Genomic DNA, 52,370 nt, shown 5'->3' on the forward strand with positions numbered 1-52,370 from the left:
GCCGCGCCCGGAGCCGGCGGTCACGCGGTGAGGCCGGCGACGCGCAGGGCGTGGAGCAGGTCCCAGTGGCATTCGTCTGACACGCTCCGGGCCGCCTCCAGGAGGAGCGGCACGAGGCGATGGGGGTCCGCCTCGGCGCTGCGGGCGGCCTCCTCGGGGGCGCGCACACGGACGTACGCGTCGAGGAGCGCGTCGAGCTCACGCCGACGGCCCTGGTGGACGAGGTCGAGTACGGCGGCCCCGATCTCGGGTGCGGGCCGGGAGACGCCCTGGCGCAGCAGCTGCCGGCCGTCGGGGGTGCGGCCGGCGGCGGTGAGCGCGTCGGCCGCGGCGACCAGGCGGTCGGCGGGCAGCGAGGCCGCCTCCCACAGCAGGGTGGCCCAGTCCGCGTCGAGACCGGCGCGGTGCAGCTCGGCCGCGAGCAGGGGGAATCGTGCGGCCGGCCAGTACGCCGCCTCGACGAGCAGGGCGTGCGCCTCGCCGCTGCGGCCTTCGCCGCGCAGCCGCGTGAGTGTCCCGACGGTGTCCGCGGTGAGCCGTCGCGCGTCCTCGTCCACCGGCTCCGGCCGCGTGCGCGGGCGCACGGGTTCCTCGGCGGCCCCCGCGAAGCGTGCGCCGCGCGGTGTACGCCTGCTCGGCGCGGCCGGGGCGGGCATCGCAGGCGCCGTCTCCGGCAGGGCCGTGGGCGCCTCGTCCGGCTCCGCCATCCCGGCGAAGCGGGCGCTGCCCCGGGAGCGGCGCTTGGAGCGTTGTTTCGGCGCGGGGCGCTCGGGGGCGGGCTGGGAGCGGTCGGGGGCAGGCTGGGAGCGGTCGGCGCGCTCAGGGGGCGCAAAGGCGCCTTCAGGACTCGTGCTCGGGTCGGTCGCGCCCCGCTGCTGTCGTGGGACACGCGACGCGCCCCCGCCCTCACCCGCGACTCCCCCGCCGTCGCGCCCGGAGTAGGGCCCGTCATGCCCGGCGCCCCTGCCGCCCCGTCCGGCTCCCTCGCTTTCCCGCCCAGCGTAAGCCCCTTCAGGCCCGACGTACGGCCCTTCACGCCCGGCGTACGGGGCGTGCGCGTCGGCGCCGGAGCTCGGGGCGTACGCGTCGGGGCCGGAGCTCGGGGCCGTTCGTTCGAACGGGGCGTACGCGCCGGAGCCGGGCGGGGTCCACCCGTCCGGCGGGACGGGCGCGGCGCTCCGGATGTACGCCCCTTCGCCGCCCGGTGCGTGGTCCACCGGCGGAGACACGGGCCCCGCCTGCTCAGGGACCCTCGGGCGGGCGCCGGGACCTGGCTCCTGGGTCCGGTCGAGGGAGCTCGCGCCGGTGTCGTACCCACCCGCTTGCAGGCTCGGGTGCCCGCTCGGGTGCGCGCCGGAAGCACCCGTCTCCGGGCCGCGCCGGGCACCTCCCGTCCCGGACGGGTCCGCCCAGTTGTCCGGCTGCCCGGCCCACGCGCCGTCCTCGGCGACGGGGGCCGGAAAGCTCAGCGCGTCCTGCGCGCGGGTGTGCGGGGCGCGACGGTCGACGATGTCCATGCGGTGGCGGAGTTCGGTGCAGCGAGCGGTGGCGCGTTCGTGATCGTCCTGGGCCCAGGCGAGGTCCAGACGGATCGTCTCGGCCTCTTCCCGGGAGGTGGCCGAGTGGAGCAGCCCGCCCAGTTCGGCCTGGCGTTCGGCGGCGTAGCGCTGTTCGCGGAGCATGACGTCGAGGCGGTCACCGAGGGCGTCCCGGCCGCCCGGGCGGGCGTCGTACGCGGCCAGCGAGGCGTCGTGCAGGCCACGGGCCCGTTGGGTCTCCTGAGCGGCGGCGCGCTCCCCGAACTCCGCGCCGACATCATGCAGGAGCGCCTCCACGACGTCCCAGGGCGGCACTTCCCAGCCCTGGAGGCAGGCTCGCATCCCGTCGGGATCGCGTTGCCAGAAGACTCCGCACCAGCCGCCGTTCTGGTCCAGTCGTTCCACCAGCCCGTTCAGGTACCTAGCGAACTCCAGTACCTGTCCCGGGAGTTGTTCTACAGCCATCACCCAACTCCCCGCCCGACGTGAGTGTTCCGCCCCGGTAGAAAACACCAACTGTGTTACGGGACGGCTACAGGGAGTTTTCGGAGCGGACGCAGAGCCCTCAGGGCGGGACCGCATCGGCGCACTCCCCGTCGGGCGCGCCGATGTCGAGCGACCCTACGCCCCTCCCCCATCTACTTGTTGAAAGCGGACCTATCGCACCCCGCGCGCGACGGCCGGCGCGGGGCGCGCGAGCCCGCAGCCGAACTCCCGGGAGAGCGGCGGACCTTGGGGCGGCCCCAGAACGGCGACGTCGGCCCGCCCCGGCCATCGGCAGACACGGGGCCACCGACGCGGACGACCGGCAGAGGCGGCCGAACGGGTCGGCGGACGGGGGCATGACACACCGCTCCTCGTGCGGCACCCGGACGGCGCCCGGCGGCCGGTCAGACCACCGGCACCAACGCGCACCGCACGACGAGGTCGTCCATCGAGAGCCCGAGGGCCCGCGCCAGCGCCGCGACCGTGAAGAAGGCGGGCGTGGGCGCGCGCCCGGTCTCGATCTTGCGCAGGGTCTCCGCGGAGATTCCGGCCACCCCGGCGACGTCCACCATGCTGCGACGGCCGCGGGCCTCACGCAGCAACCGGCCGAGCCGCTCGCCGCGTTCGCGCTCTTCGGGGGTCAGGGGGGTTCGCACCATGGACCCATTCTAGTACCGGTATAGTAATTGGCATGGTGGAACTGAAGACGGACACGTCGATCGACGAGATGCGCGCGGCCGGCCAGGTCGTGGGCAAGGCGCTCACGGCGGTGCGGGAGGCGGCCGACGTGGGCGTCTCCCTCCTGGAGCTCGACGAGGTGGCGCACCAGGTCCTGCGCGACGCGGGCGCGAGCTCACCCTTCCTCGGCTATCGCCCCTCCTTCGCGCCCACGCCCTTCCCGGCGGTCATCTGCGCCTCCGTGAACGACGCGATCGTGCACGGCATCCCGACGGACCAGCGGCTGCGCGACGGCGACCTGGTCTCCATCGACTTCGGCGCCGAACTGGGCGGCTGGGTGGGCGACTCGGCGATCAGCTTCATCGTCGGTGAGCCGCGCGCCGCCGACGTGCGGCTCGTGCGGACCGCCGAGCTCGCCCTCGCCGCGGGGATCGAGGCGGCCGTCGTCGGGAACCGCGTCGGGGACATCGCGCACGCCGTCGGCACGGTGTGCCGCGCGGCGGGGTACGGGATCCCGGAGGGCTTCGGCGGGCACGGCGTGGGCCGCCGGATGCACGAGGACCCGCCCGTCCCCAACGAGGGCCGTCCGGGCCGCGGACTGCCCCTGCGGCACGGCATGGTCCTCGCCATCGAGCCCATACTCATCGGCGGCGGCGCGGACGGCTATCACGCGGCCCCCGACGGCTGGACGCTGCGCACCGACGACGGCTCCCGAGCGGCCCACACCGAGCACACGGTGGCCATCACTGACGCGGGCCCGCGCATCCTGACGGCGCGCTGACCTCTCGGGGAGTCAACTGCCGCGGGGCGAAAGGGCAGTCCTGCCGCCCCGCGGCACGATCGCTACGGCGTGGGCCGCACCACCATGGCCGAACCTCCGCCCCGCCGCACCTTCTCCGCGGCGGCCAGCCACTTGCCGTTCGCGAGGCGCTGGACGCCCGTTGCCGCGCCGATCTCCGGGTTCGCCTTGAAGGAGTGGCCGATGGCTTCGAGCCGCGCCTTCAACGGGCTCTCGTACAGGCCGGGTTCGAGTTCCGTCTGGGCGGCGTTGCGCTGGCTGGCGCGTGGCGTGGCGATCGCGTCGACCAGCGGGAGGCCGCGGTCGACGAACTCGGTCAGCGTCTGCAGCACGGTGGTGACGATGGTCGCGCCGCCCGGTGAACCGAGCGCCACGACGGGTTTGTCGTACCGGTCGAGCACGATGGTCGGCGAGATCGAGGAGCGCGGACGCTTGCCGGGACCCGGCAGGTTGGGGTCGTGCACGGCCGGGTTCGCCGGCGCGAAGGAGAAGTCGGTCAGCTCGTTGTTCAGGATGAAGCCGCGCCCGGGGACGGTGATCCCGCTGCCGCCGGTCTGCTCGATGGTCAGTGTGTAGGCGACGACGTTGCCCCACTTGTCGGCCACCGTCAGATGGGTCGTGTTCTCACCCTCGTACGTCGTCGGGGCGGCCGTGCCCGCGGTGGTGCAGCCGGCGGGACGGCTCGGGTCGCCCGGCGCGAGCGGGCTCGTCAGCACCGCGTCGTCCTTGATGAGGCAGGCTCGCCCGTCCGCGTACTTCTGCGAGAGCAGGCCCTTGGTGGGTACGTCCTCGAAGGCCGGGTCGCCCACCCAGCGGCCCCGGTCCGCGAACGCGATCCGGCTCGCCTCGATGTAGCGGTGCAGATACTGCGCCTCGCTCGCCTTCGAGAGGTCCGTCCTCTCCAGGATGTTGAGCGCTTCGCCGACGGTGGTGCCACCGGAGGAGGAGGGTGCGATCGAGTAGACCTTCAGACCGCGGTACGAGGTCTTGGTGGGCGCCTGGCGCTTCGCCTCGTACGCCGCGAGATCGCCCAGGGACAGCTTGCCGGGGCGGGCGTTGTAGCCGGACGCCGGGTCCACGGGCGGCTTGTTGACGGTACGGACGATCTCCCGGCCGAGGCCGCCGCCGTAGACCGCGTCCGCTCCCTTCCTGCCCAGCTCTTCGTACGTGCGGGCCAGATCGGGGTTCTTGAAGGTCGATCCGACGACCGGCAGCGAGCCGCCGGGCAGGAAGAGCTTCGCGGTGTCGGGGAAGTTCTTGAAGCGGGCCTGGTTGGACTCGGTCTGCGAGCGGAAGGTCGCGTCGACCGTGAACCCGGCGCGGGCGATGCGCTCGGCGGGCTTCAGGACGCTGCCCAGGCGCTTGCTGCCCCACGCGTCCAGGGCCGTCTGCCAGGTGGCGGGTGTGCCCGGTGTGCCCACGCCCAGCCCGCTGGTGACGGCGTCCGCGAAGGCGAGCGGCTTGCCGTTCTCCAGGAACAGCCCGGAGTCGGCGCTCAGGGGCGCGGTCTCGCGCCCGTCGAGCGTGCGCACCGTGCGGGACTTGGCGTCGTAGTAGACGAAGTAGCCGCCCCCGCCGATGCCGGACGAGTAGGGCTCGGTGACGCCGAGGGCCGCCGCCGTGGCGACGGCCGCGTCGACGGCGTTGCCGCCCTGCTTCAGGACCTCGATGCCGGCGGCGGAAGCGTCCGCGTCGACGCTCGCCACCGCGCCGCCGTAGCCGACCGCGACGGGCACCTTCGCGGCGGGCGACTTCGCGACCGCGGCCGGTGGCCCGGGCGGCGCCGCCGCACCGACCGACACCACCGCGGCCGAAACCGCCAAGACCGCCAGATTCCGCGCAAGAGGGCGACGCATCCGTACCTCCAGTCAACAACCGTCTGCGCAGCGTAACTTCCCCGGCATGCCCGCGTCAGGCCCCCTCGAACGCCGTTTCGTGAGCCCGCTAGCATGCGCGCCCATGAATGACGACGTGCGCAACATCGTCCTCGGCGTCCTGGCGACCGGCCTCAGTGCCGCGCTCGGCTGGCTCGCCCGTACCTATCTGTGGAAGCGCAAGCTCCGCCGCAAGCAGGCGTTCTTCGGACTGCCCGACAACTCCGAGTCGCTGCTGGTGGTGAACCGCGAGGCGGGTGGCCCCGAGCTCACCGTGATGCGCCATGACGTGTTCGCGCTTCTCGAACTGTCCGCACTGATCAAGGACTGCGGCGCGCACGCCCAGGTCATCGCGCACGACGCGACGCAGCAGGGCTTCGGGGAGCGGACGGAGTTCTGTGTGGGCGGGCCGGCGTCGAACCGGCGCATGGCCGCGCATCTGCACTCCCTGCTGCCCGGCATACGCGTCAACGTCGACTCCGAGCCGGGGCCCGACCGGGGTGCCTTCCAGGTCGGCAGCGAGCGCTTCCGCCTGGAACCGGGCAAGGCCGAGTACGTGATCCTCGCCCGGCTGACCGCGGGACAGACCCGTGATGCGAGACCGGTCTTCCTCTTCTGCGGCCAGCGCGCGATCACCAACCAGGCGGCGACCCGCTATCTCGCCCGCAACCACACACGCCTCGCCCGCAAGCACGGCAACAGCAGCTTCGTACTGCTCCTCAAGGTCGTGAATTCCCAGGCGTACGGCCCCGATGTCGTCGAAGTCGTCGCGGACGTCACCCGCGCCGCCCAGACCCCGCTGCCGACGCCGCCGCCCACGACGCCGGACCCCGAAGAAGGCGAGAAGACCCCAGCGGCACCGACCACGACCCGCTCGCGTCGGCGTACATGACACCGACGCGCTTTCCGGCCGCCCGCGCGGACACAGGGTCGACCGGATCCCACGCAATGAACACTTCAACAATCGTTACCCGCACGTAACTTACCGACGGGTTACTTCGGGTAGGCCGCCGAGGTTACCGTCGGGTCACTTTGCACTGACCGAGTGAGGAGTGACCCGTTGGGACACGGTCGCAACCCCCTGCGCACAACCGCCGTCGGTGCCGTCTCCGCGACACTCATCGCCGCCGCCGGCCTGGGCCTGGCCCCCGCCGCCCAGGCCGCGGGCGGCACGAGCGGCGTCCGCTTCGTCGACATCTCCGGAGACGGCGGCACGACCCTCAAGGGCAATGTCGTCACCCCCGCGGGAGCCGACGGCACCCGCGCCTACCCGCTCATCGTGCTGCCCACGAGCTGGGGCCTGCCCCAGGTCGAGTATCTGGCGCAAGCCCAGAAGCTCGCGAACTCCGGCTATGTGGTGGTCAGTTACAACGTCCGCGGCTTCTGGCAGTCGGGCGGCGAGATCGAGGTCGCGGGCCCGCGCGACACGGCCGACGTGTCCAAGGTGATCGACTGGGCGCTCGCGAACACTCCCGCCGATCCACGCAAGGTCGGCGTGGCGGGCATGTCCTACGGCGCCGGAATCAGCCTGCTCGCCGCCGCGCACGACAAGCGCATCAAGGCGGTCGCGGCGCTGAGCGGCTGGGCGGACCTCACCGAGTCGATCTACTCCGGCCGTACCGAGCACGTACAGGCGGCCGCCCTGCTGGACGGCGTCGGGCACATCACCGGCCGCCCCGCGGCCGAGACCCAGCAGGTGTTCAAGGACTTCTTCGACTCGAACCTGTCGAAGGAGCAGGATCTGATCGAGTGGGGGAAGAAACGTTCCCCCGCGACCTACGTCGACCAGATCAACAAGAACGGCGCCGCCGTCTTCATGGCCAACACCTGGGGCGACACGATCTTCTCGCCCAACCAGTACGCCACGTTCTACGAGGAGCTGACCGGGCCCAAGCGGCTGGAGTTCCGCCCCGGCGACCACGCCACCGCCGAACTGACCGGCCTGTTCGGGCTCCCCAACGACGTGTGGACCGACACCGGCCGCTGGTTCGACCGCTATCTGGCGGGCGAGGACAACGGGATCGACCGCGAACAGCCGGTCCAGCTCAAGTCCCGCTCCACAGGCGGCTACGAAGGCTATCCGGACTGGAAGTCGATCGGCGCGACCACGAGGAAGATCGCCCTCGGGGGCACCACCAGGATCCACGCGAACGTCGACTCGGGCGCGGACGGCGGGATCATCTTCCTGTCCAGCATCCTCGACCAGCTCACGCGGATCCCGCCGGTCGCCTCGATCCCGCTGCTGCCGCGCTACTGGGCGGCGGTGTGGCAGTCGGAGAAGTACGCGAGCGCCCAACACATCCGCGGAACCGCCAAGTTGCACACGACGGTCACCGGTACCAAGGAGAGCGGCACCCTCGTCGCCTACCTCTACGACGTGGGCCCGCTCGGCCTCGGCAAGCTGGTCAGCAACGCGCCGTACACCTTCCACGGGCAGACGCCAGGAAAGCCGTTCGGTGTGGACCTGAAGTTGTTCTCCACGGCCTACGACGTCCCGGCAGGGCATCGACTCGCCCTGGTGGTCGACACGGTCGACCCGCTCTACATCGAGCACAACCCGTCCGGCGCGCAGCTGACCTTCTCCTCGCCTGAGCACGACCCGTCCTACGTGTCGGTGCCCCTGCGCGAACAGTGATCTCCGGCTGCCGCCGGCCGGGCCTGGCCCTGTGAGCTGCTGCTCCCCCTACGGTGTCGGGGCTGTGGGGGGAACCCCACCAGGCAGCAGCGTCCCTGGTTCGGCCGGAGCCACCACGGCCTCGGTCTCGGGACTGCGCCGCTCCCACCGGGACGCCCGCGGGGCGGACCAGGAGAACAACACGCACATCCCGATGCAGATCGGCGAGATCACCGTCACCACGGGGATGAACGGCAAATCGTAGTCGAGGTTCGCCGCGATCAGCTTCCCGGTGGGAAGGAACTCTTCGTAGGTGAAGGGCGCGGACCGTTGCCACGCCGTCATGGCCAGGAGGATCACCGCCAGTACGGGCTCCGACGGCAGGTTCCCGACGGTGAGGATCGACACATCGCCACCGCGCGGGACGCGACGACCGTACGGCTGGGCCTGCTTGGCGCGGGCGATGAGGTGTGCGCGACGGCACGCCCGCTTCGGGGTGAGCGTCTTCAGGTGCTGAATCCCTTGCGTGGCCGGGCAGTCGGGAACCTGTTCGGGGACGGGTCCCCGGGCGGGCGGACGGTCCGGCGCGGCGCCCGCGGTGGCCGCGGCGAGCCGTGCGGTGAGCGCTCGCGGGCGCGCGGGCACACGTGTGGTACGGATCATGCGGAGCGCTCCCCGCTCAGTGCTTGAGGATCTTGGAGAGGAAATCCTTGGCGCGGTCGCTGCGCGGGTTGACGAAGAACTCCTCCGGGGCGCGGTCCTCGATGATGCGGCCGTCCGACATGAAGACGACACGGTTGGCGGCGGAGCGTGCGAAGCCCATCTCGTGCGTGACGACGACCATGGTCATGCCGTCGCGCGCGAGTTGCTGCATCACCTCCAGGACTTCGTTGATCATCTCGGGGTCGAGCGCCGAGGTCGGTTCGTCGAACAGCATCACCTTGGGGTCCATGGCGAGCGCGCGGGCGATGGCCACACGCTGCTGCTGTCCGCCGGAGAGCTGAGCCGGGTACTTCGGGGCCTGGGAGGCGAGGCCCACCCGGTCCAGGAGTTCCCGTGAGCGCTTGTCGGCCTCCTCCTTCTTGCGGCCGCGGACCTTCGTCTGGCCGAGCGAGACGTTCTGCAGGACCGTCTTGTGCGCGAAGAGGTTGAAGGACTGGAAGACCATCCCCACTTCGGCTCGGAGCCGCGCGAGGGACTTGCCCTCGTCCGGGAGCAGCTGTCCGTCGAGCTTGATCGTCCCCGACTCGATGGGCTCGAGCCGGTTGATCGCCCTGCACAGCGTCGATTTACCGGACCCGGACGGGCCGATGATCACGACCACCTCCCCCTTGCCGACGGTGAGGTTGATGTCCTGCAGAACATGCAGCTCCCCGAAGTACTTGTTGACGTCGTGCAGCTCGATCAACGGATCGACGGCCATCCCGGTCCTGCCCACTCTCGGCTGTGTCGGTCAGCGCAAACTATCGACGCAAATCGGTACTTAACGGGCGACACGCACGCAGGGCAATTAACCGTATTTGAGGCTGCGTGACGAGCAGATCACGACACTCCGGCGATCCCCCGGATGCCTCCCGGCCCTCCAGGCCTCTACGCCTCCGCGGCCTCGGCGTACATCTGGGACAGCTCGGGGACGCCCTGTACGGCCCAGTCGAGTCCGGCCTCGACGACCGGGATCTCGCGGCCCGAGGCCAGACGGACCGCCGGGCTGCCTCCGGGCCAGACGTGCCAGGCAGCGCCCGGGACCGTGCGCACCACGACCGTGCCGAGATAGAGGCCGGCGTCGTTGCCGAGCCAGGGCAGCGCTTCGGGGTCGTCGCGCCACAGCGGCAGGAGCTGGTCGAGCGCCGCCAACGAGGCCGGGGTGTCGTCCAGTTCGAGGCCGACGGCCGCGGCGTGGGAGCGGAGCAGTTCACATTCCGAGAGCAACTCGGCGACCCCCTCCGGATCGTCCTCGAAGACGGCGGCGAGGGCCTGGTCCCGCCGCACCGGATGCCGCTTGCGCCACTTGTCCAAGAAGGGGATGTTCATGACCGGCCTCTCCGTGGGTGCGATCGCCGAAGCTCCGCGTTCCCGGCAGGTGACAAGAATGTATCTTGCGGCAGTTCATCACGAAATGGGGCGAATCGCGCCGCCCATCGGACCGCGACCCGGACCTCCCGCAGGTCTTCCCCGGCCGGGCGAGGCGCACCCTTGCCGGGCGGGTTCCTCGTCCACAGGGTTCAACGCGGCATGATTTCCACGCGTGTTGGCTTGCGCGCTTCGCCGGCCGTACAGCGCGCCACGGAAAGGGAGTTGCCCGTACGGAACGCCGTGCGGTCGGTCGACGAGAGCGCCGGGGACCGCCCCGGCGGGCGACGGCGGAAGGACGGACGGTCTCGATCTCCATGTGGTCGGGCTGGACGCCGTCGACGGCACTCCGGTGCTCGACATCAAGCCGTGTCCGCGGGAGTTCGGGCCGGGCGAGACGGTGGGCCGCGCGAGACGGTGGTCCAGCCGGAGCGGGCGGGCGAACCGATGCGCCGCTCCCCATGAAGTCCGGTCGGGTGAGGACGGCTTCCAGCCGTGAAGATCCGCGGAGTCCGGACATCGCCCGGCCACGCCGTGCCGCGGACGCGGCCACGCCGAGGCACGGACTGGTCGGGGCACGGACTGGTCGGGTGCCACGCCGAGGAGCGGACGGGTCGGGGCCTAGACGTCCAGGTCCACGACGACCGGCGCGTGGTCCGAGGCGCCCTTGCCCTTGCGCTCCTCGCGGTCGACGTACGCGTCCTTGACCGCCGTCGAGAACGCTTCGTTGCCGTAGACGAGGTCGATGCGCATACCGCGGTTCTTCGGGAAGCGGAGCTGGCGGTAGTCCCAGTAGGTGTACGGGTGCTCGTACTTGAGGGGGCGCGGGACCACGTCCGTCAGGCCCGTCTCGCGCAGGGCGGCCAGCGCGGCGCGCTCGGCGGGCGTGACATGGGTCAGGCCCTCGAACGCCGCCACGTCGTAGACGTCGTCGTCCGTCGGGGCCACGTTGTAGTCGCCCATCACCGCGAAGGGCCGGCTGCCCGCCGCGTCGCCCGCGACCGCGGCACGCAGGGCCTCGAACCACTGGAGCTTGTACGCGTAGTGGGCGTGGTCCACCTCGCGGCCGTTCGGCACGTACACCGACCAGACGCGGACCGGGCCGCAGGTCGCGGAGACGGCCCGGGGCTCCTCCACACCCTCGTACCCGGGGTCACCGGGGAGGCCCTCGACCACGTCCTCCAGGCCGACGCGCGAGATCACCGCCACGCCGTTCCACCGGCCCGTGGCGTGCACGGCGGACTCATAGCCCAGCTCGCGCAGCTGTTCGACCGGGAACTGCTCGGCGGCGACCTTGGCCTCCTGGAGGCACAGCACGTCCGTGCCGCTGCTCTCCAGCCAGGCCAGCAGCCTCGGGAGACGGGCGGTGATCGAGTTCACGTTCCAGGTGGCGATGCGCATGCCTCACAACCTACCGGGCGGGTACGACAACGGGTCCGCCGCAGACACCCGGGCGCCGCCCGGACAGCGCGGGAGAACCGCCGGTTCGCACACGGCCGGCTCAGACCTCCGCCGACGCCCCCGGCGTGAGCCGCAGGTGCTCGGAGCCGCCGAGGGCGCCGATCTGGCGGTCGTAGATCGGCCGGGCCAGGTCCGTGAGCAGGGCGTCGTGGATGTCGTACGCGCGTTGCGGTTTGACCTCGCGGACGTACTCGATGACCTCGGAGATCTTGTTCCACGGGGCCATCACCGGCAGCATCAGCGTCTCGACCGGCAGGTCGGGGACGGTGAGGGCGTCGCCGGGGTGGAAGACGCGGCCGCCGTCGACGAGATAGCCGACGTTGGTGATGCGGGGGATGTCCGGGTGGATCACGGCGTGCAGCTCGCCGTGCACCTGGACGTCGAAACCGGCGGCGGTGAACGTGTCGCCGTGGCCGACGGTGTGCACCCGGCCGGGGAAGGCGGCGGAGACCTTCTCCGCCACCGAGCGCAGCGTCCAGATCTCGGCCGCCGGGTTCGCCTCCATGGCCGCCCGCAGCCTCTCCTCGTCGAAGTGGTCCGGGTGCTCGTGCGTGACGAGAAGGACGTCCGCGCCCAGAGCTGCGTCCGTCTCGCTGAAACCGCCGGGGTCGATGACGAGCGTCCGCCCGTCCTTCTCGAGACGGACGCAGGCGTGCGACTTCTTCGTGAGCTTCATGGGTCCATCCTGCCCCCGCACCCGTGCGGAGGCAGGACTCCTGCGGACCTCACCGCCCGCTCACTCCTCGGGTGTCGTCTCCTCGCGGATGACCTGCTGCGCCACCTTGAACGCGCTGTTCGCGGCCGGCACACCGCAGTACACGGCCGTCTGGAGCAGGACTTCCTTGATCTCCACGGGGGTCAGACCGTTGCGCAGGGCGGCGCGGGTGTGGAAGGCGAGCTCGTCGAGGTGGCCGCCCGCGACCAGGGCGGTGAGCGTGACACAGCTGCGCGAGCGCCGGTCGAGCCCGGGCCGGTCCCAGATCTCGCCCCACGCGTACCGCGTGATGAACTCCTGGAAGTCCCCGGAGAACTCGTCCGCCGAGGCCAGCGCCCGGTCGACGTGCGCGTCTCCCAGCACCTCGCGCCGCACCTTGATCCCGGCGTCGTAGGGATCGGGCCGCCCCATCACCTCGGGCGGTACGACGGCCGGGGCGATCTCGGCGAAGGGCCCGGCCTGCGGCGGAACGACCGCGAGGGACGGCGCCGGCGCGACCTGGACCGCCATCTGACCGGTGGACGAGTCGAAGGCGGGCTGCCAGGCCGTGGAGAAGTGCCGTACGAGCAGATCCGTGACGGCCGCCGGTTGCTCCACGGGAACCAGGTGCGAGGCACCGGGCACGACCGCGAGCCGGGCGTCCGGTATCCCGGCGACCAGGGTCCGCGCCTCCGCGGGCCCGGTGACCTGGTCGTCGGAGCCGACCAGGACGAGCGTGGGCACACCGACCATGCCCAGTTCGGCCCGCACGTCGAAGGCGGCGAGCGCCTCGCAGGCAGCGATGTAGCAGCCGGGGTCGGTGGTACGCACCATCTGCACGGCCCACTCGGTGATCGCGGGCTGGGCCGCCACGAAGCCGCTCGTGAACCAGCGTTCGGGCGAGGTACGGGCGATCGGGTCGAGCCCGTTCGATCGGACGATCACCCCGCGCTGCCGGAACTCGTCGGCCGTGCCGAACCGGGGCGAGGCGGCGATCAGCGCGAGGGAGGCGATCCGCTCCGGACAGCGCAGCGCCAGCTCGATCCCGAGGGCTCCGCTGAACGCGCAGCCCGCGTACCCGAAACGCCCGACACCGAGCTGGTCGAGCGTGGCGAGCAGCCGCCCGGCGAGTTCGGACACCGATCCGGCCGGATACGCGGGGGCCCCGCCGTGTCCCGGCAGGTCGAAGCGGAAGACCCGCCAGCTCTTCGCGAGCTCCGGGACCTGCCTGTCCCACATGTGCCAGGTGGTGCCGAGCGAGGGTCCGAGTATGAGGACGGGGGCGTCTTCCGGGCCGTCGATGCGGTACTGAAGGGCAGGGGTCTTCGTCTCACTCACCGCCCCACGCTAACTTCCGCCCCTGTCCGGGAGGAAATGGGGCCCATTCGTCCACGGCGCCCACACGGGTCCGCCACATGCGTCCAAGCCCTGGTCGGAGCACTCGTGGCGGGTCCACCGGACCGACTCCGACCGGCTCGGACCGAGTTGGACCGAGTCGGACCGACGTAGAGCGACCCGAGAATCCGGTCCGCGTCAGAACTCGCCCGGTGCGCCCAGGCCCGTCAGCGCGCCGACCGGATCGAGGTCGGGGGTGCCGCGGGGCCACCAGTCGTCGTGGCCCGGCTCGGACTCGTAGGCGTACCACAGGCCGTTCCGGCCGAGGCGGAGCTGGGCGTCGCCGCGCGGGTGGGTGAGGTGGTTGCGCCAGGGGCGGAAGGCCGGGAGGTCGGCGGCCAGCAGCAGCGGCCGGGCCCGGTCGAACCGGCCCGCCGGGGGGTCCCAGGGTTCCTCGAGCACGCTGAGCGCCTCGAACCCGCCCTGCCGCCAGGCCGCGACGGCCCGCGCGAGGTCCGCCGGCGTACGACCGGTCGCGGAGGCGAGCGAGGAGTAGAGGGCACGGGTGGCGGCGGTGAGACCCGAACCGGGGCGGGCCGCCGCGATACGCACCGCGTCCTGCCAGAGCGTCAGCTCCGCGACGGGATCGCGGCCCGAGGTGAGCAGCGCGTGCGCGCGGGCGGCCGCGTCCGTGGCCAACTGATCCAGCGCGAACGGGTCCGGGCCGCCCGGCGCGCCCGGGTAGGTCGGCGGCTGCTCGGGATGCGCGGGCGGCGGCAGCGGGGCGGGGAGAGGCGGCAGCACGCGCCGTGCGACGGCGTCGCGGGCGCGCACGCCGGGCAGCGGTGCCGGTTCCCGCTCCTGGGCGGCGCGGGCCGCGCGGGCGGCGTTGCGCCGGGACAGCGCGTCCAGCAGCTCGCGTTCACCACGGCCGCGCAACAGCAGCAGGACGAACGGATCCTGGTCCAGCAGCCGCGCCATCTGATAGCAGAGCGCGGCCGCGTGCTTGCAGGGGTGGCCGAAGTCCGGGCAGCTGCAGTGCGGTTCGAGTTCGCCGGGACCGGGGAGCAGGTCGACACCGCAGTCCGCGAGCGACCGGGGCATCTCCTTGTCGAGCAGCGCGGCGATGTGTCCGGGGCGCTCGGCGGCCGCGTCGAGAAAGCGGTCCCAGTCGTCGTCGGCCAGCGTCCGCACGCGCACCTGGACGCGGTACGGCCGCGGGCGGCTGCCGTGCACATACGCGAGCACCAGGCCCGGGGTGACGGTGATGGCGTCGACGTACCCCTGCCCGGCATACGTCCGCCCGCGCGCCAGCCGCGCCGCGTCCAGCGCCCCTTCCTCCAACGCCCTGACCCATGCGTTGCCCCACCACGTCTCCGCGAACCCGTCGGCCTCCGGAACCCGCGCGGGGAAGCGCGGGAACGTACGGCGCAACTCACCGTCACGGCCGGGGGACGCCATGGAACGGGGAAGCCGCTCGGCGGGGACGGCGGCGGCTTGTCTGCCGGTGGTGCCGACCGGGGTGTGGGCGTCTGCCGGCGCGTGGTGAGCGGGGTGGGCCCTGCGCGGCTCGGGCGTCGCCTCGGGGGCGATCTCGGGGGCGGTCTCGGGGGCGGTCTCGCGGGCGGTCTCGGACGGCGTGGGCCGAGCGGTGAGGGACTCCGGGTGCGAGGCCGCCTCATCGTGGAGGAACGCCGGGTCGAGGGACCCTGGGTCGAGAGATCCTGGGCGGAGGGACCCGGGGGTGAAGGAGTCGGCGGCGAAGGAGTCGGTGGTGAAAGGCTCGGGGTCGCGAGATCCCGAGGTGAAGGAGTCGGTGGCCGCCCTGGTGTCGCTCTCGGCCGCGGGGTGCGCGAGTTCCCCGTGGCCCCGGTCACGAGTGGCCTCGCCGGTGGCGTCGGCGGGGTGCGCCGCCCCGGTGTCGGCGGGCTGCGCCGGGTGTCCGGTGACGGCGGCCACGTCGGGGGGCAGCTGGAAGGCACCCGCGAGCAGATCGCGCAGTTCCTGCGCCCGGGACTCCCGCTCCGTGTTCGCGGGGTCGACAGGACTCCGTCGCCCCCGGGAGCCGGTCGATGACGTCCTGGCGGACCGGCGCCGTGAGCCGACTCCCTTGCCCGAGGCTGCTGTCGCTCCTCCCCCGTCGCCCTCCGTCCTCTCCGTCCCCTCCGTCCGAACTCGCCTCGCCTCGTCCCGCGCGGCACGCAATGCCTCGCGGGCGATGTCACCAGGGCGTGCGCCTCCCGCGGTCCCCGTGCCGGAACGGCCGGCCGACGGAGGCTCCGTCCCTTCCTCGGGCTCCCGCCAGATCTCGGCGGAGTGGGAGAGGCGTGCAGGGCGCTGACCCGAGCCGGCCTCGGCAGCACCGCCGGATGCGGGAAGCGGCACATCGCCCACGTCACGCACACCACGCACGCGAGCACCGGCACCCGTATCGGGGTCGGTCTCGGCGTCGGGGTCGGTCTCGGCGTCGGTCTCGGGGTCGGAATCCGCATCGGCGTCGGTGTCCTCACCCGCGTACGAGTACGCGTCCGAACCTGCACTCTCGCCGCCCCGGACGCCGGTCCCGTCAGCGGCACCGGCACCGGCGGCCTTCGCTGCCGCGGTCGCCCGTCGCAGGGCCTCGCGGGCCGCGTCGCTCGGCCTGTTTCCCGGAGCGGGCGCCTCCTCGGGCACCGTGGGCGCCGTGGGGGAAGCGGGAGCCGAAGGCCGGGTGGACGAGATGGACGACGTACCCGTCACCGCTTCCCGCGCGGCGCGCGCACCCGCGTGCCCGTCAGCCGCCGGAGTCTCGCGCGCGTCCCGTCCGTCCCTCCCCTCACGCTCCTTCTCCCGGGCGGCACGCAACGCCCGACGAGCCTCGTCGGCCGGCCGGTCCCCGGTCACGGGACGTGGCCGGTCGGCGCCGTCGGCCCGCTCGCCGCTCCCGGCCTCCGAAGAGCGACGCTCCTCCCCCTCGGTGCCGCTCATGCCTGCCTCCGGAGCGATACGAGGTCCGACAGCTCGCGGTCGGTCAGTTCCGTCAGGGAAGCCTCGCCGGAGCCGAGGATCGCGTCGGCGAGGGCTCGCTTGGCTTCGAGCATCTCGGCGATGCGGTCCTCCACCGTGCCCTCGGTGATGAGGCGGTGGACCTGGATGGGCTGGGTCTGGCCGATGCGGTACGCGCGGTCGGTGGCCTGCTCCTCGACCGCGGGGTTCCACCAGCGGTCGAAGTGCACGACATGGCCCGCGCGGGTGAGGTTCAAGCCGGTGCCTGCGGCCTTGAGGGACAGCACGAGGACCGGGGTCGCCCCGCTCTGGAAGCGGTCCACCATGTGTTCGCGCTCGGCGACCGGTGTGCCGCCGTGCAGAAGCTCGACGGGGACGGCGCGGGCGGTCAGGTGCGCGGTGATGAGGCGGGCCATGCCCACGTACTGCGTGAAGACCAGTGCGGAGCCGTCCTCGGCGAGCAGTGTGTCCAACAGCTCGTCGAGCAGGGCCAGTTTGCCGGAGCGGGCGGAGGGGCCGTGCGCGGCGGCCTGCGCGTCCTCCTTCAGGAAGAGCGCCGGGTGGTTGCAGATCTGTTTGAGGGAGGTCAGGAGCTTGAGGACCAGTCCCCTGCGGGCGATGCCGTCGGTGGTCTCGATCGCCAGCAGGGACTCGCGGACGACCGCTTCGTAGAGCGAGGCCTGTTCCCGGGTCAGCGGGACGGGGTGGTCCGTCTCCGTCTTGGGCGGGAGTTCGGGGACGATTCCGGGGTCTGACTTCTTGCGGCGGAGCAGGAACGGGCGGATCAGCCGGGCCAGTCGGGCCACGGCCTCGTCGTCCTCGCCGTTCTCCACGGCGCGCGCGTGCCGGGCGCGGAAGGACTTGAGGGGGCCGAGCAGCCCCGGGGTCGTCCAGTCCAGCAGGGCCCACAGCTCGGAGAGGTTGTTCTCCACGGGTGTGCCGGTCAGTGCCACGCGCGCGGGGGCCGGGATCGTCCGCAGCGCCTTCGCCGTCGCCGAGTAGGGGTTCTTGACGTGCTGTGCCTCGTCGGCGACGACCATGCCCCAGGGCTGGTCGGCGAGGTGGGGGGCGGCCGACCGCATCGTGCCGTACGTGGTGAGGACGAAGCCGCCGTCGAGACCTTCGAGGGTGCGGTCGGGGCCGTGGAAGCGGCGCACCGGGACGCCGGGCGCGAAACGGGTGATCTCCCGCTGCCAGTTGCCGAGGAGCGACGCGGGGCAGATCACCAGGGTCGGTTCGCTGCGGGACCGCCGCAGGTGGAGCGCGATGAGCGTGACGGTCTTGCCGAGTCCCATGTCGTCGGCGAGGCAGCCGCCGAGCCCGAGGGAGGTCATGAGGTCCAGCCAGGCGAGGCCGCGGAGTTGGTAGTCCCGCAGGCGGGCATCCAGGCCGGGGGGCGGCTCGACGGGGGTCACGCCCGCCGTGAGGCGGTCGCGCAGCGCGGCCAGCGCGCCGACCGGCACCGCCTCGACCGTCTCGCCGTCGACCTCGGCGGTTCCGGTGAGCGCTACGGAGAGGGCGTCGACGGGGTCGAGCAGGCCCAGTTCGCGCTTGCGGGCCTTGCGGACGAGTGCCGGGTCGACCAGGACCCACTGGTCGCGCAGCCGGACGACCGGCCGGTGGGACTCGGCCAGGGCGTCCATCTCGGCCTCGCTGAGCGGATCTCCGCCGAGGGCCAACTGCCAGCGGAACTGGAGGAGTTCCTCGCTCTCGAAGAATCCGGTCCCGTCGGTCGCCGACCCCGGCGCGGGGCGCACCACCGCGGCGGCGCTCAGGTCGTGGGCCAGGTCCCGGGGCCAGTGCACGGCGACACCGGCGGCGCCGAGGCGGGTCGCCGCGACCCCGAGCAGATCCGACAGCTCCTCCTCGGAGAGGGCGAGCACATCGGGCGCGTCCTGTTCGGACAGGCGGTCCAGGGGTGGCCAGACCCGGGCGGCGCGACGGACGGCGAGGGCGGCGTCGACGCGCGCGCGGGGTCCGAAGACCTCGTCGGCGTCCCCGGCCCACAGGGCGGCGGCGTCGACGACGAGGGTGGGGTCGGCGAGGCTGTGCACCTGGACGACGGCGGCGCCCGCGCGGCGCGCTCCCTCGCCGTCGTCGAAGAGCTGGTGGGCGGACAGGTCCAGGCGCAGCGAGATCCGTACGCCCGCGTCCATGCCCGCGGCGACCTCGGCGGCCCAGTCGTGGGCGCCGGCCAGCCGCTGCGGCTCGCGCGCCGCGAAGGGTCTGCCGGAGGTGTACGGCGCGGCCGGGGTGCGTGGCAGTGTGTCGGCGACGGCGTCCAGGAAGGAGCGCATCAGGGCTTCCGGCTCGGGCAGCCGGACCGGTCCCTTGCCGGGCAGTGGTACGGCGTGTCCTTCGTACGGGAGGGCCGCGGCGACCGACCTCAGGTGGGCGATGTCGTCCTGGTCCAGCGGGCCGGCGCGCCAGGAGTCGAAGCCGTCGGGGGTCAGCCCGGGCAGCAGTCGCCCGCGCGCGACGAGGCGCAGCGCGTGCAGGGCGGCGGCACCCCAGCAGGCGGTGGCGGGATGCGCCGCGGGGTTCCGGCGGGCCCCCGCGAGCAGCGGCAGGGCTTCGCCGACGGAGAGCGTCAGGGCGGGCACGGTGCCCCTGCGGACTCCTGAGCCGTGCGGTCGTACGACCGTCAGTTCGGTGTGGTCGCGCGGGGACGCTCCCGCGCGGTGTGCGGCCGACGACGCGCCTTCGGGGTGCTCCCCCGTCGGCCCGCTCCCCCCGTGGTCCTCGGTGGGCAGTGGGTCGCCCTCCGGGTCCCAGAACGCGAACCGTCCCTCGCGGGGCAGCGGCGCGGGCAGGAAGACGGCGGCGAGCCGCACGGAGGGCGGCTCGCCGGGAAGCGGCCGCTCGGTGAGCTCCCGCGCCGAGGGATCCGCCGCGGACGCGGAGCGTGCCCGTGCCGGGAGCGCCCCCGTGGAACGCACCCGCTCGGCCATCACGTCCACCCCGTCCCGCATACGCCCGGTCACCTCCCGCCCCTCGGTCGAATCAGTTGTCTTCGACTCTACGGGCGGGGTCTGACAATCGGCTCCCACGGCCGTGCCGCGCGGGCGCGGGCCGTCCGGGGCGGGCCGGGTCACCCGCGCCTCGGGACGCGACCGGGGCGGGTGCGGGCTACGGGCTACGGGCTACGGGCTACGGGCTACGGGCTACGGGCTACGGGCTACGGGATCGTGCGCGAGACGACGTACACCATGGGGTGTCCGGGCTCGGAGCGGTTCACGACGATGTCCTGGGTGGGCGCGGGATCCTTCTGTTTGTGGACGAGTCCCCACCAGGGACCGGGTCCCGTGAACTCCCAGCCGACGACCTTCTGGTCGCGGCCGCTGATGGTGACGTCGCCCTTCTCCAGGGCGTCACGGCTGGTGCCGACGCCCGCGAGGAACTTGTCGAGACCCGCCTCGTTCGTGCCGAACTGGACGTACAGCCGGCTGGTCTTCCAGTTGTTCGTCTCGTAGTACGCGACGTCGGTGGACCTGCCCGGGATGGGCACCTGGTAGAGGCGGCGCTGGACGCGTGAGGGCCAGCCCGAGGTGAGGCCGGTCGCCGAGTACTTCTCCTCCTTGTCCTTGCCGCTGTCGCGGCTCTGGTTGGCGGAGATCACCAGGTAGCCGGCCGGTACGCCGATGAGCAGCACGATGATCAGCAGCGTCAGGGCGCGGCGGCGGACCTTGTGGCGCGGGTCCTCCGGCGGCCGCCGCGGCTCGTCCGGGGGCGACGCCTGGCGTGGCAGCGAGGCCGTCACAGCGACTCCTGGTTGGTGCGACGGGACTCGGCGTAGCGCTCGTACCGTTCGTAGCGCTCCACGCGGCGGCGCTTGGCGCGCCGGAAGCGGCGGGCGACCAGGCGTGCGAGGTCGGCGGCGCCGACCATGCCGGCCTCGGGGCCGAGCTGGGCGCGCGCGATCCGTGCCTCAGGGCGGTAGCCGCGGCCCGTGAGGTGCCGGCGGAAGGCCTCGCGCGCGGGGCCGATCAGCAGGTCGTCGGCCGCGCTGACACCGCCGCCGATGACGAAGCAGGAGGGGTCGAGGGCGGCTGCCAGGTTGGCGATGCCGACGCCGAGCCACTGCCCGATGTCCTGGAGGAGTTCGACGCACATGGCGTCCCCCTCGCGGGCCAGCTCGGTGATCATCGGGCCGGTGATCTCCCCGATGTTGCCCTTGACGTGCTCGATGATCCCGTACGCCACCGGGGAGTCGGCGGCGGCGAGCTCGCGGGCCTCGCGGACCAGCGCGTTGCCGGAGCTGTACTGCTCCCAGCAGCCGCGGTTGCCGCACGGGCAGCGGTGGCCGCCGGGCACGACCTGCATATGGCCGAACTCGCCGGCGACACCGAACTTGCCGCGCTTGACCTGGCCGTCCTCCAGGATCGCGCCGCCGATGCCGGTACCGAGCGTGATCATCACGAGGTGGTCCTCGCCGCGCCCGGCGCCGAAGCGCCACTCGGCCCAGGCGGCGGCGTTGGCGTCGTTGTCGACCAGGACGGGTACGGCGAGCCGCCCCGCGAGGCGGTCGCGCAGCGGCTCGTTGCGCCAGGACAGGTGGGGGGCGAACAGGATGCGGTTGCGCTCCGCGTCGACCCAGCCGGCCGCGCCGATGCCGACGGCGTGCACGTCGTGCCGGTCGGAGAGGTCCAGCACCAGTTCGACGATGGTGTCCTCGACGACCTTGGGGCTCTTGGACTTGTCCGGCGTCTCGGCGCGGACCTTCTCCAGGATGTTGCCGTCGGCGTCCACGACGCCCGCCATCACCTTCGTGCCGCCGATGTCGATGCCGACGGTGGGGACGCGGGGTGCCGTCAGATGGGAACGGCGCTCGCGTGTCCCCACGGTCCGCAGGACGGTGGCCCGCGCGGAGTCGATGGGGGTGCCCCCCGCTCGAGCGGAGCCGAGAGCTCGGGGGAGCGCGAGGTCGCGGTAGGTGCTCATCGCGCCGATTCTGCCCTACGCCGCACCGGGGCCGCACCGTGGAAGCGCGGGGACGCGCGTGACCCGTGTGCCGCCCGTGGCCGGTCCCGGCCGGTCGCGGGAGCCGTACGGGTCACGGCACGGCCCTCCTCACACGGCGCGGTTCTCCAGTTCGTGCCGCAGGTCGTCCAGCTCGCTTCCGCCCGCCATCTGGCGCGTCAGCTCGTCCAGCGTGATCCCGTCCCGGGTGTAGCTGCCCGACATGGTTCCGCGCTTCAGCAGGACGAAACGGTCGCCCACCAGGTACGCGTGATGCGGATTGTGGGTGATGAACACGACACCCAGTCCGGCGTCCCGTGCGGCGGCCACATATTTGAGGACCACACCGGACTGCTTCACGCCGAGGGCGGCGGTGGGCTCGTCGAGGACCAGGACCTTGGCGCCGAAATGGACGGCGCGGGCGATCGCCACGCACTGCCGCTCACCTCCGGAGAGGGTGCCGATCGGCTGGTCGACGTCACGGAGGTCGATGCCCATGCGCAGGAGTTCCGCGTGGGTCGTCCGCCGCATGAGGTCGACGTCCAGGTGCTTGAACGGGCCGAAACCCTTGCGCGGCTCGGAGCCGAGGAAGAAGTTCCGCCAGACCGGCATCAGCGGGACGACGGCGAGGTCCTGGTAGACGGTGGCGATGCCTCGGTCCAGGGCCTCGCGCGGGGACGACAGCCGGGTCTCCTCGCCCTCGATGCGCAGCGTGCCCGCGTCGTGCTGGTGCCGACCCGCGATGATCTTGATGAGGGTGGACTTGCCCGCGCCGTTGTCGCCGAGCACGCAGGTGATCTCCCCGGCGCGGACCTCCAGCGAGACACCTTCGAGGGCGCGGATGTTGCCGTAGTACTTGCTGACGTCGTCGAGCTCGACGAGCGGCGTGCCGTCCGTGGCGGCGGATTCCTCGGCCGTGTTCGTGTCCGTCGTCACTTCGTCGCCTCCGCGCGCTTGCGGACCCAGTGGTTGAGCAGGGTCGCGAGGAGCAGCATCACTCCCAGGAAGAACTTGAACCAGTCCGGGTTCCACTCGGCGAACACGATGCCCTTGCTGACCATGCCGAAGATCAGCGCGCCGACGGCCGCGCCGACCGCGGAGCCGTAGCCGCCGGTGATCAGACAGCCGCCGATGACGGCCGCGATGATGTAGATCAGTTCGTTGCCGACACCCTCGCCCGACTGCACGACGTCGAACGAGAACAGCAGGTGCTGGCCGGAGATCCAGGCGCCGAGGGCGACGCCCATGTAGAGGCCGATCTTGGTCCTGTCGACCGGGACGCCGACCGCGCGGGCCGCTTCCTCGCCGCCGCCGACGGCGTAGATCCAGTTGCCGACGCGGGTGCGCAGCAGGATCCAGGTGGCCACGGCGACCAGGACGAGCCACCACAGGATGGTGATCTTGAAGTCGACGCCGCCGATGGTGATCGTCGAGGCGAAGACGTCCTTGGCGGAGGAGAAGCCCTCCATGTCGGAGATCGACTTGGTGGAGACCGTGCCGCTGATCAGCTTGGTGAAACCGAGGTTCATGCCGGTCAGCATCAGGAAGGTACCGAGCGTGATGATGAAGCTCGGCGGGTCGGTGCGGGTCAGCATCACGCCGTTGAAGACGCCGATCGCGAGGGTGACGAAGAGCGAGACGACCACGCCGACCCAGACGTTCGCCGTCATCTGGTAGCTGAACATCGACGAGATCAGCGCGGAACTGGTCACCATGACGCCCGCGGAGAGGTCGAACTCGCCGCCGATCATCAGCAGCGCGACCGGGACGGCCATGATGCCGATGACCGACGCCGCGTAAAGGACGGTGCTGAGGCTCGCGGTCCGTACGAAGCTGTCCGCGAAGATCGAGAAGAAGAGGAAGACCGCGACCGCGCCGACCACGGAGCCGAGCTCGGGGCGGCTCATCAGCTTGCGCAGGGGCGAGGTCTTCAGGAGCCGCTCGTCAGTCTCGGGGCCCGGCGTCGGGGCGGGTGCCGTGGCGGTCATCGGGTCCCCCGGTCCGCGTACTGCTCCAGCTCGGAGGCCTGGTCCTTGGTGATGATCTGCGGTCCGGTGAGGACGGGCTTGCCGCCGCCGAGGACGTCCGCGTTGTACTTGTAGAGCCAGAGCAGGTCCACGGCCTCGTAGCCCTGGAGGTAGGGCTGCTGATCGACGGCGAAGCCGAGGGTGCCGTCCTTGAGTCCGGCTGCCACCTTGGCGTTCAGGTCGAAGGTGTCGATCTCGGCCTTGCTGCCCGCGTCCGCCTTGGCCTTGACCGCGGTGTCCGCGAACGGCGCGCCGAGCGTGACGACCGAGTCGATGGACCCGTCGGCCTGGAGCTTGGCGCCGATGGACGACTGCACGTCGGGCATGCTGGTGCCCTGGACGTAGAGGTTCTGCACGGTGCCGTCGAACGTCTTCTTGACGCCGGCGCAGCGCTGCTCGTGGCCGACGTTGCCCTGCTCGTGCAGGACGCACAGGGCCTTCTTGCGGCCCCGCTTGTTCAGCTCCTCGCCGACCGCCTCACCGGCGATCGTCTCGTCCTGGCCGATGTGGGTGAGCGCGCCGAAGGCCTTCGACTCCTCGGAGCCGGAGTTCACCGTGATCACCGGGATGCCGGCCTCACGGGCACGCGCGACCGCGGCCTTCATCGCGTCGGGCTTGGCCAGCGAGACGATGATGCCGTCGACCTTCTTGTCGACCGCGGCGTCCACGAGCTGCGCCTGCTGCTGCGCCTCGTCGTCGTGCGAGTACAGGAAGTTGATGTTGTCCTTGTCGGCGGCCTGCTGGGCGCCCTTCTGCACGATGTCCCAGAAGGTGTCGCCATCGCCCGAGTGGGTGATCATCGCGAAGGTCCACCTGGGGGTGTCCACCGCGGCCCTGCCATGGGCCTCCGCCGCCTTGCGGGCGTCCTCGGCCCGCTTCCCGCCGGTGCTGCTGCATCCCGCGAGGGACACCGTCAGCGCCCCTGCCAGCGCGATGGTCACCCAGGTCCGAGTCCGTGCCACGAGGCCTTGCCCTTCTTGCCGTGCTCCTTGGTGTGCCGGGCCAAGCGGACCGGCCCGGGGGCCCTTCCGCGGGCCCTTCGGGGCCGGTGTCGAACCGGCCCAAACGACCAAGTATCGATCACGGGGATCATCCACCCGACCAGCGGGTCCCGCGCGCGGTGCGCTTCAGGGGCGCGGCGGGGCCGCTCGGGCGGGGTCGCCGGAGGCGCTCGGAGAGCTGCGCAGGAGCCCGTCAGGAACCGGGGAACCAGCCGCCGCGCCGGTCGCCGTCCGCGGCACGGCGCTCGCCGGGCGAGCGGGTCACGGCCGTACGAGGAGCTGGAACTCGAAGGAGTAGCGCGAGGCGCGGTAGATGTGGGAGCCGAACTCGACGGCGCGGCCGGTGTCGTCGAAGGTGGTGCGCTGCATGGTGAGGAGGGGAGCCCCGACCGGTTCGCCGAGCCGTTCGCCCTCCTCCGCGCTGGCCGCGCGGGCACCGACGGACTGGCGGGCGCTGTGCAGGGTGATCCCGGCGCCCCGCATCAGCCGGTACAGGCCGGTGGTCTCCATCCGGTCGCTGTCGAGTTCCAGCAGGCCGGGGGGCAGGACGTTGCAGAGGTACGCCATCGGCTCACCGTGCGCGAGACGGAGCCGCTCGACACGGTGGACCTCGCTGTCCTCGGCCACCCCGAGGGCGGCGGCGATCTCGGTGGACGCCGGTTCGACGGTGTTGACGACCACCTGGGTCGCGGGGCGCTGGCCCGCCGATTCCAGGTCGTCGTAGAGGCTGCTGAGTTCCAGGGGGCGCTTGACCTGGCTGTGCACGACCTGGGTGCCGACGCCGCGGCGCCGGACGAGCAGGCCCTTGTCGACGAGGGACTGGATGGCCTGGCGGACCGTGGGGCGGGACAGGCCGAGCCGCGCGGCGAGCTCGATCTCGTTGCCGAGCAGGCTACCCGGGGTCAGTGCTCCGTGCTCGATGGCGGCCTCGAGTTGCTGCGACAGCTGGAAGTACAGCGGGACCGGGCTGCTGCGGTCGACGCTGAGCTGGAGCGACACGGTCGGATCCACATCTGGTTTGGGCACGGCCCGAGCGTAGCTCCGGGAGATGTTGACGGGAAGTTGTGAAGTTCGATTGTCCGGACAAAGCATTGACAGCACGCCGGGTCGGCCCTCACTTTGTTCCCATGCGCATCGGACTCATCGGAGCGGGTCGTATCGGTACATTTCATGCGACCACTCTCAGCCGTCACCGTGAGGTCGGCGGCTCCCTCATCGTCACGGACGCGGACCCCGCACGGGCTCAGCGACTGGCGGACCGGCTGGGCGCGACAGCGGCGCCCAGCGTGAACGAGATCTTCACCTGGGGCGTGGACGCGGTGGTCATCACCGCCGCCACCTCGGCCCACGCCGAACTGATCGGTCGGGCAGCACGCTCCGGGCTCCCGGTCTTCTGCGAGAAGCCCATAGCGCTCGATCTGGCGGGCACGTTGGCCGCGCTCGCCGAGGTAGACGCCGCCGGAACGGTTCTGCAGATGGGATTCCAGCGCCGCTTCGACGTGGGCTACACGGTCGCACGCGAGGCGGTGCGGTCGGGCCGGCTCGGCCGGCTGCACACCGTACGCGCGATGACGTCCGACCAGTCGCCGCCCCCGGCCGCATACCTCCCGCTCTCCGGAGGGCTCTACCGCGACTGTCTGATCCACGACTTCGACATGCTGCGCTGGGTCACCGGCCGCGAGGTCGTCCAGGTCTACGCGGCCGGCTCCGACGCCGGACCCGCGATGTTCCGCGAGGCGGGCGACATCGACACCGGCGCGGCCGTCCTCACCTTCGACGACGGCATGCTCGCGACGGCGACGGCCACCCGGGTGAACGGCGCGGGCTACGACGTCCGCATGGAGCTCTCCGGCGAACTGGACCAGATCACCGTCGGCCTGGACGACCGCACGCCGATCGCCTCGACCGAACCCGCCGGACCGCCGCCCGCGGACAAGCCGTGGACGGGCTTCCTGGAACGCTTCGGCCCCGCGTACGAGGCGGAGCTCGCCGCCTTCGTCGAGGTGGTCCGCGGTGAGCGCCCGAACCCCTGCGACGGCCGCGAGGCACTGGAGGCGCTGCGCATCGCCGAGGCCTGCGAACTGTCGCGGCGCGAGCGACGCGCGGTCTCAACGGCGGAGATCCCGGGCGGCCGGGACTGAGACAGGCGCGCATCGCGCGTGGAAGCGCCGGCGTCGGCCGGTTCACGAGCCCCCGGCGGCCGTGCGGTCGCTCAGCCGAGCAGCCGCACGGCCGGGCTCTCCCGGTCGACGCCGAGCAGCCGGTCGCAGTGCTCGCACGTCAGCCGGTACGGCCGCACCAGGTTGGTCTGGATGCTGCCGGTGCCCGACTCCTTCGCGTCCGGACAGAAATAGGCGAGGCGCAGCCGCACCCAGGGGTGGCTGGTGGGCGCGGCGGCCTTGATGCCGTCGCGGGTGTCGGTGAAAGGAGCCCACCAGAAGTCGACCAGCGCCCGGACCGCCAGCCGCTCCGGGCCGCTCGTCGTGTCGAACCCCGCGAGCCTGGCGGCGGTGCGGTGGCGCTTGAATCCGCTGCGGCTTCCGGAGCACAGCGCCTGCTCGGCCCCGCGGTCGAACACCGTCGTCCGCCCGGTCCGCTCACAGATGAAGCAGTCCAGGCTGAACTCCAACTGGGAACGCCAGTAGAGCCGGTGGGAGTCCTCCAGGCCGGTCAGCTCCGCGGTGATCTCCGCCGTACGCAGCACGGTCGACGCTCCTCACCCGGCACCGGGCCGCTCACCAGCGCACCGGCATACGGCGCACGCCTCGCATCAGCATGCCGGGCAGCCATCCGCTCGGCGGTCCGTCGAGCGCCAGGTCCGGGCACCGCTCCAGCAGGGAGCGGAGCGCCACGTGGGCTTCGATCCGGGCCAGCGGCGCGCCCAGACAGTAATGGATGCCGTGCCCGAAGGCGAGGTGGCCACGGGCCTCGCGCCGGATGTCGAAGCGGTCGGGCGCCGGATAGCGCACGCCGTCACGGTCCGCCGCGGTGAGACCGATCATCACCGCTTCACCGGAGGCGATCGCCGTGCCGCCGATATCGAGCGGCTCCGCGGCGTAACGGAAGGTCGCGTTCTCCACCGGTCCCTCATAGCGCAGCGTCTCCTCGACGGTGGCGTCGAGCAGCGTCATGTCGGCGCGCAGCGCGGCGAGTTGGTCGGGATGGCCGAGCAGGGCCCGGACCGCTCCGGAGATGAGGTTGACCGTCGTCTCGTGCCCGGCGATCAGGAGCACGAACGCCATGCCGCGCAACTCCTGCGGCGAGAGCCGGTCCCCGTCCTCCGCGGTGGCGCGGATGAGGCCGCCGAGCAGGTCGTCCGCGGGACCCGCGCTCCGTTTGTCCTCGATCAAGTCGCCCAGATAGGCGGCGAGTTGAACGAAGGCCGCGTGCTCGCTCCCGGCACTGGTGGGCGCGACCGCCTCCGTGGACATCGCGCGGAAGGCCGCCCGGTCCACCTCGGGCACCCCGAGCAGCTCGCAGATGACCGTCAGTGGGAGCGGATAGGCGAACGACTCGACGAGGTCGGCGCGTCCACGCGGGAGCATCGCGTCGAGCAGCTCGTCGGTGATCTCCTGGACCCGTGGGCGCAGCGCCGCCACCCGCCGAGGAGTGAACTCACGCGCGATCAGCGCCCGCAGCCGGGTGTGCCGCGGCGGGTCGGCGACCAGCAGATGCTTGCCGATCAGCTCCTCGTCGAGGAACGTGACCCCGATCTTCTCCGCGTCCTTGGCCAGCCGCGGGTCGGCGAGCGCGGCCCGAGCCTCCTCGTACCCGACGACGAGCCAGGTCTCGTACTGCGCGTCCGGCGACGGCAGGCGCACCCGGTGCACCGGACCGAGCGCGCGCAACTCGGCGTAGACCGGGTGCGGGTCCTCGGTGAACCGCGCCCCGTACTCCCCCAGATCGATCACGACTCCGCCTCTCGTCCCACCGCTCAACGCGCGAGTGCCGCGATCAGTGCCCGTCCTCCTCCAACAGCCCGGCGTCGTACGCCAACAGGGCGATCTGCACACGGTTGTTGAGATCCAGCTTGGCCAGGATCCGCGAGACGTGCGTCTTGACCGTGGCGACACTCATGAACAGTTCGCCGGCGATCTCCGCGTTCGAACTCCCCCGTCCGACGGCCACGGCGACCTCGCGCTCCCGCTCGTTCAGTACAGCCACCCGTGAACGCGCCCCGGACCTGCGGGTGTCGAGGGCGGAACCCGCGGCGTGTTCCATCAACTGGCGGGTGACGGTGGGCGACAGCACCGGATCTCCGGCCGCGACCCGGCGTACCGCCGCCAGGATCTCCGCGGGCGGGGTGTCCTTGAGAACGAAACCGGCCGCGCCCGCCCGCAGCGCGCGCAGCACCTGGTCGTCGGCGTGAAAGGTCGTCAGGACCACGACCTGGGGCGCCTCTTCGCGTCCGCGCAACCGCTCGGTGGCCGTCAGCCCGTCGACGTTCGGCATCCTGATGTCCATCAGGACGACATCGGGCCGGGTGCGGTCGACGAGCGCCTCCACCTCGCCACCGTCCGCGGCCTCACCGACGATCTCGACGTCCTCGGCGCCGCCCATCATGAGGGACAGCCCCGCTCTCACCAAGGGGTCGTCATCGACGAGCAGCACACGAATCGCAGTCATGGCACCCACCTAACCAGCTCCCCAAGCAGCCCATAGCCCCCTCCACCCCTACCCGACCCACACCTGGGGCTCCGCCCCAGACCCCGCTCCTCAAACGCCGGAGGGGCTGAAATTGAAATTTCCCCTCGCCTGGATCTGAAACTGGGGAAACGCGCCCGCAGCCGATAAAGCACTAGTGGGGCACGCCCAAGCTCCCGCGCACCGCAGCCGTCCACGCACGGGAGGGGCCGTGCCGGTACATCCCTATGTCCGTCGCTTACGTTCGGATCGAGCGGCGGCTCCCGTTCAGAACTCACGTCTGATCCAGTGGCGACGGACTGGGATGTACCGGCACGGCCCCGACCCACCCACCGGACCCGACCCGACCCGACCCGGAGACGCCAGCGCGAGCGACCCCTCACCGCCCCCACGGCAACCAGGCCCGAACCCGAAACCCCCCGTCCCCCACCACCCCGTGCTCAAGCCGCCCACCCGCCAGAGTCGCCCGCTCCGTCAACCCGATCAGCCCCTGCCCGGACCCCGGCACCTTCGGCACCTCGCCCGGCGGCGCGGGATTGGCGACGGTCACGGTCAGCCCGTCCCCGGCAGCCCCCCGCACCGTCACCGTGACCTCCGCCCCGGGCGCGTGCTTGCGGGCATTGGTCAGCCCTTCCTGCGCGATGCGGTACGCGGTGCGGCCGACGGACGCGGGCACGGCGGCCGGGTCGGCGACACCGTTGTCGAGAACGACCTTCGTACCGGCGGCGCGCGACTCGGCGACCAGCCCGTCGAGCGCCGCGAGCGTCGGCTGCGGCCGCCCCGCGTCGTCGGAGTCCCCGGCCCGCAGCACCCCGATGATCTCGCGCAGATCCTGCAGTGCCTCGTGTGCGCTCTCCCGGATGACCCCCGCGGCCCGGGCGACCTCCTCCCGGGGCGCGTCGGGCCGGAACTCCAACGCCCCCGCGTGCACGCTCAGCAGCGTGAGCCGGTGCGCGAGCACGTCGTGCATCTCGCGCGCGATCGCCTCCCGGGCCAGCCGCTGCGCCTGCTCGGCCCGCAGCGCCGCCTCGGTCTCGGCCCGCCGCGCCCGGTCCCGCAGACTCAGCATGAGCTGCCGCTTGGACCGGACGAACATGCCCCAGCCGACCAACGCCGAGGTGAGCAGCGCGGTGACAGCGACGGCGGCGGGGTACGGCAGGTCCGGGTCGGGCCGCAGCCAGAAGAACGCCGGGAGCAGCGCGAGCTGGACGCCGGCGACGCAGGCCACGTAGCGGAAGGGCCGGTGCACGGCGAGGGTGAAGAGGGCGACCAGGCCCGCACCGCCCGCCGTGTTCGAGACCAGCCCGACCGGGATCATGGCGACGGCGAGCCCCAGCGGCCAGCGTCGGCGCAGCCAGACCGCCGCGCAGGCGAGCGCGCCGATCCACTGGTCGGCGACGGCGAGGCCGTGCGGGGTGTTCGGGTCGTCGGTCAGGGTGTTCGCGGCCGCGAGTCCGACGGCGATGGCCAGCAGGAAGAGGCCGAAGTCGACGACCCAGTCGCGCAGGGTGCGCCTCGGCCGTCCGGAGCGCCCCGCTCGCTCGGCGTCGGGGTCGAGTTCCGCGGCCACGGCCGACGGCAGCAGCCAGCGTCGGCCCGGCAGGGTCGACGCGGGAACGTCACGGGGCGCGGACGCCGGATTGTCACCACTCACGGTCGACAAATCTACGCAGCCGAACCCGCCGCCACCTCCCCGCGAGCACCGTCACCGACCAAAGTCGACCCACTTCAGACTTTCGTCGGGCGGAGGGCGTTGCACCCTGCGACTTCGGTCGGACAGGCCTCGCCCCGCGGCCGATGTGCCTGGGGGGTCCGCGGGGCGAGGGTCGTCCCATGAAGCAGATTCTGGAGGTGCTCGGATTCGTCGCCCTCGTTCAGGGCGTCCTCGGCCTGGTCCAGGAGATCACCGGCCGACTGCACGGGTGGGGACTCGTGCAGCGGCTCGGTCTCCTCGACGGTCACGAGATCTACGCGAGCGCCGTACTCCTGGTGCTGGCGTTCGCCCTGTTCGCGGCCGCGGAGAGCCAGAAGCCCGGCTGAGCTCGGCCCGGGCTCCCGGCGGCCCCGCCCACCGGCCGATCAGCAACCGAAGTTGATCAGCCGGAACGTGACGTAGTGGTCCGAGGTGTAGTAGTCCTCCAGGGTCTTCTTGCCGGTCACGATGCGACGGGCGCCACGCGTCGAGGAGCCGGGCGTCTTGACCGTGTATTCGTGGTAGTACCCGGTGGACTGGGAGGGCAGAACACCCTCCCGGTTCTGGAAGACCGCCCCGTCCTGCGAGTACGGGAAGGGGCCTCCCGAGTCGATCAGATCCAGGGTGTCGTACGCCTGGGACGGCAGCGCGCTGTAGCAGATGCTGCCGACGGCGGTCGCCGCCGCGTTGGCCGGAACCACGGCGGTGCCGCCGACGAGCAGGGCGGACATGAGGGCCACGAGGGCACCGATGCGAGTGGTACGTGGGGGGAATCTCATGAACCTAGGATGACGCGCGTAGAGCATGACATGTCAATGTCAAGGAACTTGATTTCTCCCGCCAAGTCCGATGATTTATCCGGGAGTTAACCTGTCGCGACACGGCTAGTAGCTGCCGTACGTCGGCCGGCCTTCGCGCTCGTAGGTGTTGATGGCGACGCCCGCACCGGTCGTGGTGCCACCGGCGCGCCGGAACGCGGTGGGGAGGGCGCCCTCGGCGAAGAGGCGGCGGCCCGCGCCCAGCACGACGGGGAAGGTGATCAGGTGCAGGGTGTCGACCAGGTCGAGCGCGAACAAGGACTGGGCGAGCGCGGCGCTGCCGTGGACCTGGAGCTCGCCCTCGGTGCGCTCCTTGAGCGCGGCGACCTCTTCGCCGAGGTCACCGGTGATCACGGTCGTGTTCTCCCAGGCGGGCTGCGTGAGCGTCGAGGAGGGGACGTACTTGGGCAGGCCGTTCAGCTTGGAGGCGATCGGGTCGGCCGGGTCGGTGATCTTCGTCCAGTAGCCCGCGAAGATCTCATACGTCCGCCTGCCCAGCAGAAAGGCGTCCACGCGGGAGAACACGTCGGTGACGAAGCGTCCGAAGTCCTCGTCGCCGTAGGGGACGCTCCAGCCGCCCTGCTCGAAGCCGCCGCTCCGGTCCTCCTCGGGACCGCCCGGCGCCTGGTGGACTCCGTCGAGCGTGACGAAGGCGGTAACACTGAGCTTGCCCATGACGGTGCCTGCTTCCTTCCGGTGGGGTCTGCTGTCATCAGGGCAGACCCCACCGGCGCCCGCAACTCATCGGTCCCGCGACGGCGTCACCCGGCAACCGTCTCCCCGGTCCCGCCACGCGGCCGTCCCGCTCGCGACTCCAGGGCCGCGCCACGGAGCGACCCGGCAGCCGCTCGGGCGTCCGGCCGCGACCGGTTCACCCCTCGTTCGTCGAGAAGAGGCCGCCCGTCGGACCCTGCTTGTCGCCGCCCTGGGCCTTCCTGAGGGCGTTGGCGAGGCTCTCGATCGTGAGCGACTGCAGGATCACCCGTCCGTTGCCCTCCAGGGTGGCCAGCGACAGGCCCTCGCCGCCGAAGACGGCGTTCATCATCCCCTGCCGGTTGAGGCCTCCGATGCGCTGGATGCCGTACTGAATGCCCTCCTCGAAGGCGACGACACAGCCCGTGTCGACCTCGACGCGGCCGCCGAAGTCGGCCGGGTTCAGGTCGATGAAGTTGCCCGCGCCCGCGATGATCACCGTGCCCTGCCCGGTGAACTTCTCCAGGACGAATCCCTCGCCGCCGCTTCGCCCGGTCCGGCCGCCCTGGAAGGCGATCCCGAACTGCACGGTCGACTCCGCCGCCACGAAGGCGTCCTTCTCGGCGAACCACGCGCGCGTGCCGTCGAGCTCCAGGGCGCGCATCTCACCGGGCAGCACGCCCGCGAAACCGACGGTGCCCTCGCCGCCCGTCGAGGTGAAGTACTGGAAGGCCAGGGACTCGCCCGCGAGGGCGCGCTGGCCCGCCTGCATGGCGGTGCCCACGGCCTGGCGCAGCATGCCGCCCATGCCGCCGCCACCGCCCTGCTGCCCACCGCCGCCCGACGGCCCGGAGAGCCGCGTCTCCATGGTCACGTTGGTCGTCTTGAACAGGAACTTTCCCGCCTCGCAGTACACGGTCTGGCCGAGGCCCAGGTTGACCACCGCCATCTGCATGGCGTTGCCGACGATTTCTTGCTGAAGAGTCACACCAGAGGAACGCGGGAAGCGGAGCGAAGAGTTCCGCACCATCGGGTGAGGCGGTGTGCCCGGTGCGGGCCTCTGGCGGATGGGCGTCCTTTCGAGGATCTTGGCGGCCTTTGCCCGCCTGCGCCTTCTCATGACGTTTTCGCAGTTCAGAGAGGTCGGGCTCTGCCGACGCCGGACAACCCGTGCCAGTCCGTTCCCGGCCTTGCCTCCCCGAGCAGCCCACACCGGATCCGATCGAAACCGCCGAGGACGACCGGGGCAGCTCACGACGCCTCGGCGATCCGCTTTCGATGCCGCACGGGGCGCCCCCTTCGATCTGCCCCGCGTGACGGGACTGCGAGGTGCGCTTCTCCGCCGAGGGCCTCATGGGGAGCGAGCGCCACAGCGCACGCGCAACGCGACCTGGGCGGTGGTTCGGCGGGCTCCGGACGGTCCGTGGCCGCGGCAGCGGAAGGAAGTGACCGCCCGTCAAGATGCAGGCTCACGACCGCCATCGCTCTTCAGAGACCCCCGAGCGAGAGGCCGATCGTCGCCCATACCGGCACTCCGTCAGACAAACACCGGGCCTCCCAGGGAACCGGCTTGACGATCCTTTGACCTTGACCTCAGACTCCCCCTGCAACTCCACACCACCGAAGGAACTTTCGAAATAATGAAGAGATTCGCGCGGCCCCGTACCGGCGCCGCAGCGGTTGTGTCCGTTCTGTCCCTCTCCCTCGTCACCGGCTGCTCCGACAGCGGGTCCGGGTCGGGTTCCGACGACAAGGACAGCGGCAAGGACTCGGCCGCCGCCGCGAAGCCCCTCAGCGACAGCGAGCTGGGCAAGCTGATCATCACGACGGCCGACGCCAAGGGCTTCAAGGTCAGTCCGGCCGACAAGGCCGACGCGTTCGCCGCCTCCAAGAAGGACGTCAAGGTCGTCGACGAGAAGTGCGCGCCCCTCGCGTACGTCCTCACCGGCTTCGCGCCGGGCGACTCGGCCTCCTACGTGAACCGCATGGCCCAGGAAGACCCCGCGGCCAAGGCGAGCGCGTCCCCCACCAAGGACATGGCGGACATGTCGCCGGAGGAGCTCGAGAAGGCACTGGGCTCCGTCACCGACGCACTCGGTTCGACGATGACCATCGTCTCGCTCTCCTCGTACGAGGGGGACGGCGCGAAGGAGACCATGTCGGCGGTCTCCGAGGCGATCAAGGGCTGTGGGGGCGGGTTCACCGCCACGGCCGAGGACGGGCCGCAGAAGTTCTCGAAGGTCGTGGGGGAGAAGGCCTCCGGGAACGGTGACGAGTCGGTGGCGTTCGCGGCGGACGGTGACGCGGAGGGATCCCCGCTGACCGTGCACGCCGAGGTCGCGCGTCACGGCAACACCGTCGCGACGTATTACTCGCTCAGCCTCGCGGCCCTGGCCGGCGACGGCAAGGCGGCCGCCTACAGCGTGCCGGCCGCGCTCATCGAGGCCCAGACGGCCAAGCTCGGCTGACCCGGAGCCCGGTGGGAGGGCGGGCACGGTCGACCGGACCGCCCGCCCTTCCGCCGGGCCCCGGCGGTGGCCCCGCGCGCCACCCACCGCCGGGCCGCCTCGCGCCACCCACCGCCGGTGCTCCGTGCCACCCACCGCCGGTGCTCCGTGCCGCCCTCGGCCGGGCTCCGGCAAGAACCCCGGGGCCGGGATCGGCCAGCGAATTCCTCAGGTGGGCCCAGACCCCCTTCGGCGGGTCGAGGTCATGCGCCGTGGGGCGGGAGCCGGACGATGCTCAGCCAGTGGCTGTCGTGTACGTCGGTCCGGAGGTGCGGCGAACCGCCTCAAGTGGAGATACGGCACCCCAGCGCCTCGCGAGTGACGTTCAGCCGTTCGGATTCCACCTGGGCGACTCCGCGGGCGGACTCGGCCGTGAGCCCCAACGGGCCGGCCAGTTGTCGGCGACGACACCCCACGTCGGACACGCGTGCGACGCGGCGGACGGGCCGCGAACCCAGGCCCGGCGAAAGCGGTGTCCGTTCGCCGCCAGCGCGGGGCGCGTGCGAACGCTGGGATGGACACATGACTTCTCAAGCAACCATGAACGGCAAGGTGGCCCTCGTGACCGGTGGCAGCCGGGGCATCGGGGCCGCGACGGCGCTGCGCCTCGCCCGCGAGGGCGCGGACGTGGCCGTCACCTATGTGAGAGGCAAGGAGGCGGCGGAGGACGTCGTACGAGGCATCGAGGCGCTCGGGCGCAGGGGACTCGCCCTGTGCGCGGACTCCTCGGACGCGGGGGAGGCCGGCGGGGTGGCCGACCGCGTCGTCGCGGAGTTCGGACGGCTCGACGTGCTCGTCAACAACGCGGGGGTGGGTGTCCTGGGGCCACTGGACACCCTCACCCTGGCGGACGTCGACCGGGTACTCGCCGTCAATGTCCGGGGGGCCTTCCTGGCCTCCCGGTCGGCCGCGCCGCACCTCGGGGACGGCGGGCGGATCATCACGATCGGCACCTGCATGACACAGCGGGTCCCCGGCCCCGGCGGAACGCTCTACGCGACCAGCAAGTCGGCGCTGATGGGCCTGACCAAGGCGCTGGCGCGGGAACTGGGCGACCGCGGGATCACGGCCAACATCGTCCATCCCGGGCCGATCGACACGGACATGAACCCGGCGGACGGTCCGTTCGCACCGGGTCAGGCCGCGATGACCGCCGTGGGCCGCTTCGGCGCCGCCGACGAGGTCGCGTCGATGGTCGCGTATCTGGCAGGGAGCGAGGCGGGGTACGTGACGGGGGCCGAATTCGCCGTGGACGGAGGCCACGCGGCCTAGCGTGTCGGGGCCGCACCCGGCCCCCTGGCGCAGGCCACGCCTGGAACAGGCCGGCCTCGGGGCGTCATCGAGCCGGGCTCGGTCACCCCGCACGGCGAGTTCGAGGCGACCGCCGCCCGAGCCCGTGGCACGGGACAACGGGCGCCTGCAGCAGCCCGGAGCACGGCCTGTGGGACGTACCGGAATCGGTCTGTCCCACAGGCCCACAGGCCCACAGGCCCACAGCCCCTGGATCCGGCAGCGGAGCCGGGAGTCTCAGCCGCCCAGCTCCTGGTGGCGTGCCGCCAGTCGTGACGCGCCCTCCTCCGTCAGGGAGCCGAACAGACGCAGACGGGAGATGCCGCCGTCCGGGAAGATGTCCACGCGCGCGTGGGTGCCCACGACGGGTGCGGCCAGGGTGAAGCGGTGGTTGGTGTCGGGCTGGAGGCGGGTGCGGGGCAGGACCTCGGTCCACTCCCCCTCGTCGCCGTTCTTCACCGAGACCGAGGCCCATCCGGCGCTGTTGCCCTTCAGGTACGCCGTGTCGATCTCGAGGGCGCGGATCTCGGACTGGGCGACAAGCCGGTAGCGAATCCAGTCGTTGCCGTTGTCGCGGCGGCGGCGCGTCTCCCAGCCGTCGTCCATCTTGCGGGAGCGGCCCGGCTGGATGGTGTTGGTGGCGGGCGAGTAGAAGAGGTTAGAGGCGTCCTCCGCCTGTCCGCCGTTCTCCAGGGCGACCACGTCGAAGGTGCCCAGGGCGGACAGCCAGCGCGGGTCGGGCACGACCTCGCCGTACACACGCAGCCGTGCGATGCCCCCGTCGGGGTGCTGGTTGACGCGCAGGTGCGTGAAGCGCTGTTCGACGGAGACGGCGAATCCGTTGGCCGCGTGACCGCCGACCGCGGTGCGCGGTACGAGGGTCGTCCACTTCACGTCGTCGGCGAGGAGTTCCTCCGGGGAGGGCGAACCGGGCACCGACGCGCCCTCGACCGACACCGCCTGCGGGTAGTTGCCGCGGAAGTGCGCCGTGTCGACCACGATCCCCCGGATCACGCCGGGGGCGCCGAGGCGCACCAGGGCCCAGTCGTGGTCCTCGGCAGTCGGCCACGGGTGTTCGGCCGAGGCGCCGCGGCGCCGCCGGGTCTCCCAGCCGTCCATGATCTTGCCCTTGTGGCCGAAGTGCTCGGGGTCGAACTCGGCGGCCCCGGGGACGAGGAGGTTCTCGCGCTGGGCGAAGAACTCGTCGTTGGCGGCGACGACCCCGGCGCCGAGCCGCCGGTCGGCGAGGTTGGCGTACTGGGTGAAGGGGAAGTCGGCGGTGCGGTAGTCCGCGTACGGGTCGCCGCCTCCGTAGGGGTTCGCGTCTCCGGTGAAGGTGGCCAGAACGGTTGGGCGCTGCGCCGTCACGATGATCGATCTGCCTTTCGGGGTCGGCCGTTGCGGGTGCGGATGCGGTGCGGGTGCCGGAGTGCGGTGCGGCGGTCGGTGGTGCGGATCAGTGAGGTGGGTCGGGAGGGGGTTGGGTGAGGGTGATCGGGGAGGGTTCGGTGGGGGGCTACGGGTGGCGGGTGAGGAGGTGGCCGGAGGGCTCGGCGAACCGGCCCTCGGCGACGATGCGTTCGCCGCGCAGCCAGGTCGACTTCACGACGCCGGTGAGGGTCCTGCCCGCGTAGGCCGTCACCCGGTTGCGGTGCTGGAGCGCGGCGGGATCGACGGTGAAGGTCTCGTCGGGGGCGAGCACCGCGAAGTCGGCGTCGCGGCCCGCCTCGATCGCGCCCTTGCGGTCGCCGAGGCCGACCAGTTCGGCCGTGCGGGTGGACATCCAGCGGACCACGTCCTCCAGGCCGTGGCCGCGTCCCCGGGCCTCGGTCCAGACGGCGGACAGGCTCAGCTGAAGTCCCGAGATGCCGCCCCACGCGGTCGCGAAGTCGTCCGTCTTGAGGTCGGCGGTCGACGGCGAGTGGTCGGTGACCACGCAGTCGATCGTGCCGTCGGCCAGCGCCTGCCACAACAGGTCCTGGTTGGCGGCCTCGCGGATCGGCGGGCAGCACTTGAACTCGCTGGCGCCGTCCGGGACTTCCTCGGCGGTCAGGGTGAGGTAGTGCGGGCAGGTCTCCACCGTCAGCCGGACGCCCTCGGCCTTCGCGGCGGCGATCAGCGGGAGCGCGTCGCTCGACGACAGATGCAGCACGTGCACCCGCGCGTCGAGGCGCTCGGCCTGCGCGATGAGACCGGCGATGGCGGTGTCCTCGGCGTCGCGGGGGCGCGAGGCGAGGAAGTCGGCGTACCTCCGGCCGCCCTGCTGCGGGGCGGCCGCCAGGTGGTGCGGGTCCTCGGCGTGCACGATCAGCAGGCCGCCGAAGCCCGCGATCTCGGCGAGGGACCGGCCGAGCTGGTCCTGGTCCAGTTCGGGGAACTCGTCGACGCCGGAGGGCGACAGGAACGCCTTGAAGCCGAAGACTCCGGCATCGTGCAGGGGCCGCAGATCCTTGACGTTGCCGGGGAGCGCGCCGCCCCAGAAGCCGACGTCGATGTGCGCCTTGGAGCGGGCGACGTCCTGCTTCGTACGGAGGTTGCCGACCGTCGTCGTCGGCGGGAGGGAGTTGAGCGGCATGTCGATCAGGGTGGTGATGCCGCCGGCGGCCGCGGCGCGCGTCGCCGTCCAGAAGCCCTCCCACTCGGTGCGTCCCGGGTCGTTCACATGGACGTGGGTGTCGACGAGGCCGGGCAGCAGGACGTCGTCGCCGAAGTCCTCGAACCGGGCGCCGGGCGGCACCTCGGCGTCGTGCGGCAGCACGGCCGTGATCTTCCCCCGGGCGACCGCGACCGAAGCGGCGCGCGTCCCTTCGGGAGTGATGACGCGCGTCGAGCGCAGCACCAGTTCGACGTCGGACACCCGGACCCCTCTCTGCCGCCGTCGAATCCCGCTGCCGCCGGTTTACTTCCGCGTAACGAAATTCAACGTTCTGTTGAAGGAGTCTTCACTCCGGCCCTCGTGCCGTCAAGGGTTCACCCCTCCACTCTGCCCCCGACCCGCCCAGCTCTGACTGTTTCCACAAAGTGAAAGTATGATTCCGACCAGCAGAATGTGGTGATGCACAACCAGGGAGTCGACCGACTGCCGGGTAGGCTGCGTCTCTGCCTGCCCGCCACCCGCCACCACCCCGGTCGAGACGCTTCGGGTCACCCTCTCGATCCACTCGATTCTGCGCCCCGAAAGGACCGCCGCCGTGCCGCCGTCCAGCGCCAGCACCACCGACGCCAAATCGTCCGCTCCCAGTGGCGGTGTCCAGTCCCTCGAGCGCGCCTTCGATCTGCTGGAGCGCATGGCGGACGCCGGGGGCGAGGTCGGCCTGAGCGAGCTCTCCGCGAGCAGCGGGCTGCCGCTGCCCACCATTCACCGGCTGATGCGCACCCTGGTGGCCTGCGGATACGTACGCCAGCAGACCAACCGCAGGTACGCGCTCGGCCCCCGTCTGATCCGCCTCGGCGAGTCCGCCTCCCGGCTGCTCGGCACCTGGGCCCGCCCCTACCTGGCGCGCCTGGTCGAGGAGACCGGGGAGACCGCGAACATGGCGCTGCTCGACGGGGACGAGATCGTCTACGTCGCCCAGGTCCCGTCCAAGCACTCCATGCGCATGTTCACCGAGGTGGGCCGCCGGGTGCTGCCGCACTCCACGGGCGTCGGCAAGGCGCTGCTGGCCCACACTCCGGACGCCGAGGTGCGCGCGCTGCTCTCGCGAACCGGGATGCCCGCCGCGACGGAGAAGACGATCACCACGCCGGACGGCTTCATCGCCGCGCTCGAAGAGGTACGCCGGGCCGGCTACGCGGTCGACGACAACGAGCAGGAGATCGGCGTCCGCTGCCTGGCCGTCTCCGTGCCCGACTCCCCGACCGCCGCCGCGATCTCGATCTCCGGTCCGGCCGGCCGGGTCACCGAGGCCGCCACCGACAAGATCGTGCCGGTCCTCCAGCAGGTCGCGGCCGAGCTGTCGGAGGCCCTGGCCAGCTCGGGCCCCGGCGCCGCCTGACCGGGGCACCGCCCCGGCCCGGCACGCAACTGTCCCGGCACGCCTCAGTCCGGCCCGTCTCAGTCCGGCACGCCTCAGTCCGGCCCGTCTTAGTCCGGCCCGTCTCAGTCCGGCACGCCTCAGTCCGGCCCGGCGGCTCCGACGCGTTCCTCCAGGCGCCCGTCCGCCATCTCCCGCACCGCGTCCGCCTCGCCGAGGTGGGCGCGGTCGTGCGTCACGAGGACGGTCGCCGTGCCGCGTTCACGGGTGAGCCGGACCAGCAGGTCGAGCACGGCCGTGCCCCGTTCGTGGTCGAGGGCGCTGGTCGGTTCGTCGACCAGGAGCACGGACGGCTCGTTGACCAGCGCGCGGGCGATGTTCACCCGCTGGCGCTGACCGCCGGAGAGCTGGTGGGGACGCCGGTGCGCCAGGTCGCCGAGTCCGACCGCGGCAAGCAACTCCCGCGCGCGGTCGGCCACTTGACGCCTTCCGTCCAGGTGGCCCATCACCTGGAGCTGCTCCAGCGCGGTCAGTGAGGGCAGCAGGTTCGGCTGCTGGAACACGATCCCGATCGCGCGCCGCCGCAGGACGGCCCGTTCGGCGGGGGTCAGCGTCCCCGTCTCCGTACCGCCGACGAGGACGCGGCCGCGGTCCGGGGTGACCAGGGTCGCCGCGACCGCGAGGAGGCTGGACTTGCCGGATCCCGAGGGGCCGACGACGGCCGTCATGGTTCCGGCCGGCACCAGGAGGCCGACGCCGTCCAGGGCGGTCAGGCGGCCGTCGCCGTCCGGGTAGGTGAGGGTGATGTCGTCGAGCGTCAGGCTCATGGGGCACTCTCTCGTGGGTCGGTCCGGCGCCTCCCGGCGCCTGTGTCGGGCGCTCCCCCGCGCCGTGCGGGGCGCGCGGTCACCGGGCTCTCACCGGGCGCTTCCCAGCGCGGTCAGCGGGTCGACGGCGGTGATCCGCCGGACGGACAGGCCCGCGCCGAGCGCCCCGAGGACGACGATCACGGCGGCGGGTCCGAGCACGGTCGGCCCGTCCAGCACGAACGGCACATCGCCGCCCCGCACGAGCGCTCCGGCTCCGGCGGCGAGCGCGGTGCCCAGCAGCGTGCCGCAGGTGAGCATCAGCACCGCCTGGCCGAGCGCGTCCCGCAGCAGATACGGCGTGGAGGCGCCCAGCGCCTTCAGGACGGCGATGTCCGGCGACGCTGGATCGTCCATACCGTGAAGAACGCTCCTATGACGAGCGCCGAGATGGCGAAGAGGAAGCCGCGCATGAGCTGGAGCGAGCCGTTCTCGGCCCGGTAGGAGCCGATGGCGGTGAGGGCGTCCTCCCTGGTGAGGGTCTTCGTGCCCGCGGCGCGATCGGCCGCCGCCAGGTCGGCGCCGTCGGTCCGCAGGGCCACCACGGTCGCCGGACCGGAGAGGTCGGTCCACACCACGGGGGTGTGGCTGTACGCGGCACGGCCCTCGACGGCCGCGACCGTCCGCTCGGTGCCGCCGAGCCGCACCCGGTCCCCCGCCGCGACGTCGAGCTCGGCGGCGGCCTTCTCCGAGAGCACGACCCGGCCGGGGGCGACCCCGGCGGGGGCGATCCCGGAGTTCGGCCGTACGGCGAAGGAGGACACCGCGGCCGTACGGTTCCCGGCGCCCGCGTTCAGGGTGCGGATGCCGATCGGCTCGGCCGAGGTGACGCCCGGCCTGTCGGCCCAGGTCCGCCACGCGGGGGCGGGAACCGTCGAGCCGGTGAACGACACCGACTGTCCCGCGGGCGGCGCGGCGAAGGCGAGGTGGTCGGCGGGCAGCCCGGTGACCGCCGAGGTGTTCTCCTCGGCGAGCCCGGCGGTCAGCCCGGACGGCAGCCCCACGAGCAGGAACCTTTCGGTTTCGATCATCCCGTCGTCCGCGCGGGACTGCGTGCCGTGCTGTCCGGTGAGCCGGACTTCGAGATCGTCGCGGAGGCGCCGACGGCGGAGGCCGCGGTGGAGCGCGCCGGGGCGGGCGATGTCGACGTCGTCCTCATGGACCTCCAGTTCGGCCCCGGGATGCACGGAGCGGAGGCCACGGCGGCCATCACGGCACGTCCCGGCGCACCCCGTGTCCTCGTCCTCACCACGTACGACACCGACGCGGACATCCTCGCCGCGGTCGAGGCGGGCGCCTCGGGCTATCTCCTCAAGGACGCCCCGCCCGAGGAGCTCTCCGCCGCCGTGCGCACCGCCGCGTCGGGTCACTCGGCGCTGGCCCCGACGGTCGCCGACCGCCTCATGGACCGCATGCGCACCCCCGCCGCCGCTCTCAGCCGTCGCGAACTGGAAGTCCTCGAACTGGTCAAGGACGGTCTCTCGAACCAGCAGATCAGCAAGAAGCTGTTCCTGAGCCAGGCGACCGTGAAGTCCCATCTGGTCCACATCTACGCGAAGTTGGGCGTGGACTCCCGCACGTCGGCGGTGGCGGCGGCCACCGAGCGGGGTGTCATCCGCAGACGCGGCTGAGGCGGACCCGGGCGGGGCCGGGAGCGCGGGACCCGGACACGCCCGGCCCGAGGGTGCGTACGCGGACCCGTCAGGACCCCCGCCGGTGAGGGGTGGCGCTCGGCCTGGGTCACCGGCGGCTTCGGTGCGGGGGTTCTCCGAAGAGTTCCACCGCGGTGCGCACGTCCGCGAGACGTGTCGCCAGGGCGCTGACCGAGCCGATCGCGCCCGCGACCAGGAGGAGGGAGCGGCGCAGCCGGGGGATCTCGGGCTCGCCCGCGGCGGCCATCGCGGCGAGCGCCGCGAGTTCGTCCTCGGCGATGCCGCGGTCGGGGAACTCGGCCGGATGCGCGGCGAGTTCACGGCGCAGCCGGGAGACGGCGGTCCGTAGTTCCGCCACCCTCGGGTCCTCGTCGCTGCCGGTCACTGGCCTCTGCCCCAAGCTCCGCAACACAGCTCTCCCCCCTGGCACGCCGTTGTGCGTCGGTCCTTCTCGTGTCGGCCCCAGCTCCCCGTGGCGGTGGTCGGGCGCCGGGGGACGCGGGCCAGTAAACGCCACCTGATGCGCCGGGCGCCACCGCCGGGACCGAAATTCAGCCCGCCGACATCGGGGGGGGGGACGGCCCGGGTTCCGGGGCGCGCCCCGGCCCGGTCGGGTATGCAGGGGACATGACGGAGAACACGGACGAGGTGGCCGGGCTGCTGCTGGCGGCCGGCGGCGGGCGGCGCCTCGGGGGCCGCCCCAAGGCACTCCTGCCGCACCGGGGACGACCCCTCGTCGAACACGCGGTCGGGGTGCTGCGCGCCGGCGGCTGTACCCGCGTCCATGTCGTCCTCGGCGCCCGGGCCGATGCCGTACGGGATCAGGCGTCGCTGGCCGGGTGCGTCCTCGTGGACAACCCGGAGTGGGAGGAGGGCATGGGCTCCTCGCTGCGGGCGGGACTGGACTCACTGGCGGACTCGGGGGCGCGGGCCGCGCTGGTCTCGCTGGTCGACCAGCCGGGGATCGGCCGGGAGGCGGTGGCCCGGGTACTCGCCGCGTACACCTCCCCGCTGTCGCTCGCCGCGGCGGCGTACGACGGTGAACGCGGCCATCCGGTGCTCTTCGGGGCCGGCCACTGGGCCGGGATCGCGGCGACCGCCACCGGCGACCGGGGCGCGCGCGCCTACCTGAAGGCCCACCAGGACGCGGTCACCCTCGTCGAGTGCGGGGATGTGGCGCGGGCGTACGACATCGACACGGAGGCCGACCTGATCCACCTTGAGTGAACGGGGTGGCACGGAGCGCCACCTTCTGTCGATCCGGAGAATCTCGACATCAACAAACGATTGAACTTCCACCATGAGGAAACTAGTATCCACTGTTCAGAAGCGCCCCGTCGTGTCGAGGGCGCTCGGCGCCCTCCCCGCGCGCCATGGCACCGGGTGCCAGGCGCGGTGACGCCGCCCATGGTTCGCTCGCACGGCCCGTATGTTGCTCGCCCGCACGTAGCTCGCTGAAGGAAGTGACAGCTCATGTCCGCACCAGCGCCGTCCCCGCTGGCCATCGTCGACGCCGAGCCCCTGCCCCGGCAGGAAGAGGTCCTCACCGACGCGGCCCTCGCCTTCGTGGCCGAGCTGCACCGGCTGTTCACGCCCCGGCGTGACGAGCTCCTCGCCCGCCGCGCGGAGCGCCGCGCCGAGATCGCCCGCACCTCCACGCTCGACTTCCTCCCGGAGACCGCCGCGATCCGCGCGGACGACTCCTGGAGGGTGGCCCCCGCTCCGGCCGCGCTGAACGACCGACGGGTCGAGATCACCGGCCCCACCGACCGCAAGATGACGATCAACGCCCTCAACTCCGGTGCCCGGGTGTGGCTCGCGGACTTCGAGGACGCCTCGGCGCCCACCTGGGAGAACGTGGTCCTCGGTCAGCTCAACCTGATCGCCGCGTACACCCGCGGCATCGACTTCACCGACCCGAAGTCCGGCAAGTCGTACGCGCTGAAGCCCAACGACGAGCTCGCGACGGTCGTGATGCGGCCGCGCGGCTGGCACCTGAACGAGCGCCACCTCGTCACCGCCGACGGCACGCCCGTGCCCGGCGCGCTGGTCGACTTCGGCCTGTACTTCTTCCACAACGCGCAGCGCCTGCTCGACCTCGGCAAGGGCCCGTACTTCTACCTGCCGAAGACGGAGTCGCACCTCGAAGCCCGCCTGTGGAACGACGTGTTCGTCTTCGCGCAGGACTACGTCGGCATTCCGCAGGGCACGGTCCGCGCGACCGTCCTGATCGAGACCATCACCGCCGCGTACGAGATGGACGAGATCCTCTACGAACTCCGCGACCACGCCGCCGGGTTGAACGCGGGCCGCTGGGACTATCTCTTCTCGATCGTCAAGAACTTCCGTGACGGCGGCACCAAGTTCGTCCTGCCGGACCGCAACGCGGTCACGATGACGGCCCCGTTCATGCGCGCGTACACCGAACTCCTCGTCCGCACCTGCCACAAGCGCGGCGCGCACGCGATCGGCGGCATGGCCGCTTTCATCCCCTCGCGGCGCGACGAAGAGGTCAACAAGATCGCCTTCGAGAAGGTCAAGGCCGACAAGGACCGTGAGGCCGGCGACGGCTTCGACGGCTCGTGGGTGGCCCACCCCGACCTCGTCCCGATCGCGATGGCCTCCTTCGACGCGGTTCTCGGCGACAGGCCCAACCAGAAGGACCGGCTGCGCGAGGACGTGTCGGTCGCGGCCGGTGACCTCATCGCCATCGACTCGCTGGACGCCCGGCCGACGTACGACGGTCTGGTCAACGCCGTGCAGGTCGGCATCCGTTACATCGAGGCCTGGCTGCGCGGCCTCGGCGCGGTCGCCATCTTCAACCTCATGGAGGACGCCGCCACCGCCGAGATCTCGCGCTCGCAGATCTGGCAGTGGATCAACGCCGGTGTCGTCTTCGAGCACGACGGAAAGACCGTGGCCGCCACCCCCGAGCTGGCGCGCGAGGTCGCCGCGCGGGAACTCGCGGACATCCGCGCCGAGATCGGCGAGGAGGCCTTCGCGGCCGGCCGCTGGCAGCAGGCGCACGACCTGCTCCTGAAGGTCGCGCTGGACGAGGACTACGCGGACTTCCTGACGCTGCCCGCCTACGAGCAGCTGGCCGGCTGACCCGGCCTCACTGCGCCGGTCCGTCCGCGTGTCTGTCCGCGTGCCTGTCCGAGTGGCCCAGGGACCTCTCCGGGGCCACTCGGTCGCGTACGAGGCGCTTGACCGCCGTGGGCTCGGGGAAACCCTGCTCGCGGCGGTCCCAGACCACCTCGTCGTTGACCCGGACGACGAAGACACCGCCGGTGCCGGGCTTGAGGGACAGCTCGTCGAGCTCCGCCTCGAAGGTGGTGAGCAGTTCCTGTGCCAGCCAGGCCGCGCGGGGCAGCCAGCGGCACTGGGTGCAGTACTCGATCTGGACCCGCTGGACGTCTGTCATCCGAGATGCACCGACCAATCCTGTTCCGCCGCCGGTTTGCCGTGCAGGTCCGGGACCCGTTTGAGCCAGTCGGGCCGCCCCCGCTGGGTCCGCTCCGCGCGATCGGCGTCCTCCGCGGCGAGCTGCTCGCGGCTCGGGAAGTCCGTGGGCAGCCAGGCGGCGGAGGACCGGACGCGGGCGAGGAGATAGCCGACGTAGGCCTCGCGGACCGCGTCGGGGCTCGCGAAGCCGGGCTCGTCGGTCAGCCAGGCGTCGGGCACCTCGGCCAGGACCGCGCGCAGCAGCTCCTCGGTCACCCGGGGCGCGAGCTCGGCGTCGGCCGCGCGGGTGTCCGGGAGGTGGCCGCCGAGCGCGTGGCGCCGGAAGTCGTACGCCTTTTCCGGCGACGACGCGTCCCAGCGGTGGTGGAAGACGAGGGCGGCGCCGTGGTCGATCAGCCAGAGCCGCGGCGGCGCGATACCGAAGGTGGGCCAGACCATCAGGTTCGAGCTGTGCACCGTGCGGTCCACATTGACCGTCAGGGCGTCCAGCCAGATCACCTTCCCGGCCTCCAGCGGGTCCACGGGGAAGGTCCGCGCGATCTCCGGTGTGAAGTCCTTCGCGCCCGGCAGATAGTCCATGCCGAGGTTGAGCCCGGCACTGGCCCGCAGCAGGTCCTGGACCTCCTGGTGGGGCTCGTGCCCGCCGACGGCCGGATCGAAGTGGACGAGGACCAGCTCGGGGAACCGCAGCCCGAGGGCGCGGGCCAGCTCACCGACGATGATCTCGGCGACCAGCGCCTTGTGGCCCTGGGCGGCACCCGTGAACTTCACGACGTAGGTCCCCAGGTCGTCGGCCTCGACGACCCCGGGCACGGAGCCGCCCGCCGTCAGCGGGGTCACGTATCGAACAGCGGTCACTTCGCGGAGCACACCTGACACTGTAAAGCAGCTGATCGCCCCGCCCCCGGGCGTCAGAGGCGGGAGAGCGGGTTCGGCAGCGGCACGTACCGCGCGTCCGCGCCGTCCGCGCCCGTCCAGCGGAGCAGCAGATTGGTCTTGCCCGGAAGGGTGGGCGAGGAGAGCAGCGCGGCGATCTCGGGGAGGCCGTGGTCCGCGCCGTGCCGGCGGAGTTCCCGTCGTACGGCGGGCCAGGGGTCCGTGCCCGGGAACCGCTCGGCGAGGAGGGCGGCCAGCTCGGCGAGGTGGTTGACGATCAGGCAGTAGACCAGCCGTTCCCAGCCGGCCGCGCGGGTCACCCCCGGCAGCAGTTTCACGCCCTCCGCGTCCCGGAACAGGGCCTGGACGGGCATGCCGGCGGCGTCCACGGCGACCAGGGTGTTCTGCAGGTGGGCCTCCACGACCACCCCATGGCGGGCGAACGCCTCCAGCACCGGGGGCACCACCTGGCGGAGGTACGCGGCCCACCAGGCGGCGGGGTCGGTGAGCCCGTCGAGCGGGCTGCCGTCGAAGCCCTCCACGAGGGCGGCGGCGAGCAGCGGGGTCGTGCCGGGGACGAGATGGCCGCGCAGTCCGTCGCGGACCAGGACGGCGAGTTCCTCGAAGGCGAAGTCGGCGGTGCGGTAGCCGCGGTCGCTCAGCCAGGCCGCGGGCCCCGGCTGTGCGGCGAAGGCGGCGGCGGTCGCCGCGTCGGTGGCGCGCGTCTTGAGCAGGTCGTGCTTCCACAGGCGGCGGATGTCGTTGGTGATGCGCACATCGAGGCTGAACTTGACGAACAGGTCGTCCTCGGGGGCGTAGAGCGTGCGGACGGCGGCCGTCGGCCAGTACGAGCGGGCAGTGGGTCCGAGGCGTACGAGCCGGCCGTCCGCGAAGGCGTCCCGGATCGCCGGGCGGTCGCCGGTCAGGCCGAGCTGCCAGGGGTGGGCGGGCAGCAGCCGGTAGCCCGGCGGGGCCTGGCCCAGCGCGTCGAGCGCCGTCGTGTCACCCTCCTCGACGACCGCGTCCTCGCGCACCGCGAGCAGCTCCAGCGGGAAGCGGGTGTACGCCTCGGGGGCGTACGGCAGCCAGTCGGTCACCGGGCCGCCGCCGCGGGTCTTGGGCGCCGGGTGGTACGGGTGGCCCATGACCAGGGACTGCTCCGAGCGCAGGTACGGGTCCTCGGGCGGCGGCGTGCGGGCACGGGCCCGGAGGAGGGCGGCGACCACGTCCCGGCTGTCGGTCATCTCGGCGGGCAGCTCGGAGTTGGCCGCTCCGGTGGACCGGCGCAGTTCCTCGGCCGCGAGTGCGACCAGTTCCCGGTGGGTGAGCCGGTGCCAGGCCCCCTCGGCGTACACCTCGGGCTCGACGGGGCGCCGCGTCCCCCGCACCCGCAGCATCCGGCCACCGGCGCGGAGCCGGTGGACGCCCGGATCCGGTGTGGGCTCCGCCAGTTCGCGAAGGAGACAATTGAGCAACGGCGCGGCGGCGTACGCGTCGGCGGCCTCGTCCATGTCACCCCGGGTGAGCTGGGTGAACACGGTCGGCTTGAAGTCCACGCGATCCATCCGGTCCATTCCATTCATACGGTGCACTGGTGATCAGTATGTCTGCCGCGGCGGACGAACCCGACGCAGTCCCGTACCCGAGGAGTCCGCCTGTGCACCGTCCCTCCACGCCCGACACCGAGGCCGCGTTCGCCGAGGAACTGAGCGTCGTACGCCCCGAACTGTCGGCGCGGTACGCGGAGTCGCTGCCCGGCGCCCGGGCGGCCGTACTGACCCGGTTGTGGCGCGCGCTGGCGTACGAGCCGCTGCCGTGGATCGTCCGCCGTGACACGGCCCGTGACGGCCTCACGCTCCGTCTGACGGACGGCCGCCGGCTGCACGGACCGCACGCCGACCCGTACGCCACCTCCGCGTACGTGACCGAAGTGCGGCTCGCCGGGCGGACGTACGACCGTCCGGAACTGCTCGTCGACGCCCTCGGCGTACCGCACGGCCCCGCCTTCGCGGCCGAACTCGCGCACAGCGTCGCCTCCATGGCCCTGTCGCGGGCGGACCGGGCGGTGTCCTACGGCACCCCCGAAGCGACCGAGGCGAGCTGGGTGTGGGAGCAGCGGATCGTGGACGGGCATCCGTATCACCCCAACTGCCGTGCGCGGCCCGGGTTCTCGGTGGCCGAGCAGCTCGCGTACGGGCCGGAGCACCGGCCGTCTGTGGAGTTGGGCCTGGTGGCGGTGGACGGCTGTCTCGTCACGGGCGAGTGGCCGAAGTGGCTGCGGGACGGGGAGCGCGTGCTGATCCCGGTGCATCCCTGGCAGACCGCCCATGTGCTGGACGCCCCGGTCCAGGAGGGCTTCGCCGCACACCCGTTGATGTCCCTGAGGACCCTCGCGGTGCCGGACGGGCCGCATGTGAAGACCGCGTTGAGCGCCCGGCTGACCTCGTCCGTGCGGGACATCTCGGTGTACTCGGTGGAAACGGCGGAAACGGTCTCTGCGTTCATGGAGGGGATGACGGCGGGCCTGGACGTGCCACTGCACATCACCCGTACCCTCGGCGCGGCCACCGCCGGGTTCCCCGATCTCGCGGCGGTGGTGCGGGAGTCCCCGGACGGCTACGCGGGCGCGGGCGAGAGGTGCGTGCCGGTGGCCGCCCTTCCGCTGACCCTGCTGCCCGAAAAGGCTTCCTGGCTGGCCGAGTTCACCCGACTCGTCCTCACCGCGGGGCTGCGGCTGCTGGAGCTCGGGGTGGCCCTGGAGGCGCACGGGCAGAACCTGCTCGTGGTCCTGGACCGCGAGGGCGCCCCCGTCCGGCTCGTCTACCGCGACCTGGCCGACATCCGGGTGAGCCCCGCCCGGCTGGCGCGCCACAGCATCCGGGTCCCACGGCTGTCCGGACGTATCGTCACGGACGACGAGACCGCCCTGCGCCGCAAGCTCTTCGGATCCCTCGTCGGCGGCGCGCTGGGCGCGACGGCGGGCTCGACGGCCGCGCTGCGTGAGGTTCTTGAGACGGTCGCGCCGGATCTCCCGCGCACCACGGACCTTCCCGCGCTCCTCGGCGAGCCGCTCCCCAGCAAAGCCCTGACCTCGATGCGGCTGTCCCCCGAGACCCCCGGTGACCTGTGGACACGGCTCCCGAACCCGCTGACCGGACCCGGTTCGTCGTGAGACGGGACACCTCTCGTTTTTACGCGCGGCACCTTTGGTCAATAGGATCCGCCGATGATCACAAGAAAACGGCTGGCGGCGGGCGTCTGCGCCCTGCTCGCCGCCCTGGCCGCCGGGATCGCCTTCCCGGCCGGAGCGGTCGCCGACGAAACCACGGCCACCGCTCCCAAGGTCGAACTCCTGCTGGACGTCAGCGGTTCGATGCGTGCCCGGGACATCGACGGCGAGTCGCGGATGTCCGCGGCGAAGCAGGCGTTCAACGAAGTGCTCGACGCGACCCCGCAGGAGGTGCAGCTCGGCATCCGCACCCTCGGCGCCAACTACCCGGGGGACGACCGCAAGACGGGCTGCAAGGACACGGCCCAGCTGTATCCGGTGGGGACCCTGGACCGCACCGAGGCCAAGACGGCCGTCGCGACCCTCAGCCCGACCGGCTGGACCCCGATAGGCCCCGCCCTGCTCAAGGCGGCCGACGACCTCGAAGGCGGTGAGGGCACCCGTCGCATCGTGCTCATCAGCGACGGCGAGGACACCTGCCAGCCGCTCGACCCGTGCCAGGTGGCCCGCGAGATCGCGGCCAAGGGCATCGACCTGACCATCGACACCCTGGGGCTGGTCCCCAACGTCAAGGTGAGCAAGCAGCTGAGCTGCATCGCCGAGGCCACCGGGGGCACGTACACCTCGGTGGAGCACAAGGAGCAGCTCAGCGACCGCGTCAACCAGTTGGTGGACCGCGCCGCCGATCCGGTGGTGAAGCCGGTGGCCGTGAAGGGTGCCGACTCGTGCACCGGGGCGCCCGCCGTCAAGTCGGGCATCTACACCGACCGCGAGGAGTTCGCGCAGCACCGCTGGTACCGCGTGGAGCTCGAGCCGGGCAAGGAGCTGCGCGCCTCGGTGAGCATCGCGGCGGACCGTCAGGTCAATCCCGACCACGGGGTGCTGCTGCGTGCCGTCACCACGAACGGCCGGGAGATCGTGCGCGGCGAGGCGGCCGGGAACGGCCGCACCGACGTCGTCTCGACCGGTCTGCGCTACCCGAAGGCCGAGAACGACGATGAGTACGGAGCCGCCGAGGTCGTATGCCTCCAGGTGTCCAACTCCTTCTCGGCCGCGGCGGGCGTGAAGACCACGCCCGGACTGCCGCTGGAACTGACCGTCGACGTGGTCGACGGTCCCGACCAGGCGAGTGACGTGGCCTCCTTCGGCCTCGGGCGCGGCTGGTGGCTGCTCGGCGCCCTGGTGCTCACCGGCTTCCTCGCGGGTGTGCTGTGGGGCTGGATCTCCCGTTGGCGGTTCTCGGTCTGGAGGACCAACTGATGCGTATCCGACGTGTGCTGAGCACCGCGATGCTTCTCGCGGGGGTCGCCGCGGCGCCCGCGCTGCTCGGCGCGGCCGCTTCCCCGGCCGTCGCCGACTCCTCGCCGTCCGCGAGTCCGTCGGACGACGACGCCGCGCCCACCGAGGCCGGTACGTCGTTCCGTACGGCGACCGAGATCGAGCAGGGCCTGCGGGCCACCGCCAGCGGGTCCGCGGGTGACTACCTGTACTGGTCGTTCCCCGCGGACGCCGGGCAGCGGCCCACCGTGAAGGCGACGGTGAAGCTGCCCGAGGCGTCCAAGCGCGCCTCGGCCGAGACCTGGCAGATCGACGTGTACGACGGTCTGCGGCGCCGTCAGGCCTGCCAGTACGGGGCGCAGACCCGGACGGCGGCGACGGACGCGGCCTCCGTGGAGCTGTCCTGCACCCTGCGCACGGTCCGCGCCTGGTCGGAGACCTGGGCCAACGACCCGCTGCCGGGCACCTATTACATCCGGCTGACCGCCACCGGTCTCGGGGCGGCCGACCTGGGTCTGCCGGTGAGCACGGAAGTCCAGGTCGACTCCAAGGACATCGGCGGTTCGGCGGCGGTCGACGGCTCGCTCGCCGAGCCGTTGGTTCCGGGCATCGCCACGACGGCCGAGAAGTCCGACGAGGAGTCCGACTCCGCGACGGCGGCGCTGTCCTCGCTCGAACCCGACGACGGTTGGACCTCCGGCTGGTGGTCCGACCGCTGGGTGTGGACCGCGGTCGGCGGCGTCCTCGCGGCCCTCGCGGGCATCGGCGGATACGCGCTGACGCGGGGCACCGGACGGCCTTCACGGGTTCCGCCGGGCGCCTGACCCCTATGGTCGCGGAAGCCCGCCGCGCTCCCCTTCCGGG

At 72.2% G+C, this 52,370-nt stretch carries 44 protein-coding genes and 3 pseudogenes; 15 read left to right on the forward strand and 32 right to left on the reverse strand.

Annotated elements, in window-relative coordinates; genetic code table 11:
- Positions 1-20 precede the first annotated feature (20 nt).
- Both ACFWBT_RS13220 and ACFWBT_RS13225 read right to left on the reverse strand, forming a co-directional pair.
- On the reverse strand, positions 21-2,003 hold the full coding sequence (locus ACFWBT_RS13220) for a hypothetical protein (protein ID WP_385699046.1): 1,983 nt from the start codon (positions 2,001-2,003) through the stop codon (positions 21-23).
- Positions 2,004-2,428: 425 nt separating this feature from the next.
- Positions 2,429-2,683, reverse strand: a complete 255-nt coding sequence (locus tag ACFWBT_RS13225) for a helix-turn-helix domain-containing protein (protein WP_266763772.1) — start codon at positions 2,681-2,683, stop codon at positions 2,429-2,431.
- 32 nt (positions 2,684-2,715) lie between these two features.
- On the opposite strand from ACFWBT_RS13225, the gene map reads away from it, so the two are divergent.
- Positions 2,716-3,483 carry a type I methionyl aminopeptidase gene (gene map / locus ACFWBT_RS13230; protein ID WP_385699049.1) on the forward strand — a complete coding sequence of 256 codons (768 nt, stop codon included), beginning with the start codon at positions 2,716-2,718 and terminating at the stop codon, positions 3,481-3,483.
- A 62-nt stretch (positions 3,484-3,545) separates the two neighbouring features.
- Here the strand turns inward: map and ggt are convergent, their stop codons facing one another.
- Positions 3,546-5,357 carry a gamma-glutamyltransferase gene (gene ggt, locus ACFWBT_RS13235; RefSeq protein ID WP_385699051.1) on the reverse strand — a complete coding sequence of 604 codons (1,812 nt, stop codon included), beginning with the start codon at positions 5,355-5,357 and terminating at the stop codon, positions 3,546-3,548.
- Positions 5,358-5,460: 103 nt separating this feature from the next.
- On the opposite strand from ggt, the gene ACFWBT_RS13240 reads away from it, so the two are divergent.
- Both ACFWBT_RS13240 and ACFWBT_RS13245 read left to right on the forward strand, forming a co-directional pair.
- Positions 5,461-6,267, forward strand: a complete 807-nt coding sequence (locus ACFWBT_RS13240; protein ID WP_385699053.1) for a hypothetical protein — start codon at positions 5,461-5,463, stop codon at positions 6,265-6,267.
- 168 nt (positions 6,268-6,435) lie between these two features.
- Positions 6,436-8,010, forward strand: coding sequence for a CocE/NonD family hydrolase (locus ACFWBT_RS13245; protein WP_385699055.1), 1,575 nt, complete (start codon positions 6,436-6,438; stop codon positions 8,008-8,010).
- Positions 8,011-8,058: 48 nt separating this feature from the next.
- On the opposite strand, the pseudogene ACFWBT_RS13250 reads toward ACFWBT_RS13245, so the two are convergent.
- From ACFWBT_RS13250 to ACFWBT_RS13260, 3 genes and pseudogenes are all read right to left on the reverse strand, one after another.
- Positions 8,059-8,307: pseudogene (locus ACFWBT_RS13250) on the reverse strand (amino acid ABC transporter permease); the annotation flags it as partial.
- Positions 8,308-8,668: 361 nt separating this feature from the next.
- On the reverse strand, positions 8,669-9,412 hold the full coding sequence (locus tag ACFWBT_RS13255; protein ID WP_385699057.1) for an amino acid ABC transporter ATP-binding protein: 744 nt from the start codon (positions 9,410-9,412) through the stop codon (positions 8,669-8,671).
- Positions 9,413-9,579: 167 nt separating this feature from the next.
- On the reverse strand, positions 9,580-10,020 hold the full coding sequence (locus tag ACFWBT_RS13260) for a DUF6278 family protein (protein ID WP_385699060.1): 441 nt from the start codon (positions 10,018-10,020) through the stop codon (positions 9,580-9,582).
- 334 nt (positions 10,021-10,354) lie between these two features.
- On the opposite strand from ACFWBT_RS13260, the pseudogene ACFWBT_RS13265 reads away from it, so the two are divergent.
- A pseudogene (locus tag ACFWBT_RS13265) lies at positions 10,355-10,558 on the forward strand (hypothetical protein); the annotation flags it as partial.
- Between the two features lie 122 nt (positions 10,559-10,680).
- On the opposite strand, the gene ACFWBT_RS13270 reads toward ACFWBT_RS13265, so the two are convergent.
- The 11 genes from ACFWBT_RS13270 to ACFWBT_RS13320 form a co-directional block, all read right to left on the reverse strand.
- On the reverse strand, positions 10,681-11,460 hold the full coding sequence (locus tag ACFWBT_RS13270) for an exodeoxyribonuclease III (protein ID WP_385699063.1): 780 nt from the start codon (positions 11,458-11,460) through the stop codon (positions 10,681-10,683).
- A gap of 100 nt (positions 11,461-11,560) precedes the next feature.
- Positions 11,561-12,196 (reverse strand): MBL fold metallo-hydrolase, encoded by a 636-nt coding sequence (locus ACFWBT_RS13275; protein ID WP_385699066.1) that lies wholly within the window; start codon positions 12,194-12,196, stop codon positions 11,561-11,563.
- A gap of 60 nt (positions 12,197-12,256) precedes the next feature.
- Positions 12,257-13,552: a 4-carboxymuconolactone decarboxylase gene (pcaC, locus tag ACFWBT_RS13280; RefSeq protein ID WP_385699068.1), complete on the reverse strand. Its 1,296-nt coding sequence runs from the start codon at positions 13,550-13,552 to the stop codon at positions 12,257-12,259.
- A 195-nt stretch (positions 13,553-13,747) separates the two neighbouring features.
- Positions 13,748-16,516 carry an SWIM zinc finger family protein gene (locus ACFWBT_RS13285; RefSeq protein ID WP_385699071.1) on the reverse strand — a complete coding sequence of 923 codons (2,769 nt, stop codon included), beginning with the start codon at positions 16,514-16,516 and terminating at the stop codon, positions 13,748-13,750.
- A complete protein-coding gene (locus ACFWBT_RS13290; protein WP_385699074.1) occupies positions 16,513-19,506 on the reverse strand; it encodes a DEAD/DEAH box helicase in 2,994 nt (997 codons plus the stop codon). Before ACFWBT_RS13290 ends, ACFWBT_RS13285 begins: the two co-directional genes overlap by 4 nt.
- Positions 19,507-19,712: 206 nt before the next feature.
- Positions 19,713-20,294: a sugar kinase gene (locus ACFWBT_RS13295; protein WP_385699077.1), complete on the reverse strand. Its 582-nt coding sequence runs from the start codon at positions 20,292-20,294 to the stop codon at positions 19,713-19,715.
- Positions 20,291-21,475: an ROK family glucokinase gene (locus ACFWBT_RS13300; RefSeq protein ID WP_385699079.1), complete on the reverse strand. Its 1,185-nt coding sequence runs from the start codon at positions 21,473-21,475 to the stop codon at positions 20,291-20,293. The genes ACFWBT_RS13295 and ACFWBT_RS13300 overlap by 4 nt, the downstream gene beginning before the upstream one ends.
- Positions 21,476-21,604: 129 nt before the next feature.
- Positions 21,605-22,429 (reverse strand): ATP-binding cassette domain-containing protein, encoded by an 825-nt coding sequence (locus ACFWBT_RS13305; protein ID WP_385699081.1) that lies wholly within the window; start codon positions 22,427-22,429, stop codon positions 21,605-21,607.
- Entirely contained in the window at positions 22,426-23,481 is a 1,056-nt protein-coding gene (locus ACFWBT_RS13310) for an ABC transporter permease (protein ID WP_385699084.1), read from the reverse strand. The genes ACFWBT_RS13305 and ACFWBT_RS13310 overlap by 4 nt, the downstream gene beginning before the upstream one ends.
- Positions 23,478-24,482 carry a sugar ABC transporter substrate-binding protein gene (locus ACFWBT_RS13315; protein WP_385699086.1) on the reverse strand — a complete coding sequence of 335 codons (1,005 nt, stop codon included), beginning with the start codon at positions 24,480-24,482 and terminating at the stop codon, positions 23,478-23,480. Before ACFWBT_RS13315 ends, ACFWBT_RS13310 begins: the two co-directional genes overlap by 4 nt.
- 300 nt (positions 24,483-24,782) lie before the next feature.
- Positions 24,783-25,520, reverse strand: a complete 738-nt coding sequence (locus tag ACFWBT_RS13320) for a GntR family transcriptional regulator (RefSeq protein WP_385699147.1) — start codon at positions 25,518-25,520, stop codon at positions 24,783-24,785.
- A 128-nt stretch (positions 25,521-25,648) separates the two neighbouring features.
- Here ACFWBT_RS13320 and ACFWBT_RS13325 point away from each other — a divergent pair, with 128 nt between their 5' ends.
- The gene (locus tag ACFWBT_RS13325; RefSeq protein WP_385699088.1) at positions 25,649-26,662 is read left to right on the forward strand and encodes a Gfo/Idh/MocA family oxidoreductase; all 1,014 of its coding nucleotides are present in this window, start codon (positions 25,649-25,651) and stop codon (positions 26,660-26,662) included.
- A 71-nt stretch (positions 26,663-26,733) separates the two neighbouring features.
- On the opposite strand, the gene ACFWBT_RS13330 is transcribed toward ACFWBT_RS13325, so the two are convergent.
- The 4 genes from ACFWBT_RS13330 to ACFWBT_RS13345 form a co-directional block, all read right to left on the reverse strand.
- Positions 26,734-27,225: a hypothetical protein gene (locus tag ACFWBT_RS13330; RefSeq protein WP_385699090.1), complete on the reverse strand. Its 492-nt coding sequence runs from the start codon at positions 27,223-27,225 to the stop codon at positions 26,734-26,736.
- A 31-nt stretch (positions 27,226-27,256) separates the two neighbouring features.
- Entirely contained in the window at positions 27,257-28,432 is a 1,176-nt protein-coding gene (locus ACFWBT_RS13335) for a cytochrome P450 (protein WP_385699092.1), read from the reverse strand.
- 43 nt (positions 28,433-28,475) lie between these two features.
- Positions 28,476-29,147, reverse strand: coding sequence for a response regulator (locus ACFWBT_RS13340; RefSeq protein WP_385699093.1), 672 nt, complete (start codon positions 29,145-29,147; stop codon positions 28,476-28,478).
- Positions 29,148-29,544: 397 nt separating this feature from the next.
- Positions 29,545-30,819: a sensor histidine kinase gene (locus tag ACFWBT_RS13345; RefSeq protein ID WP_385699096.1), complete on the reverse strand. Its 1,275-nt coding sequence runs from the start codon at positions 30,817-30,819 to the stop codon at positions 29,545-29,547.
- Between the two features lie 179 nt (positions 30,820-30,998).
- On the opposite strand from ACFWBT_RS13345, the gene ACFWBT_RS13350 reads away from it, so the two are divergent.
- Positions 30,999-31,205, forward strand: a complete 207-nt coding sequence (locus ACFWBT_RS13350) for a hypothetical protein (RefSeq protein WP_385699098.1) — start codon at positions 30,999-31,001, stop codon at positions 31,203-31,205.
- Between the two features lie 39 nt (positions 31,206-31,244).
- Here ACFWBT_RS13350 and ACFWBT_RS13355 read toward each other — a convergent pair whose 3' ends face one another.
- The 3 genes from ACFWBT_RS13355 to ACFWBT_RS13365 form a co-directional block, all read right to left on the reverse strand.
- On the reverse strand, positions 31,245-31,637 hold the full coding sequence (locus ACFWBT_RS13355) for a ribonuclease domain-containing protein (protein ID WP_385699100.1): 393 nt from the start codon (positions 31,635-31,637) through the stop codon (positions 31,245-31,247).
- Between the two features lie 105 nt (positions 31,638-31,742).
- The gene (locus tag ACFWBT_RS13360; protein ID WP_385699103.1) at positions 31,743-32,351 is read right to left on the reverse strand and encodes a dihydrofolate reductase family protein; all 609 of its coding nucleotides are present in this window, start codon (positions 32,349-32,351) and stop codon (positions 31,743-31,745) included.
- 196 nt (positions 32,352-32,547) lie between these two features.
- Entirely contained in the window at positions 32,548-33,357 is an 810-nt protein-coding gene (locus ACFWBT_RS13365; RefSeq protein WP_385699106.1) for an AIM24 family protein, read from the reverse strand.
- A gap of 652 nt (positions 33,358-34,009) precedes the next feature.
- Here ACFWBT_RS13365 and ACFWBT_RS13370 point away from each other — a divergent pair.
- Both ACFWBT_RS13370 and ACFWBT_RS13375 read left to right on the forward strand, forming a co-directional pair.
- Positions 34,010-34,837, forward strand: coding sequence for a hypothetical protein (locus ACFWBT_RS13370; protein WP_385699108.1), 828 nt, complete (start codon positions 34,010-34,012; stop codon positions 34,835-34,837).
- Positions 34,838-35,398: 561 nt separating this feature from the next.
- On the forward strand, positions 35,399-36,148 hold the full coding sequence (locus ACFWBT_RS13375; RefSeq protein WP_385699111.1) for a 3-oxoacyl-ACP reductase family protein: 750 nt from the start codon (positions 35,399-35,401) through the stop codon (positions 36,146-36,148).
- Positions 36,149-36,403: 255 nt separating this feature from the next.
- On the opposite strand, the gene alc is transcribed toward ACFWBT_RS13375, so the two are convergent.
- The gene (gene alc, locus ACFWBT_RS13380; protein ID WP_385699114.1) at positions 36,404-37,534 is read right to left on the reverse strand and encodes an allantoicase; all 1,131 of its coding nucleotides are present in this window, start codon (positions 37,532-37,534) and stop codon (positions 36,404-36,406) included.
- Between the two features lie 148 nt (positions 37,535-37,682).
- On the reverse strand, positions 37,683-39,023 hold the full coding sequence (gene allB / locus ACFWBT_RS13385) for an allantoinase AllB (protein WP_385699117.1): 1,341 nt from the start codon (positions 39,021-39,023) through the stop codon (positions 37,683-37,685).
- A 334-nt stretch (positions 39,024-39,357) separates the two neighbouring features.
- On the opposite strand from allB, the gene ACFWBT_RS13390 reads away from it, so the two are divergent.
- Complete coding sequence (locus ACFWBT_RS13390; protein WP_385699120.1) at positions 39,358-40,161, forward strand: IclR family transcriptional regulator; 804 nt, start codon at positions 39,358-39,360, stop codon at positions 40,159-40,161.
- A 119-nt stretch (positions 40,162-40,280) separates the two neighbouring features.
- Here ACFWBT_RS13390 and ACFWBT_RS13395 read toward each other — a convergent pair whose 3' ends face one another.
- Both ACFWBT_RS13395 and ACFWBT_RS13400 read right to left on the reverse strand, forming a co-directional pair.
- Positions 40,281-40,967 (reverse strand): ABC transporter ATP-binding protein, encoded by a 687-nt coding sequence (locus tag ACFWBT_RS13395; protein WP_385699123.1) that lies wholly within the window; start codon positions 40,965-40,967, stop codon positions 40,281-40,283.
- 90 nt (positions 40,968-41,057) lie between these two features.
- Positions 41,058-42,037: pseudogene (locus ACFWBT_RS13400) on the reverse strand (ABC transporter permease).
- An 18-nt stretch (positions 42,038-42,055) separates the two neighbouring features.
- On the opposite strand from ACFWBT_RS13400, the gene ACFWBT_RS13405 reads away from it, so the two are divergent.
- Positions 42,056-42,637 (forward strand): LuxR C-terminal-related transcriptional regulator, encoded by a 582-nt coding sequence (locus ACFWBT_RS13405; RefSeq protein ID WP_385699150.1) that lies wholly within the window; start codon positions 42,056-42,058, stop codon positions 42,635-42,637.
- A gap of 109 nt (positions 42,638-42,746) precedes the next feature.
- Here the strand turns inward: ACFWBT_RS13405 and ACFWBT_RS13410 are convergent, their stop codons facing one another.
- Positions 42,747-43,043 carry a DUF5955 family protein gene (locus ACFWBT_RS13410; RefSeq protein ID WP_385699126.1) on the reverse strand — a complete coding sequence of 99 codons (297 nt, stop codon included), beginning with the start codon at positions 43,041-43,043 and terminating at the stop codon, positions 42,747-42,749.
- Positions 43,044-43,285: 242 nt separating this feature from the next.
- Between ACFWBT_RS13410 and ACFWBT_RS13415 the strand changes: the two genes are divergently transcribed.
- Positions 43,286-43,885, forward strand: coding sequence for an NTP transferase domain-containing protein (locus ACFWBT_RS13415; protein WP_385699129.1), 600 nt, complete (start codon positions 43,286-43,288; stop codon positions 43,883-43,885).
- A 246-nt stretch (positions 43,886-44,131) separates the two neighbouring features.
- On the forward strand, positions 44,132-45,766 hold the full coding sequence (gene aceB / locus ACFWBT_RS13420; protein WP_385699132.1) for a malate synthase A: 1,635 nt from the start codon (positions 44,132-44,134) through the stop codon (positions 45,764-45,766).
- Between the two features lie 7 nt (positions 45,767-45,773).
- Here aceB and ACFWBT_RS13425 read toward each other — a convergent pair whose 3' ends face one another.
- From ACFWBT_RS13425 to ACFWBT_RS13435, 3 genes are read right to left on the reverse strand one after another with little or no spacing between them, the layout of a single operon-like run.
- Positions 45,774-46,082, reverse strand: a complete 309-nt coding sequence (locus ACFWBT_RS13425; protein ID WP_385699135.1) for a SelT/SelW/SelH family protein — start codon at positions 46,080-46,082, stop codon at positions 45,774-45,776.
- The gene (locus ACFWBT_RS13430; protein ID WP_385699137.1) at positions 46,079-46,993 is read right to left on the reverse strand and encodes a HipA family kinase; all 915 of its coding nucleotides are present in this window, start codon (positions 46,991-46,993) and stop codon (positions 46,079-46,081) included. The genes ACFWBT_RS13425 and ACFWBT_RS13430 overlap by 4 nt, the downstream gene beginning before the upstream one ends.
- 41 nt (positions 46,994-47,034) lie before the next feature.
- Positions 47,035-48,573, reverse strand: coding sequence for an IucA/IucC family protein (locus ACFWBT_RS13435; protein WP_385699152.1), 1,539 nt, complete (start codon positions 48,571-48,573; stop codon positions 47,035-47,037).
- 83 nt (positions 48,574-48,656) lie between these two features.
- On the opposite strand from ACFWBT_RS13435, the gene ACFWBT_RS13440 reads away from it, so the two are divergent.
- Genes ACFWBT_RS13440 through ACFWBT_RS13450 form a run of 3 tightly spaced genes read left to right on the forward strand, consistent with a single transcriptional unit; the run spans position 48,657 to position 52,330 of the window.
- The gene (locus ACFWBT_RS13440) at positions 48,657-50,171 is read left to right on the forward strand and encodes an IucA/IucC family protein (protein ID WP_385699140.1); all 1,515 of its coding nucleotides are present in this window, start codon (positions 48,657-48,659) and stop codon (positions 50,169-50,171) included.
- Between the two features lie 54 nt (positions 50,172-50,225).
- Entirely contained in the window at positions 50,226-51,488 is a 1,263-nt protein-coding gene (locus ACFWBT_RS13445; RefSeq protein WP_385699143.1) for a VWA domain-containing protein, read from the forward strand.
- On the forward strand, positions 51,488-52,330 hold the full coding sequence (locus ACFWBT_RS13450) for a hypothetical protein (RefSeq protein ID WP_385699145.1): 843 nt from the start codon (positions 51,488-51,490) through the stop codon (positions 52,328-52,330). Before ACFWBT_RS13445 ends, ACFWBT_RS13450 begins: the two co-directional genes overlap by 1 nt.
- Positions 52,331-52,370 lie beyond the last annotated feature (40 nt).

Origin of the sequence: Streptomyces sp. NPDC060027, assembly GCF_042737005.1 — a bacterium.
Taxonomy (GTDB): domain Bacteria; phylum Actinomycetota; class Actinomycetes; order Streptomycetales; family Streptomycetaceae; genus Streptomyces.

Excerpts from the sequence above, each read along its gene's own strand:
- ACFWBT_RS13450 (WP_385699145.1), top strand. The coding sequence starts at position 51,488 with ATGCGTATCCGACGTGTGCTGAGCACCGCGATGCTTCTCGCGGGGGTC.
- ACFWBT_RS13300 (WP_385699079.1), bottom strand. The coding sequence starts at position 21,475 with ATGAGCACCTACCGCGACCTCGCGCTCCCCCGAGCTCTCGGCTCCGCT.
- ACFWBT_RS13350 (WP_385699098.1), top strand. The coding sequence starts at position 30,999 with ATGAAGCAGATTCTGGAGGTGCTCGGATTCGTCGCCCTCGTTCAGGGC.
- ACFWBT_RS13325 (WP_385699088.1), top strand. The coding sequence starts at position 25,649 with ATGCGCATCGGACTCATCGGAGCGGGTCGTATCGGTACATTTCATGCG.
- ggt (WP_385699051.1), bottom strand. The coding sequence starts at position 5,357 with ATGCGTCGCCCTCTTGCGCGGAATCTGGCGGTCTTGGCGGTTTCGGCC.
- ACFWBT_RS13270 (WP_385699063.1), bottom strand. The coding sequence starts at position 11,460 with ATGCGCATCGCCACCTGGAACGTGAACTCGATCACCGCCCGTCTCCCG.
- ACFWBT_RS13340 (WP_385699093.1), bottom strand. The coding sequence starts at position 29,147 with ATGACTGCGATTCGTGTGCTGCTCGTCGATGACGACCCCTTGGTGAGA.
- ACFWBT_RS13285 (WP_385699071.1), bottom strand. The coding sequence starts at position 16,516 with ATGAGCGGCACCGAGGGGGAGGAGCGTCGCTCTTCGGAGGCCGGGAGC.
- ACFWBT_RS13275 (WP_385699066.1), bottom strand. The coding sequence starts at position 12,196 with ATGAAGCTCACGAAGAAGTCGCACGCCTGCGTCCGTCTCGAGAAGGAC.
- ACFWBT_RS13225 (WP_266763772.1), bottom strand. The coding sequence starts at position 2,683 with ATGGTGCGAACCCCCCTGACCCCCGAAGAGCGCGAACGCGGCGAGCGG.
- ACFWBT_RS13260 (WP_385699060.1), bottom strand. The coding sequence starts at position 10,020 with ATGAACATCCCCTTCTTGGACAAGTGGCGCAAGCGGCATCCGGTGCGG.
- ACFWBT_RS13395 (WP_385699123.1), bottom strand. The coding sequence starts at position 40,967 with ATGAGCCTGACGCTCGACGACATCACCCTCACCTACCCGGACGGCGAC.
- ACFWBT_RS13445 (WP_385699143.1), top strand. The coding sequence starts at position 50,226 with ATGATCACAAGAAAACGGCTGGCGGCGGGCGTCTGCGCCCTGCTCGCC.
- ACFWBT_RS13290 (WP_385699074.1), bottom strand. The coding sequence starts at position 19,506 with ATGCGGGACGGGGTGGACGTGATGGCCGAGCGGGTGCGTTCCACGGGG.
- ACFWBT_RS13435 (WP_385699152.1), bottom strand. The coding sequence starts at position 48,573 with ATGGACCGGATGGATCGCGTGGACTTCAAGCCGACCGTGTTCACCCAG.
- ACFWBT_RS13375 (WP_385699111.1), top strand. The coding sequence starts at position 35,399 with ATGACTTCTCAAGCAACCATGAACGGCAAGGTGGCCCTCGTGACCGGT.
- ACFWBT_RS13255 (WP_385699057.1), bottom strand. The coding sequence starts at position 9,412 with ATGGCCGTCGATCCGTTGATCGAGCTGCACGACGTCAACAAGTACTTC.
- ACFWBT_RS13360 (WP_385699103.1), bottom strand. The coding sequence starts at position 32,351 with ATGGGCAAGCTCAGTGTTACCGCCTTCGTCACGCTCGACGGAGTCCAC.
- aceB (WP_385699132.1), top strand. The coding sequence starts at position 44,132 with ATGTCCGCACCAGCGCCGTCCCCGCTGGCCATCGTCGACGCCGAGCCC.
- map (WP_385699049.1), top strand. The coding sequence starts at position 2,716 with ATGGTGGAACTGAAGACGGACACGTCGATCGACGAGATGCGCGCGGCC.
- ACFWBT_RS13355 (WP_385699100.1), bottom strand. The coding sequence starts at position 31,637 with ATGAGATTCCCCCCACGTACCACTCGCATCGGTGCCCTCGTGGCCCTC.
- ACFWBT_RS13415 (WP_385699129.1), top strand. The coding sequence starts at position 43,286 with ATGACGGAGAACACGGACGAGGTGGCCGGGCTGCTGCTGGCGGCCGGC.
- ACFWBT_RS13310 (WP_385699084.1), bottom strand. The coding sequence starts at position 23,481 with ATGACCGCCACGGCACCCGCCCCGACGCCGGGCCCCGAGACTGACGAG.
- ACFWBT_RS13425 (WP_385699135.1), bottom strand. The coding sequence starts at position 46,082 with ATGACAGACGTCCAGCGGGTCCAGATCGAGTACTGCACCCAGTGCCGC.
- ACFWBT_RS13240 (WP_385699053.1), top strand. The coding sequence starts at position 5,461 with ATGAATGACGACGTGCGCAACATCGTCCTCGGCGTCCTGGCGACCGGC.
- ACFWBT_RS13370 (WP_385699108.1), top strand. The coding sequence starts at position 34,010 with ATGAAGAGATTCGCGCGGCCCCGTACCGGCGCCGCAGCGGTTGTGTCC.
- ACFWBT_RS13220 (WP_385699046.1), bottom strand. The coding sequence starts at position 2,003 with ATGGCTGTAGAACAACTCCCGGGACAGGTACTGGAGTTCGCTAGGTAC.